Source organism: Rhizobium hidalgonense (assembly GCF_005862185.2).
GTDB classification, from domain to species: Bacteria; Pseudomonadota; Alphaproteobacteria; order Rhizobiales; family Rhizobiaceae; genus Rhizobium; species Rhizobium hidalgonense.
This window is the reverse complement of the sequence record NZ_CP054029.1, coordinates 229,128-285,520: the sequence shown is the minus strand read 5'-3', so window position 1 is coordinate 285,520 and position 56,393 is coordinate 229,128. Positions and strand designations below refer to the sequence as shown.

At 61.3% G+C, this 56,393-nt stretch carries 55 protein-coding genes and 2 pseudogenes (2 of these 57 cut by a window edge); 27 read left to right on the top strand and 30 right to left on the bottom strand.

Annotation, left to right across the window (positions count from 1 at the left end):
* The 5 genes from FFM81_RS30185 to FFM81_RS30165 all read left to right on the top strand — a co-directional run.
* Positions 1–539 carry the 3' portion of a carbohydrate ABC transporter permease gene (locus FFM81_RS30185; RefSeq protein ID WP_025418782.1) on the top strand. It extends 343 nt beyond the left edge of the window, so the window shows 539 of its 882 coding nt (coding positions 344–882); its start codon lies off the left edge, out of view; its stop codon occupies positions 537–539.
* Positions 532–1,368, top strand: coding sequence for a carbohydrate ABC transporter permease (locus FFM81_RS30180; protein WP_097534282.1), 837 nt, complete (start codon positions 532–534; stop codon positions 1,366–1,368). The genes FFM81_RS30185 and FFM81_RS30180 overlap by 8 nt, the downstream gene beginning before the upstream one ends.
* A gap of 10 nt (positions 1,369–1,378) precedes the next feature.
* A complete protein-coding gene (locus FFM81_RS30175; protein ID WP_138385860.1) occupies positions 1,379–2,518 on the top strand; it encodes an ABC transporter ATP-binding protein in 1,140 nt (379 codons plus the stop codon).
* A 68-nt stretch (positions 2,519–2,586) separates the two neighbouring features.
* On the top strand, positions 2,587–3,957 hold the full coding sequence (locus tag FFM81_RS30170; RefSeq protein ID WP_173883895.1) for a NosD domain-containing protein: 1,371 nt from the start codon (positions 2,587–2,589) through the stop codon (positions 3,955–3,957).
* A 116-nt stretch (positions 3,958–4,073) separates the two neighbouring features.
* The gene (locus tag FFM81_RS30165) at positions 4,074–5,801 is read left to right on the top strand and encodes a GH32 C-terminal domain-containing protein (protein WP_138385861.1); all 1,728 of its coding nucleotides are present in this window, start codon (positions 4,074–4,076) and stop codon (positions 5,799–5,801) included.
* Here the strand turns inward: FFM81_RS30165 and FFM81_RS33390 are convergent.
* Both FFM81_RS33390 and FFM81_RS30155 read right to left on the bottom strand, forming a co-directional pair.
* Positions 5,798–6,579: pseudogene (locus FFM81_RS33390) on the bottom strand (IS5 family transposase). The gene FFM81_RS30165 and the pseudogene FFM81_RS33390 overlap by 4 nt on opposite strands.
* 60 nt (positions 6,580–6,639) lie before the next feature.
* Positions 6,640–6,918, bottom strand: coding sequence for a CPCC family cysteine-rich protein (locus FFM81_RS30155; protein ID WP_080687655.1), 279 nt, complete (start codon positions 6,916–6,918; stop codon positions 6,640–6,642).
* 427 nt (positions 6,919–7,345) lie between these two features.
* Here FFM81_RS30155 and FFM81_RS30150 point away from each other — a divergent pair, with 427 nt between their 5' ends.
* Positions 7,346–7,885, top strand: coding sequence for a P-loop NTPase family protein (locus FFM81_RS30150; protein ID WP_128399733.1), 540 nt, complete (start codon positions 7,346–7,348; stop codon positions 7,883–7,885).
* Between the two features lie 86 nt (positions 7,886–7,971).
* Here FFM81_RS30150 and FFM81_RS30145 read toward each other — a convergent pair whose 3' ends face one another.
* Positions 7,972–8,382 (bottom strand): hypothetical protein, encoded by a 411-nt coding sequence (locus FFM81_RS30145; protein WP_173883890.1) that lies wholly within the window; start codon positions 8,380–8,382, stop codon positions 7,972–7,974.
* A gap of 137 nt (positions 8,383–8,519) precedes the next feature.
* Positions 8,520–9,290 carry an SDR family NAD(P)-dependent oxidoreductase gene (locus FFM81_RS30140; protein WP_138385883.1) on the bottom strand — a complete coding sequence of 257 codons (771 nt, stop codon included), beginning with the start codon at positions 9,288–9,290 and terminating at the stop codon, positions 8,520–8,522.
* A 193-nt stretch (positions 9,291–9,483) separates the two neighbouring features.
* Between FFM81_RS30140 and FFM81_RS30135 the strand changes: the two genes are divergently transcribed.
* Positions 9,484–11,412: an adenylate/guanylate cyclase domain-containing protein gene (locus FFM81_RS30135; protein ID WP_138385863.1), complete on the top strand. Its 1,929-nt coding sequence runs from the start codon at positions 9,484–9,486 to the stop codon at positions 11,410–11,412.
* 437 nt (positions 11,413–11,849) lie between these two features.
* On the top strand, positions 11,850–12,224 hold the full coding sequence (locus FFM81_RS30130) for a hypothetical protein (protein WP_138385864.1): 375 nt from the start codon (positions 11,850–11,852) through the stop codon (positions 12,222–12,224).
* Positions 12,225–12,427: 203 nt separating this feature from the next.
* Here the strand turns inward: FFM81_RS30130 and FFM81_RS30125 are convergent, their stop codons facing one another.
* The 11 genes from FFM81_RS30125 to FFM81_RS30075 form a co-directional block, all read right to left on the bottom strand.
* The gene (locus FFM81_RS30125; protein ID WP_138385865.1) at positions 12,428–13,303 is read right to left on the bottom strand and encodes an FHA domain-containing protein; all 876 of its coding nucleotides are present in this window, start codon (positions 13,301–13,303) and stop codon (positions 12,428–12,430) included.
* A gap of 2 nt (positions 13,304–13,305) precedes the next feature.
* A complete protein-coding gene (locus FFM81_RS30120; protein ID WP_097534269.1) occupies positions 13,306–14,211 on the bottom strand; it encodes a type II secretion system F family protein in 906 nt (301 codons plus the stop codon).
* Positions 14,208–15,071 carry a type II secretion system F family protein gene (locus FFM81_RS30115; protein WP_097534267.1) on the bottom strand — a complete coding sequence of 288 codons (864 nt, stop codon included), beginning with the start codon at positions 15,069–15,071 and terminating at the stop codon, positions 14,208–14,210. The genes FFM81_RS30120 and FFM81_RS30115 overlap by 4 nt, the downstream gene beginning before the upstream one ends.
* Before the next feature lie 112 nt (positions 15,072–15,183).
* Complete coding sequence (locus FFM81_RS30110; RefSeq protein ID WP_003563666.1) at positions 15,184–17,082, bottom strand: TadA family conjugal transfer-associated ATPase; 1,899 nt, start codon at positions 17,080–17,082, stop codon at positions 15,184–15,186.
* A 19-nt stretch (positions 17,083–17,101) separates the two neighbouring features.
* Positions 17,102–18,028: a Flp pilus assembly protein CpaB gene (cpaB, locus tag FFM81_RS30105; protein ID WP_003563668.1), complete on the bottom strand. Its 927-nt coding sequence runs from the start codon at positions 18,026–18,028 to the stop codon at positions 17,102–17,104.
* Positions 18,025–18,954: a hypothetical protein gene (locus FFM81_RS30100; protein WP_138385866.1), complete on the bottom strand. Its 930-nt coding sequence runs from the start codon at positions 18,952–18,954 to the stop codon at positions 18,025–18,027. The genes cpaB and FFM81_RS30100 overlap by 4 nt, the downstream gene beginning before the upstream one ends.
* Positions 18,955–19,635 (bottom strand): TadE/TadG family type IV pilus assembly protein, encoded by a 681-nt coding sequence (locus FFM81_RS30095; RefSeq protein ID WP_138385867.1) that lies wholly within the window; start codon positions 19,633–19,635, stop codon positions 18,955–18,957.
* Positions 19,607–21,247, bottom strand: a complete 1,641-nt coding sequence (locus tag FFM81_RS30090; RefSeq protein WP_138385868.1) for a Tad domain-containing protein — start codon at positions 21,245–21,247, stop codon at positions 19,607–19,609. Before FFM81_RS30090 ends, FFM81_RS30095 begins: the two co-directional genes overlap by 29 nt.
* Complete coding sequence (locus FFM81_RS30085) at positions 21,244–22,041, bottom strand: TadE/TadG family type IV pilus assembly protein (RefSeq protein ID WP_003563672.1); 798 nt, start codon at positions 22,039–22,041, stop codon at positions 21,244–21,246. Before FFM81_RS30085 ends, FFM81_RS30090 begins: the two co-directional genes overlap by 4 nt.
* Before the next feature lie 5 nt (positions 22,042–22,046).
* A complete protein-coding gene (locus FFM81_RS30080) occupies positions 22,047–22,610 on the bottom strand; it encodes an A24 family peptidase (RefSeq protein WP_025418797.1) in 564 nt (187 codons plus the stop codon).
* Positions 22,611–22,623: 13 nt separating this feature from the next.
* Entirely contained in the window at positions 22,624–22,827 is a 204-nt protein-coding gene (locus tag FFM81_RS30075; protein ID WP_003563674.1) for a hypothetical protein, read from the bottom strand.
* Positions 22,828–23,337: 510 nt separating this feature from the next.
* On the opposite strand from FFM81_RS30075, the gene FFM81_RS33180 reads away from it, so the two are divergent.
* The 3 genes from FFM81_RS33180 to FFM81_RS33285 all read left to right on the top strand — a co-directional run bounded on the left by FFM81_RS33180 (position 23,338) and on the right by FFM81_RS33285 (position 25,119).
* On the top strand, positions 23,338–23,469 hold the full coding sequence (locus FFM81_RS33180; RefSeq protein WP_003594894.1) for a hypothetical protein: 132 nt from the start codon (positions 23,338–23,340) through the stop codon (positions 23,467–23,469).
* Positions 23,469–24,614: a TadA family conjugal transfer-associated ATPase gene (locus FFM81_RS30070; protein WP_037091182.1), complete on the top strand. Its 1,146-nt coding sequence runs from the start codon at positions 23,469–23,471 to the stop codon at positions 24,612–24,614. Before FFM81_RS33180 ends, FFM81_RS30070 begins: the two co-directional genes overlap by 1 nt.
* A 136-nt stretch (positions 24,615–24,750) precedes the next feature.
* On the top strand, positions 24,751–25,119 hold the full coding sequence (locus tag FFM81_RS33285; RefSeq protein WP_003563676.1) for a hypothetical protein: 369 nt from the start codon (positions 24,751–24,753) through the stop codon (positions 25,117–25,119).
* Positions 25,120–25,125: 6 nt separating this feature from the next.
* Here the strand turns inward: FFM81_RS33285 and FFM81_RS30065 are convergent.
* From FFM81_RS30065 to FFM81_RS30040, 7 genes and pseudogenes are all read right to left on the bottom strand, one after another.
* Positions 25,126–25,582, bottom strand: a pseudogene (locus FFM81_RS30065) (DUF411 domain-containing protein).
* A 56-nt stretch (positions 25,583–25,638) separates the two neighbouring features.
* Positions 25,639–25,926: a copper-binding protein gene (locus FFM81_RS30060; RefSeq protein WP_003563678.1), complete on the bottom strand. Its 288-nt coding sequence runs from the start codon at positions 25,924–25,926 to the stop codon at positions 25,639–25,641.
* 21 nt (positions 25,927–25,947) lie between these two features.
* Complete coding sequence (locus FFM81_RS30055; protein WP_003563679.1) at positions 25,948–26,427, bottom strand: cupredoxin domain-containing protein; 480 nt, start codon at positions 26,425–26,427, stop codon at positions 25,948–25,950.
* A gap of 34 nt (positions 26,428–26,461) precedes the next feature.
* Positions 26,462–27,808: a multicopper oxidase family protein gene (locus tag FFM81_RS30050; RefSeq protein ID WP_003563680.1), complete on the bottom strand. Its 1,347-nt coding sequence runs from the start codon at positions 27,806–27,808 to the stop codon at positions 26,462–26,464.
* Between the two features lie 14 nt (positions 27,809–27,822).
* Positions 27,823–29,286: a TolC family protein gene (locus tag FFM81_RS30045; RefSeq protein ID WP_037091184.1), complete on the bottom strand. Its 1,464-nt coding sequence runs from the start codon at positions 29,284–29,286 to the stop codon at positions 27,823–27,825.
* The gene (locus FFM81_RS33020) at positions 29,283–29,510 is read right to left on the bottom strand and encodes a hypothetical protein (RefSeq protein WP_025418804.1); all 228 of its coding nucleotides are present in this window, start codon (positions 29,508–29,510) and stop codon (positions 29,283–29,285) included. The genes FFM81_RS30045 and FFM81_RS33020 overlap by 4 nt, the downstream gene beginning before the upstream one ends.
* Positions 29,511–29,599: 89 nt before the next feature.
* Positions 29,600–29,998, bottom strand: coding sequence for a hypothetical protein (locus FFM81_RS30040; protein WP_003563685.1), 399 nt, complete (start codon positions 29,996–29,998; stop codon positions 29,600–29,602).
* Positions 29,999–30,153: 155 nt separating this feature from the next.
* Here FFM81_RS30040 and FFM81_RS30035 point away from each other — a divergent pair, with 155 nt between their 5' ends.
* Complete coding sequence (locus FFM81_RS30035) at positions 30,154–30,594, top strand: YqaA family protein (RefSeq protein ID WP_138385870.1); 441 nt, start codon at positions 30,154–30,156, stop codon at positions 30,592–30,594.
* Here the strand turns inward: FFM81_RS30035 and FFM81_RS30030 are convergent.
* The 3 genes from FFM81_RS30030 to FFM81_RS30020 all read right to left on the bottom strand — a co-directional run bounded on the left by FFM81_RS30030 (position 30,577) and on the right by FFM81_RS30020 (position 35,106).
* Positions 30,577–31,080 carry a cytochrome b/b6 domain-containing protein gene (locus tag FFM81_RS30030; RefSeq protein ID WP_128399331.1) on the bottom strand — a complete coding sequence of 168 codons (504 nt, stop codon included), beginning with the start codon at positions 31,078–31,080 and terminating at the stop codon, positions 30,577–30,579. The two genes, FFM81_RS30035 and FFM81_RS30030, sit on opposite strands and share 18 nt — an antisense overlap.
* A 325-nt stretch (positions 31,081–31,405) precedes the next feature.
* A complete protein-coding gene (locus FFM81_RS30025) occupies positions 31,406–32,869 on the bottom strand; it encodes an RtcB family protein (RefSeq protein WP_246401431.1) in 1,464 nt (487 codons plus the stop codon).
* A gap of 680 nt (positions 32,870–33,549) precedes the next feature.
* Positions 33,550–35,106, bottom strand: coding sequence for an RNA-binding protein (locus FFM81_RS30020; protein WP_025418808.1), 1,557 nt, complete (start codon positions 35,104–35,106; stop codon positions 33,550–33,552).
* A 210-nt stretch (positions 35,107–35,316) separates the two neighbouring features.
* Here FFM81_RS30020 and rtcR point away from each other — a divergent pair, with 210 nt between their 5' ends.
* The gene (gene rtcR / locus FFM81_RS30015; protein WP_025418809.1) at positions 35,317–36,924 is read left to right on the top strand and encodes an RNA repair transcriptional activator RtcR; all 1,608 of its coding nucleotides are present in this window, start codon (positions 35,317–35,319) and stop codon (positions 36,922–36,924) included.
* Between the two features lie 17 nt (positions 36,925–36,941).
* Here rtcR and FFM81_RS30010 read toward each other — a convergent pair whose 3' ends face one another.
* Positions 36,942–37,835: an NAD(P)/FAD-dependent oxidoreductase gene (locus tag FFM81_RS30010; protein WP_138385871.1), complete on the bottom strand. Its 894-nt coding sequence runs from the start codon at positions 37,833–37,835 to the stop codon at positions 36,942–36,944.
* 123 nt (positions 37,836–37,958) lie between these two features.
* Here FFM81_RS30010 and FFM81_RS30005 point away from each other — a divergent pair, with 123 nt between their 5' ends.
* The gene (locus FFM81_RS30005; RefSeq protein ID WP_025418811.1) at positions 37,959–38,606 is read left to right on the top strand and encodes a TetR/AcrR family transcriptional regulator; all 648 of its coding nucleotides are present in this window, start codon (positions 37,959–37,961) and stop codon (positions 38,604–38,606) included.
* 36 nt (positions 38,607–38,642) lie between these two features.
* The gene (locus FFM81_RS30000) at positions 38,643–39,506 is read left to right on the top strand and encodes a class I SAM-dependent methyltransferase (RefSeq protein ID WP_003563701.1); all 864 of its coding nucleotides are present in this window, start codon (positions 38,643–38,645) and stop codon (positions 39,504–39,506) included.
* A gap of 159 nt (positions 39,507–39,665) precedes the next feature.
* On the opposite strand, the gene FFM81_RS29995 is transcribed toward FFM81_RS30000, so the two are convergent.
* Genes FFM81_RS29995 through FFM81_RS29980 form a run of 4 tightly spaced genes read right to left on the bottom strand, consistent with a single transcriptional unit; the run spans position 39,666 to position 44,696 of the window.
* A complete protein-coding gene (locus FFM81_RS29995) occupies positions 39,666–40,211 on the bottom strand; it encodes a sarcosine oxidase subunit gamma family protein (RefSeq protein WP_025418812.1) in 546 nt (181 codons plus the stop codon).
* On the bottom strand, positions 40,204–43,155 hold the full coding sequence (locus FFM81_RS29990; protein ID WP_025418813.1) for a sarcosine oxidase subunit alpha family protein: 2,952 nt from the start codon (positions 43,153–43,155) through the stop codon (positions 40,204–40,206). Before FFM81_RS29990 ends, FFM81_RS29995 begins: the two co-directional genes overlap by 8 nt.
* Positions 43,152–43,433 (bottom strand): sarcosine oxidase subunit delta, encoded by a 282-nt coding sequence (locus tag FFM81_RS29985; protein ID WP_003563707.1) that lies wholly within the window; start codon positions 43,431–43,433, stop codon positions 43,152–43,154. The genes FFM81_RS29990 and FFM81_RS29985 overlap by 4 nt, the downstream gene beginning before the upstream one ends.
* A gap of 12 nt (positions 43,434–43,445) precedes the next feature.
* A complete protein-coding gene (locus FFM81_RS29980) occupies positions 43,446–44,696 on the bottom strand; it encodes a sarcosine oxidase subunit beta family protein (protein ID WP_025418814.1) in 1,251 nt (416 codons plus the stop codon).
* Between the two features lie 86 nt (positions 44,697–44,782).
* On the opposite strand from FFM81_RS29980, the gene FFM81_RS29975 reads away from it, so the two are divergent.
* From FFM81_RS29975 to FFM81_RS29920, 12 genes are all read left to right on the top strand, one after another.
* On the top strand, positions 44,783–45,742 hold the full coding sequence (locus FFM81_RS29975) for a GlxA family transcriptional regulator (protein WP_025418815.1): 960 nt from the start codon (positions 44,783–44,785) through the stop codon (positions 45,740–45,742).
* Between the two features lie 79 nt (positions 45,743–45,821).
* Positions 45,822–46,514 (top strand): helix-turn-helix domain-containing protein, encoded by a 693-nt coding sequence (locus FFM81_RS29970; protein WP_138385872.1) that lies wholly within the window; start codon positions 45,822–45,824, stop codon positions 46,512–46,514.
* 89 nt (positions 46,515–46,603) lie between these two features.
* Entirely contained in the window at positions 46,604–47,509 is a 906-nt protein-coding gene (locus FFM81_RS29965; protein WP_138385873.1) for a class II glutamine amidotransferase, read from the top strand.
* A 56-nt stretch (positions 47,510–47,565) separates the two neighbouring features.
* On the top strand, positions 47,566–48,252 hold the full coding sequence (locus tag FFM81_RS29960) for a GltB/FmdC/FwdC-like GXGXG domain-containing protein (RefSeq protein WP_003563714.1): 687 nt from the start codon (positions 47,566–47,568) through the stop codon (positions 48,250–48,252).
* A gap of 14 nt (positions 48,253–48,266) precedes the next feature.
* Complete coding sequence (locus FFM81_RS29955) at positions 48,267–49,595, top strand: FMN-binding glutamate synthase family protein (RefSeq protein ID WP_138385874.1); 1,329 nt, start codon at positions 48,267–48,269, stop codon at positions 49,593–49,595.
* Positions 49,596–49,674: 79 nt separating this feature from the next.
* The gene (gene glnT, locus FFM81_RS29950; RefSeq protein WP_025418817.1) at positions 49,675–50,982 is read left to right on the top strand and encodes a type III glutamate--ammonia ligase; all 1,308 of its coding nucleotides are present in this window, start codon (positions 49,675–49,677) and stop codon (positions 50,980–50,982) included.
* Positions 50,983–51,055: 73 nt separating this feature from the next.
* Positions 51,056–51,940, top strand: a complete 885-nt coding sequence (gene purU / locus FFM81_RS29945; protein ID WP_173883889.1) for a formyltetrahydrofolate deformylase — start codon at positions 51,056–51,058, stop codon at positions 51,938–51,940.
* Positions 51,941–52,069: 129 nt separating this feature from the next.
* Positions 52,070–53,203, top strand: coding sequence for an aminomethyl transferase family protein (locus FFM81_RS29940; protein ID WP_003563723.1), 1,134 nt, complete (start codon positions 52,070–52,072; stop codon positions 53,201–53,203).
* 11 nt (positions 53,204–53,214) lie between these two features.
* A complete protein-coding gene (locus FFM81_RS29935; protein ID WP_138385970.1) occupies positions 53,215–53,820 on the top strand; it encodes a dimethylamine monooxygenase subunit DmmA family protein in 606 nt (201 codons plus the stop codon).
* Positions 53,817–54,782: a PDR/VanB family oxidoreductase gene (locus FFM81_RS29930; protein ID WP_138385969.1), complete on the top strand. Its 966-nt coding sequence runs from the start codon at positions 53,817–53,819 to the stop codon at positions 54,780–54,782. The genes FFM81_RS29935 and FFM81_RS29930 overlap by 4 nt, the downstream gene beginning before the upstream one ends.
* Before the next feature lie 34 nt (positions 54,783–54,816).
* Positions 54,817–55,857 (top strand): heme-dependent oxidative N-demethylase family protein, encoded by a 1,041-nt coding sequence (locus FFM81_RS29925; RefSeq protein ID WP_003563730.1) that lies wholly within the window; start codon positions 54,817–54,819, stop codon positions 55,855–55,857.
* 57 nt (positions 55,858–55,914) lie between these two features.
* On the top strand, positions 55,915–56,393 hold the beginning of the coding sequence (locus FFM81_RS29920; protein WP_003563732.1) for an NAD(P)-binding domain-containing protein. It continues 859 nt past the right edge of the window; 479 of the gene's 1,338 nt are visible here — the first part of the coding sequence; the start codon lies at positions 55,915–55,917; its stop codon lies off the right edge, out of view.

Below are 56,393 nucleotides of genomic sequence, written 5' to 3'. Positions count from 1 at the left end.
TCGTCGCCGGCCTGCTGTGGCGCTTTCTGTTGGTCGGCAACATTGGCATTCTTAATTATGGGCTTGTCCATCTGGGTATTATCAGCGACCCCGATGCGATCGCCTGGCTGTCCGATGAGGACATCGTGATTTATTCTGTTTCCTTCGCCGATATCTGGCTGACGACCTCGTTTGTCGCGCTCGTGTCTTACGCCGGGTTGACGAACATTCCGAAAGACTTGCTCGAAGCAGCGCGGATAGATGGTGCGAATGCGTTCAAGCGGTTTTGGCACGTCACCTTGCCGTTGATGCGTCCCGTTATCGCCGTCATCGTCATCGTGCGCGGTGTAGATGCGGCCAAGACCTTCGACCTCATCTGGATACAGACGCAAGGCGGCCCCAATCACGCTTCGGAAGTGTTCTCGATGAACATCTATCAGAGGATGGTTCGTTTCGGCGATCTCGGTGAAGCATCGGCGTCCGGCACCTTGTTCCTATGCGTCATGATGGTTCTGGCCGGGATTGCCTATTGGAAGATTTGGAGGCCGGCCCATGCATAGAGTGTCCCGCCCCAATGTTAGCGGAGCCTTGATTAACGCCGCAGCCCTCGTGCTCGTGCTGTCTTACGCGCTGCCCTACATCTATCTGTTGATGACTTCCATCAAACCGGCGGCCGATGTCCAGCAGATCCCCCCGAGGTTCTTTCCCGCCGTCATAGCGTTCGAGAATTTTCGCGAGGTTTTGCAATCGTCCACTTTGCCGAAGGCCTTCGTCAATTCCCTCACAGTGGCGGTGCTGACGACCGCGCTCTCGCTGGTGGTGGCCGTGCCGGCCGCCTATGTCGCCACCCAGTATCGCCGCCGAACCACGACACTTTTCCTGCTCTTTGCTCTGGTCACCCGCATGGTGCCGTCGGTGTCGCTCGGTGTGCCTCTGTTCCAGCTTTTGAAGTCCATGGGCCTGCTCGACACCATTCCTGGCCTGGTTCTCGCTCACAGCTCGGCGGCTGTGCCGCTGGCGCTGCTGCTCATGTCGGCTTTTTTCGAGAGCGTGCCGAAGGAACTCGAAGAAGCCGCGCGCATGGACGGATGCACACGGTTCCAGGCCTTTCGCAAGATCATCCTTCCGATCATGACGGGCGGGATCGCGGTGACCGCGCTCTTTACCTTCATCACCAGCTGGAACGAGTTTCTCTACGCACTGCTGCTGACGTCTGAAACGACCAAGACGGCGCCGATCGTCATTGCCGAATACAACTCGGTCTATGGGCTTGCCTGGGGAGCGATGACCGCGGCGGCCGTGCTCTATTCACTGCCCGTCATCATCGTAACGCTCGCACTTCAAAAACAGATTGTCGGCGGGCTGACGTTCGGCGCTGTGAAGGGATGAGGAGACAAACATGGCCGATATAGAACTGCGCAATATCAACAAGGTTTACGGCAACAGCTTTCACGCTCTTCATGATCTCAACTTCGACATCAAGGACGGTGAGTTCATGGTGTTTGTCGGTCCGTCGGGATGCGGGAAGTCGACGGCACTTCGGATGATCGCCGGCCTGGAGAGCATTTCCAGCGGTGAAGTCAGGATCGGCAATACGGTCGTCAACGATATCGATCCCAAGGATCGCGACATCGCCATGGTCTTCCAGTCCTACGCGCTCTATCCGCACAAGACGGTGCGGGAGAACATTGCCTTTCCCCTGCTGATGGCAGGCCTTCCGAAGTCCGAGATTTCCAGCCGCGTGGACGAAGCCGCACACATCCTCGAACTGACGGCTCTGCTCGACCGCAAACCGGCGCTCCTCTCCGGAGGTCAGCGCCAGCGTGTCGCCATGGGAAGAGCAATCGTCCGCAAACCGGCGGCTTTCCTGATGGATGAACCGTTGTCGAACCTCGATGCCAAGCTGCGCGTGCAGATGCGCGCCGAGATCGCCAGCCTGCAAAGAAAACTGAATGTCACTACGATTTACGTGACCCACGACCAGGTCGAGGCGATGACGATGGGCGACCGTGTCGCTGTCATGAGAGGCGGCGTGCTGCAGCAAGTCGACACACCGCAAAACCTGTACAATCGTCCTGACAATGTCTTTGTCGCCGCCTTCATCGGATCGCCCTCGATGAATCTCTACGAGGCCGTGCTCAATGGGCAGACGCTGACCCTGGGCAGCAACAGTTTCGAAATTCCCGACCAGGTTTTCGAGCGCCGCCCCTCGCTGAAGGGTACGTCTAACCGTCAGGTGGTTGTCGGTATTCGGCCAGAGCACATGAACGATGCCGCAATCCGGCCTTCTTCGGCCGAGATCTCGGCCGCGGTCACTCTTGTCGAGGCGCTGGGCTCTGAATCCATGGTGCATCTGAATATCGACGCACCTTGGGTGGATGCGGGCGACCCGGACGCCATCATCGACATCGACGAAAAAGCTGCTGTAGCCCGTTTTTCTCCGAAGAGCACGGTACGCGCAGGTGACATCGCGCGCATCGCTGTCGATGCCGAAGAACTTCACTTCTTTGAACCGGACACCCGCACCAGCATCTGGTGATGGCATTGCCAGGAGAAAAAGCAACAATGACTAGCGGATCTATCGCCACCGATCGCCTGCAACGAACAATGGTTCGTGAAAACTATTACGACGCAACGAAGTATCCCGTCGGGAACCCCTATGAGGATATTGGAGCGGTCATCAACAGCATCATTGCAGATATTAAAAGCCGGCAACCGGTTTCCGACCTAAATGATGGCGGAAAACCTGGAGCAGTGATCTATATCCCGCCAGGCGATTATCGTCTTGTCACTCAGGTCGTTATAGACGTGAGCTTTCTGAAAATTATGGGCTCTGGACATGGCTTTACGTCGTCGAGCATCCGGTTCAACACACCCGCAAGCGAGCTGGAGCACTGGCACGAAGTGTGGCCGGGCGGAAGTCGCATCCTTGTGGACATGTCTCCAGAGGCCACTGACGGTGAGGCTGCGGGAGCCGCGTTTTATGTTAAGCGCACCGGAAGTCCCCGCATAAGCTCTGTGGAGTTTGCTGACTTTTGCATCGATGGTCTGCACTTCACTGACGACGGTTCGGGGCAAAAAGATCCAGAAAATACATACAAGAATGGCAAAACGGGCATCCTTGTCGGCAGCGCCAATGACTCATTCCGAATAACGGGAATGGGTCTTATCTATCTGGAGCACGGCGTTACTGTTCATGATGCTGATGCGCTCGCGATAGATAACAATTTCATTGCTGAATGCGGCAACTGTATCGAATTAAAGGGTATGGGCCAGGCCTCAAGAATAACGAATAATTTCGTCGGAGCCGGATATCAGGGACATTCCATTTACGCGGAAAATTACGGTGGCATTCTAGTATCGTCAAACAACATATTCCCTCGAGGCGCTAGCAGCGTCTATTTTTCCGGCGTGGTGCGCTCCTCGGTCACAGGAAATAGATTCCATTCCTTTTACCCCGGAATGTTGGTTTTTGCTGCTAATTGCTGCGAGAATTTGGTTTCCTCAAATCACTTTTTGCGAGATCGCGAGCCGTGGGCGCCTATGCAGAAGTACGACAACGGCTTGGATGATCTGTTCGGGCTTTTACGAATTGACGGCAGTAACAACTCGGTAATTGCGAACCACATTTCGGAAACATTGGATACTCAATATATCAGGCCCCTCGGCGTAAAGCCGGTGATCATTAATCTGGTTTCCGGTAGCGGCAATTACATAGCCAACAACCACATTGTGGCCACAACCGAAACATCGCAAATCAATGACGCACCGAACAGTGCCTGCTTTTCAACGCAAGTGGGCGCGTTGCTGTCAACCGACAATCTGAAGCCGCTCGAAGTGACGTCGGTACTGGTGCAAGAGAGATCGGTGCGCAATACAGTCCTGGATTCCGGCAATGACGAACAGGTTGTGATCGACAGAAGCGTGAATGCTTTTAGAGGCACTCCATCGATTAACGCAGTTGTTTCCAATCCCTGATCAATTCCGAACCAATAAACGGCCAGAAGCCCAGTGGCCGGACTGTCGATCGTGCGCCCTGGCGTCAGGTCAAAGAAGCAGTCCAGCTACGACGTTACGCTCGGAAGGAGGAGTGAATGAAGACCAGGGTGCAATTGAGTGCTGAGCGGGGTGCGCGGTTCGAGATCTGGGCCCGGCAAAAACCAGGAAAATCTGCTGCTGAAGATCACGTCGATGCCTTCGTTTTGCGTGTCGGCGATTGCGTCGTTTACCGGATCGCGCATCTGCCGCCCTGTTTTCAATTCTATTCCTATACCCATTATGCGGCTGGCCCGCTCACGCTGGAGTGGGACGACAGCGCAATTGAAATCCCGCTGCTCTACAGCTTCAATTCGGAGAATGTGGCTGAGAAAGGCGTGACTTTCCTGGAGTTGCGTGATGGCCGCGTCATCGCCCGACCGAGGACATCCTGGCCGGAATGGTACGAGAGCGATACCAATCGTCCGCAGCTCAGATTCTCGCCGTTTCAGGCCTGGATGAACGACCCGAACGGGATATGTTTCATCGACGGCCGCTATCATCTGTTTTACCAGTTCCATCCCGCCGAGTCCGAATGGGGGCCGATGCACTGGGGCCATGCCGTCAGCGATGACCTTTACCGCTGGATCCATCTGCCGGTCTTCCTGCACCCGGAGCAGAACCTCTGGTCGCTGGGCGCCACCGGTGGGGCCTTCTCGGGAAGTGCCTTCGTCGGCCAGGACGGCAAGCTCAGCTTCTACTACACAGAACGACTGCCGGCGTATGACCTGTTCAAGGACTACAAGGAAGTTCAGAAAAGAGTGTTGCCATCCGCCGATCTGCTGCGTCCGGACGCCAATAAGCTGGTGCTGGTCGACGGTCCTTCCGGCAGCTCCCATGATTTGCGCGATCCAAAGGTTTGGTACGATGCAGCGTGCGGGGCTTACCGAATGGTGCTGGGCGCCGCGATCGATGGTGATCCCGCCGTCCTGCTCTATGGGTCCGAGGATGGCGAGGACTGGAAATTCATGTCCGTCCTCTATCGCGCTTCCGAGCATTTTCGCCAGCACGGCGCACGCTGCGTGGAGTGTCCGGATTTCTTCGAGCTCAATGGTCACTATGTCCTGGTGATGGGCTTTGTCGGCTACACCGAACCGGAAACCGGCCGTCATAACTTGCTTTACGCCCAGGTTGGCACCTTCGAGGGCGATTGCTTCATGCCGGCGACCCCGGCTTTGCAGGAATTGGATTTCGGTACCGATTTTTACGCGATGCAGAGCTTCCGGGCAAAGGACCGCCAGATCGCTTTTGCCTGGCTCTTCAATTGGGAATTCCGCAAGCCGCCAGGTTCGCCCTATAGCGGCGAGCTGTCGCTGCCGCGCGTGCTCGGCCTAGACGCCCAACGGAATTTGACAATGATGCCGGAGAAGGGTTGCCAGCGCCTGCGCGCCCGCACCCTTCTAAAGATTGCGCCTTATCAATTTGCCTGTGAACCAAGGCGCCCCGTCGAATTGTCTTTGGAGGGCGATCTGGATGGAGTTCAGATCGTCGCGCGGGGCAGTGACGGGGAGAGCTTTAGGTTGGCCCACAGCGCGCTGCGGCTTGAGCTGACCGTGGCGGAGGATAGTGGGGACATCAAGTACCGCTCAGCGCCGCTGAAGCTCGAACGGTTAACATTGTTCTTCGACCGCGGCGTCGTCGAGGTCTTCGCCAATGGGGGCGCGGTCTGCGGCACCCGCCGCACCTATAAAATCACAGACCTGACCTCGCTCGAAGTGAAGTCCGCAGACAGCAGCCGAATCCAAAGCTACGAGGCATGGAGCTATAATTCCGCTTGGAGCAACTAGGCCATGTTGACAAAGTGCGGCAGCCAAATCCTCGCTGCGGCTAGCGCAAGGAAGGCTTCGAAGGATTTTCGGGTCTTGTCGTAGCGGGTTGCAATGCGACGAAACTGTTTAAGTCCATTGAACATCCGCTCTATTCGATTGTGATCCTTGTAAGCTTTAAAGTCGCATGAAGGCGGGTTTTTGCGGTTCGCTTTCGGCGGGATCACCGGCTTTATTCCGTGGATCAAAAGCTCTGCGCGGATGACGTCACCATCGTAGCCTTTGTCGGCCAGGAACAATCTTGGCTTGCGGACCGGCATCGCCAGCAAGTCAGGCACCGCGGCATAATCTGAGGCCTCTCCGCCCGTCGGGACAAAGCCATGAGGGCGTCCCTGACCGTCTGCGCGGGCATGGATTTTCGTCGTAAAGCCGCCGCGTGATCGACCAAAAGCCTCCTTATAAGTCCCCCTTTAGCGCCCGCAGCCTGAGAGTGGCCCCGAACTGTGGTGCTGTCGATCATGTGCTGCCAGTCATCCGTTAGCCCCAACTCGACGAGCGTTTCGAGCGAGGCATCCCATAAACCTTGCTCGGCCCAACGCCGAAATCGCACATAGACCGAGTTCCATTTCCCATATCGCTCATGCATATCGCGCCAGGGGCAGCCGACGCGCAGGACGTGGAGCATCCCGTTAAGAAATCGGCGATTATCAAGTGATGGGCGCGATTTGCGCCCGCGTTCCCTTGGTAAAAATGGCGCGATGATCCGCCATTCCGCATCACTCAAATCGCCTCGTGCCAAAGCCGCCTCCGCAAAAGCAGCTATGAATCAAAGATTGGCCAAGAAGGGAATCCCTGTGTTTCAATGCTCAGCTTCCGTGGGTGGCCGAACGTGCCCGCGCGCCGCCGGATCAGAAGCACCCCACTGCTGGAAATTGAATTGTGCCTGCGTGAGCGACAGCGTTGCATTAGGACCGCCTCGAACGTCGCCAGCATCGTGGACGTCCTGTCCGTCATCTTCCCAGAAACATACCGGACATATTTCATACCCGCCCCGTTCATGCAGTGTGCGGAAATGGCAGCACGGACACCGATAGGCCGGATTGTTTGAGAGAGGTTTTCTAACGTTGTCAAACTCCATTACCGCAGGATGAATGCCCCAGAGCAACTTTGTCAACAGGACCTAGCATAGGCGACGAGGCGGTCGCAGGCCTCGCCACGACCCAGCGGTCGACAGGGTCGTTAACTTCACCAATCACGGCGGGGCAATAGGAGCCGATCAGTGGCAAAGCTATTGGGAGGAAAAGCAATGATGGGTTGGCCCGTGTCGCTTGGTAAAGGCCACGCACTTCGGCCTCTATCCTATAAAGCTCGCCAATCCCTCCAACGCCTCCCTCGATGGCGGCGGTTCCGAGCAGTTGATCACCGATCTACTCCGGCAATCCTGCCAATCGCAATCCTTCGACATACCTCGCGAGCAGTGCCTTGTCTCGCCGACGCTACCTTAGTCGTTGACAACTGCGTTTATTCCGACCAGTTAAATCGACTTTGGTCCCATAGGTGTCCTCATGTTGCCTTTGCACTCCCTTGGCGAGCGCATCGTCGTTCTCGGACCTTCGAATGCGGGCAAGTCAACCCTGGCGGTAGCCCTCTCAAGGAAGCTCGGTCTCCCGGCGGTGCACCTGGATCAACTTCACCATCTGCCGCATACGGATTGGGAGGCTCGCCCCGAAGCTGAGTTCGCAGCACTTCATGATGCAGCGGTGCTCGAAGAGCGATGGATCATAGAAGGCAATTACTCGCGCCTGATGCCGCAACGGCTAGCCCACGCGACGGGCGCGGTCCTCATCACCTCAAATCACTGGCTCCGCTTTTCCCGTTATCTCAAGCGCACCCTCGTCAACCGCTCCGACCGTGCGGGACATCTGGAAGGTGCCAAAGACAGCATCAAATGGGAGATGATCCATTGGATTCTCATCAAGACCCGCAACAGCGGCTTCAGATACGCAACCATGCTGCGACAGTCTGGCTTACCGATTGTAGAATGCCACACGGCGAAGGCACTTAATGATCTCTACCGGACTTGGCATTTGCCACTGCCCCGATAGACGCGAAAATCCTGCCGGATTTCTTCAGGCTGGGATGGCAATTGCATCACCCTTGCGGAGCCGCCCACTCGGCCGCCCCGCGTGGTCTACTTGACGACGTTGATGCTGAAAGTCACGTCGCGAACAACGCCGTCGCCATAGGACTCCCTGAAAGTCGCTTTGTCAGGGCCGACATATCCGGCTGCAGACGTGTAGTAGACAACCGTGCCTGCGGTTTTCACCCCAACGCATTTTGGAAACTTCTTCGAATTCGCCAGTACGTCTTCCGGAACGATTTCGAGTTTCCCGTGAGCTGGCGGAGAAACCGTTCGAACGTTCGGACGGCTTAATTGTGAGCAATCGGCCTTGAGGTGCCAAGTCTGCGCCAGTCGCGTCCGCTCGGCGCTGACTGCAGTAAGGCTCTTGTTCTCCGTGGTAATGCCACCCGAGCTCGTCGTGCAACTCGTCAGTATTGGAAGTAGGAGAACGGAAATTGCTGCAGCCAAAGTTCGCATCATCAGTCTCCTGTTGCTGATGCGTATGCGTAGCGATGGCCTCCAAAAGCGTCAATCGCGTGAGGCATTGAGCCGCAGGAGCCAGGTCTCGATGACGAGCGGCCGGGCTCTCTGGGCCACGTATAAGCGACCACTCGGCCTCAGGCGACCGACCATCCACCGTCCACCAGCAGGTTCGCGCCGGTGATCAGGCTTGCAGCCGGCGATGCCAGGAAGACGACGGCACCCACCACATCATCGGTTTCACCGATCCGGCCGAGTGGAATGTGATCGAGCGTCGCTTTGCGATTGTCGGGATCGGATAGGAAAGGAGCTGTGCCATCCGTGTGGATGAAGGTCGGTGATACCGTGTTTACGGTGACATTATAGGCTGCCCATTCCGCAGCAAGGCAGCGCGTCAGGTGATTGATTGCCGCCTTGCTCATGCAATAGATTGCCTCGCCGCGCAGTGCCACGGTGCCTGCCTGGGAGCTGATGTTGACGATCCGGCCCCCATGGCCCTTGATCATCTGACGCCCGACGGCCTGCGTCATCAGAAAGGTGCCCTTGATGTTGACATCGAGGATCTCGTCAAGGTCCTTCTCCTCGACGAGTTCCGCGAGATTGCCTGGAGCCACGCCGACATTGTTGACGAGGACGTCGATCCGCCCGAAGGTCGTCAACGCTGCGTCGACGGCTTGGGCGATATGGGCCTTATTGGGAAGGTCCAGTTCAACAGTGAGGACTTTGCGTCCCGCGCCCTCGAGTTCGGCAACCAGATCCGCCGAGGCTGCGACATCGCGGACCCCCAAAACAATATCGGAGCCTGCCGCGGCACAGGCAAGCGCGCAGGCCCGACCGATACCACGGCTCGCTCCCGTCACTAAAGTCACCTTGCCCGCAAGGCTGAAGTCCGGCGCATTCTTCTGCATCATCTTTCCTCCCTGGATGAACTCAATTTATGACAGGGTCGGCAGCCGGATGCCAGATATTCCACGAGGAGCGCCCCTTTGGGGAAGCGGAAGCACCCTCAGCACACATGCAAGTTTTGCCCATATGCTGGTTGCGGTGCTTCGATGGGTGTAGACTGCCGGCACAATTGCATGTTCATGCAAGGCAACGAAGATGGGCACCCTCGCGCTCGACCGAAAGCTGCTGGCGATCCTCGCGGCGGATATGGTCGGCTACTCCAAAGCGATGGAGGCCGATGAGGCTGGCACCATCGAGCGGCTGAAGGCCATCCGCGCCGAGCTGATCAACCCCGCCATCTCTGAGCGCCATGGCACCGTCATCAAGCTGATGGGCGACGGTGCGCTCGTTGCCTTCGACAGCGTCGTTGATGCCGTTGCCTGCGCCGCGGAGTTTCAAAATGCTGTGGCGGCGCGCAATGCCGATTTACCGGAGCCGGAGCGCATCATATTCCGCGTCGGGATCAATCTCGGCGATGTGGCCTTGGTGGATGGCGATATCTACGGAGATGGGGTGAATGTCGCCGCGCGGCTGGAGCATTTGGCCGAACCGGGCGGCGTGGTGGTGTCGGGCACGGCATACGATCATCTCCAGGGCAAACTCGACTGGCCGCTCGATTTCGCCGGCGAGCAACAGGTCAAGAACATCAGCCGCCCGGTGCGGATGTACCGGCTGAGGCTCGACGGCAAACGCGCGCGTCGGCCGCTTCTTGGAATGATACCGCGCTGGGCCAAAACGGCTGCAGCGGCGATCGTCGCGCTGGCTCTGGCGGGCGGTGGGGTCTGGTGGTTGCTGCAGCCCGAAACTTTGAGCGGCAAGCCGTCGGTCGCGGTACTGCCCTTCGACAATTATGGCGGCGACGACGCGAGCGAGCGCCTCGCCGATGGCCTGACTGAGGACGTCATCACCGACCTCGCGCGGTTTCCCGAATTCGAGGTGGTGGCGCGGAATTCGACGGAAGTTTACAAAGGCAAGCCGGTGGATGCCCGCCAGGTGGCGACTGCGCTTCATGTCGGCTTTGTCCTGGAAGGCTCGATCCAGCGGCAGAGTGGCCGGGTCCGGATCACGGCACAGTTGATCGATGCAAAAACCGGGCATCATCTTTGGTCGGAGAATTGGGACCGGCCGGCCGAGGACGTGTTCGCCGTTCAGACGGAGATCGCAGAGCAGGTCGCCAACCGCCTTGGCGGCGGCGTGGGCCTGATCCAGGAGGTCGGGCGGGCAGCAGCCAAACGCAAACGGCCTGAAAACCTGAATGCCTACGACTATTATCTTCTCGGCTCCGAGAAGATCGAAAAGCTCACCAAAGCCGATGACGAGGAGGCCATCACCTTTCTCAACCGCGCCGTCGAGCTGGACCCGGGGCTGGCACGGGCCTGGGTCGAACTTTACCACGCGCATGATCTGATGGGTGTTTTTGGCGTCGATCCCGAGGGTAACCGCAAGGTGGCCGCCGATGTCGCCGAACGCGCGGTGCGGCTTGATCCGAGCGACGCCGAAGCCCATGCGGTATTTGCTATGAGCTTGGCAAACAAGGGCGACATGGGCCGCGCCAAGTCCGAATTCGACACGGCGCTTCGTCTGGCTCCGGGTTCGTCCGAAATCCTGACTTTTTACAGCGGCTATGCCGCACGCTTCAACGACCCGGAACGCGGAGCTCAAATGGTCGACAAGATCATGCGGCTCGACCCGAACTACCCGATGTGGGCATCCAACTTCTTCGCACCCGCCTATTTCATGGCGGGGCGGTATGCAGACGCGGTGACGATGCTGGAGCGCATGACGCCCAACAACTACCAAAGATGGACTTGGGTGGTGCGCAGCAGCTCGCTTGCGGCGCTGGGTCGAACCGATGAGGCACATGCTTCAGCTCTGGAAACTCTCGAACAGCACCCTGACGTGACCGTCGAGAGCATGATCAATGAACCCGGCCTCAGCACAGTGGAGCGCAATCGGTTCATAGAGACAATGCCGCTCGCCGGCTTCCCGGCATGCGCCAAGCCCGAGGCGCTGGCGAACCTCGTCAAACCTATGCGACTGCCGGAATGCGAAGCGGGGAAGGCGAAGCCTCCCGGGCAGCCATAAGACAGTTCGCTATCGCGACTGCGTCGGGCCGGCAGGGCCGAGCTCGGCAAATTACGAGGTCGGAGAACGCAGAGCCAGGATTCAAGAGAGCCTCATCCTGAGGTGCCCCGCAGGGGCCTCGAAGGACGAGGCGGGTGTGCCGACATCAGGCCTCCGATGAGAACGCGCGGCACCTCCTCTTCATCTCCCTTCAGTGCATCACCGCCTCACCCTGCAACTCAACAATCGAACCCTCGCGCGTGTCGATGTGGCCGCAGGCACAGCGGCTTTGGCAACGTCTCGCTCGCGCTAGCACCAAACCCCAATCGTTGCCGGCTTCGCGCCCATTGCGGACATTGTGTCAGTCCATCAGCTAGCACTCGCTGCGAAAATGTTCTAATCGCGACGCCATATTCCCGGGAGTTCCCTTTAAAAACGGCTGTCCCATGGAGACTGAATTGTCTGACACAAATGACTTTTCTGAAGAAGAAATCGCCGCCGTCCGAGAACACGCAGATCGCGAACATCTGTGGGGATGGGAAGAACGCGCGGCCAATTTGGCGCGGCTCGGTCTTTGGGATGCTTCGCGTCTGACCTTTAACGAACGCGGAATGAAGATCAGAGCGATACTGATTGGCGATCCAAGCCCTTCAGAGGCGGAACTGGCAGTGATGTTCCCATACCTTTTCGGTGAAAGTAGTCCCGAGCAAAAGGCCAGGTTCGAACAGCGTTTGTTAGAACTGAACCTTGCTTGGGTAACCGAGCGCGGCTTCGTGTTCTTGAACGCACGAGGGCACAAGGTGATGCGCGACGTTTATTGGCTTAGGCATTGAAGGCATGATCAATGGGCAATGGCAGAGCTTTCGACAAAGACTGTCGTGAGCGATCTTGCACTGTTCGTGCTGTTTGCCACTCAGAATGTCAAATGCGTCTAAAGCCCTCGTCACCCGCATCATTCCGATGTTGGCGAATGTCCGCTTCGGGCCGACAGCGGTCATTGGCGAGTGAGGCTAGAGCAGCCGCACACGACGGGCAATCACCGCCGCGCCGGCGGCTTGGTGGCGGCGCGGCGCTGTAGCGCGAAACGGGCGGCCGGGCAGTTGATGTCGGGAACGAGATCGTAGGTCTGCTGGTAGAGGCTCTGCGCCAGCGTTCTGTTGCCGCGGTTTTCCGAGGCAAGCGCGGCAAGCGCCGTGCGTTTATAGGCTTCGACGATCGGCTCGGCGGCCTTTGCCAGCGCCGCGTCGTCGGCGGGTTCGGCGCTAAGCGAAAGCGCGGCATAGGTCGCCTCTCCATCGCGGCCGACGCGGCCACCGACGGCGCCGTTGAAGCTTGCTTCGGAAACCTGACGCATGCGCCTGGCATTCTTGATGCAGGTCGGGATGCGGGCGGCTTCCGCATTGATGCGCTCGGCCGTCGGGCCGCTCTCCGCGCTCTCGCCGCCGGAGAGGATCACGTAGCCGATGATGCCGACAATGGCGAGATAGACGAGCCCCATGCCGGCGAGGAAGGCCGGCTGCTTGAGCAGCGGTTTCTTCGGCTTGTCGTCCCCTGCCTTGGCCGCTTCCTTCTTCGGCGCCTCCTTGGCGGCGGCTTTGACGACGAACTGGAACTCGACATCCTTGCCGAGACGAAAACTGTCGCCGGCTTTCAGCGACGCCGTCTGCAGCAGCGCTTCGCCGCGCAGCATGATCGGGTTCAGCCCCATGCGGCGGATGATGAAGCCGCCGTCGCTCTGTTTTTCGATGCGCGCGTGGATTGGCGCCAGAAACGGATCGTCGACGACGATATCGGCACTAGCAGCGCGGCCGATCGACATTTCGGGCCGGTCGAGCACATGGCTGCGGCTCTGGCCGCCGGGGCCGGTCTGCAGCAGGCTGGGTTTGTTTCCGCGAAAGAAGGAAAAGACCATGATCAGAACATCCCACTCGACATCATCTCGACAATTGCCGGCGCCAGCACCAGAAGCAGGATCGACACGACGATCATCATCGCCGGCATGACAATCTTGGCTTTCAGCTTTTCGCTCGCGCGGTCGGCTTTCTCCCAGCGGCGGAAGCGCAGATCGCGCGCATGTTCACGCAACAGCTCGACGCGGTTGCTGCCCTCGACCTCGCCCTGGATAACCGCCCGGATGACGCGGATGACCTCCTCAGCGGTCATGCGGGCCTCCAGGCGCTGCAGCGCCTCGACCATGCCGGTGCCGAGCGCCACGTCCTTCAGCGTCTGGTCGATCTCTTCGCTCATCACCGTGCCTGGTGCCGCCTCGGCATAAAGCCTGAGGCTTTCCGGCAGCGTCGCCTGCGCCTGCTGCGTCATGACCACGAGATCGAGAAAATAGGGAAATTCGCGCGAGATGCGCTCCTTGCGATCCTGCATCTTGTCGTCGGCGACCACCCAGAAATAGATGGCAGGGATCAGCCCGAGGATTAGCCCGGCCACCAGCCCGCCGATCACGCTGCCGCTGGCAATGCCGAACAGCACGCCGAGCAGGATGAAGCCGAACAGGCTCATCACGATGAGAAGGGCGATGTATTCCCGCCCCGTCACCCCGCCGAACGGCCGGCCGCCATAGATCAGCTTCTGTTCGAGCTGCGCGCCGTAATCGGCCAGCAGCGGCTCGAAATGGGCGAGCACGAATTCAACCGGCGTGCGCATGCCGATGCTGTCGACGATGTTGGGCGGCGGGCCATCGCCGCCGGCGGAGCGGCGCACCACCTGGATGCTGCCGAGCAGATCGCCGATCCACCAGACGAAGAGGGCCGCGGTAATGCCGGCAAAGACGACGGCGATCGGGGCGAGGGGGATGTGCGACATCATACCGACACCTTCATCATCGAGCGCATCCAGAAGAAACCGGTGGCATAGAGAATGGCGCCGACAATCGCGATGACGATGCCGATGGCGTTGCCGAACACCTTGTCGATCAGCTCGGGTTGGCCGAAGAAGATCATCAAGATCATGAACAGCGCGCCGCCGTTGACGACGCGGAAGTTCATGCGCGCCTGCGACGACGAGGTGCTGATCTTCTGATCGAGCTTCCAGATTTCCTTGAAGGATTTCGACATTTCCGTCAGCGGTTCGGAAATGTCACCGCCCTGGCGGGCAAACAGACCGAGGGCGGCATCGACCATCTTGAAATGCAGGCTCGGCACAGTGCGGCCGTGGCGGTCGAGCGCTTCGACCAGGCCGATGCCGAGCTTCTGTTCGCGGGCGATACGCTCGAATTCGCGCGAGGCCGGCATCTGGCCGGTGTCGGCCACCGCATTGACGGCGATGGCGAGCGGCTTGCCGGTGCGCACCGCCGAGACGATCTGGTCGACGGCATAGGGAAGCTGGGATTCGATCTGCAGCCAGCGGCGCTGCAGGAAATAGCGGATCATCGCCTTGGGCAGGAAGAAGGCCACCGGGATGGCGAGGACGATGCCGAAGATCGGCCCGAAGATCAGCGAGACCACGGCGAAGACGACGATCGCCGTGATGCCGTAGGCAAGGATCATCGTATAGGGCGGAACGGCATCGCGCCCGAAAACCTGCGCGGCCTCGCTGGCGAGCGCGATATCGCGTTCGGTGGCGCGCAACAGCGGCGCCGGCCAGCGCACCGGCGCGCCCCAGACCAGCAGCCCCGCCGTCACCGCGCCGAGGGCGACCGTAAAGATCTGCAGAATGCTGATATCCATGGCTTTTTCCTCAGAGCAATTCCAGGAAAAGTGCGAAGCGGTTTTCCGTCCGGAATTGCGTAAAAACAAAAACTTAGAGCGGTTCTGCGCGTCCGTGAAACGCCGAACCGCTCTACACGAACATATCGAGTTTTTCGATTTCACCGTCGTCGCCGAACTCGACCAGTTCAGCGACGAAGCTCGGCAGGTAACCGGTGAAGGCATGCACCGCCTGGCCGCCGGCGCGGCCGACGAGATGGAAGATCGGCTCGACGATGACGAGGCCGGTATCCGGATCGATGCCGATCACCTCGGATATCTCGGTGACGGCGCGCCGGCCGCTTTCCAGGCGGTTCAACTGCACGACCAGTTCGACGGCGGCGACGATCTGCTGGCGGATCGCCATAACAGGCAGCGAACTCTGGCCCTGCAGCACCATCACCTCAAGGCGGGTCATCATGTCCTGCGGCGTGTTGGCATGCGCCGTCGTCATCGAGCCGGCATGGCCGGTGTTCATCGCCTGCAGCATGTCGATCGCCTCGGCCCCGCGGCACTCGCCGACGATGATGCGGTCGGGGCGCATGCGCAGCGCATTGCGCACCAGATCGCGGATGGTGACGCTGGTTTCGGATTCGGCCGTCTTCGGCCGCGATTGCAGATAGACGACGTGAATGCCGTCGAGCTGCAGTTCGGAGGTGTCCTCGACGGCGACGACGCGCTCGCCGATCGGGATGAACTGCGACAGGCTGTTCAAGAGCGTCGTCTTGCCGGAGCCGGTGCCGCCCGAGACGACGATATTCTTGCGGGCGCGCACCGCCGCCTCGAGGAAGGCGCGCATCGGCTCGCTGAGCGCGCCTGCCGTGACCAGCTTGCTGATGTCGAGCCGCGACTTGCCGCCGAACTTGCGGATGGTGAGGCACGCCCCCTTGACCGCCAGCGGCGGAATGACGGCGTTGACGCGCGAACCGTCCGGCATGCGGAAATCGGCCATCGCCTCGCTCTCGTTGATCGAGCGGTTGGAATCGACGGCGATGCGCTCGATCACCTTCATCAGCTGCCGCTCATTAGCGAAGGCGAAGGGATAACGTTCCAGCAGGCCGAATTTTTCGACGTAGATCTCGTCATAGCGCGTCACCATGATTTCCGAGATCACGTCGAGATCCATCAGCTCCGAGATCGTGCCCCAGCGGTACATCAGCTCCTCGATGTTGGAGCGCAGGTGCATATGGGCGATCTCATAGCGGTCGCCGGCATTGAAGAGCGCCTGACGGGACTGGAAGGCGGCACTGAAGCGGGTGTCGAGCTGGGCGAAGTCGGAACGGGTGGATTCGAAATTGAGCTTGAGCTGCAGCGCCGAGATCAGTGCCTTGCCGACATCGAAGAGGCGGCGATTGTCCTGCTCCTCGCGTGAGAGACTTGCGGCATTCGAAGAGGCGTCGCGCCGCCCTGTCCGCGCAATGCGTTTTGCGAGCCACCGGTAGACGGCGTTCTTGATCACGAGGATGACCAGATCCTGGGGTGCGCTGTCGAGCGCCTCCTTGATGAACAGGTCGAGCCGCTCGCGAATGCGGTTTCGCGTGTCCTCGCGGCCGAAATCCGAAGACTTCACCAGCCGGTCATATTGCGTGTCTTTTAGCAGTCGCTCATGGATCTCCATCTGCAACGCCAGCACCCGCTCTTGGTCCGGAAACTGCGTCACCGCTTCCTGAGCCGCCGCTGGTTCAACAAGTTCAATGGTGACATTCGGCACCCAGATCGACATGCCCGCCGAGACCGCCACCGGCGTCCCGGCCCTGAGCGGCTGGTCGTCGACCCGCGTCGGATTGCGGCCATGATGCTGCACCGACCAGCCCTGGCCGGATTTGCGCAGCACGAATTGCGGTGAGGAGACATGGCTGCCGCGCAGCCGCACGACGCCGGCGCCGGCCGGCAGCGTCAGCGTGCTGCTCTCGCCGACGAAATAGGTCTCGTTCGAAGAAAGCGGGATCACCTCCCGCCCACTGCCGTCCTCATAGGAAATCTTCAACAGCATGGTCACTCCCCCGCAACGCTTACATGCGCGTCCAGTTGATGCTCGGCAGTTCCTCGACGGTATTGTCGGCCGGATTGCGCAGCACGAGATTGAGGCTGCCGTTCGATTGGCCGAGCGCAAAGATCAGCATCTCGGCTTCCGCCGGCGTCACCTCGACGGTGACGTTGTTGTAAGTGCTGTTGGCCTTGGTGACGGCGCCTTCCGCCGTCGTCGCCGCGCCGACGGCCAGCACTTTGACATTCTGCAGGAAGGTGCGGGTGACAACGCGGGTGCGCGAACTGATGCCGAGCTTATAATCCTGCGCCTGTTTGCGGTAGGCATTGACGTCATTCTCGTCGGCACCCGGATATTGGGTGAGATAGTTCTTTAGCATCTGCTCGACCGGTGAGGCCGGCTGGACTGGTGCCTGCGGCTGTCCGGCTGCAACAGGTGCTTGACCGGGAGCGGCAGGCGCTCCTGGCTGGGTGGCAGCCGGGGGTGCGACTGGCTCGACCGGCTCGTCGACCGTGCCGAGGATATCGACATAGCTGCCCGGCTCGACGAAGTGGCCGACGGCCGCGGCAGCGTTGACGGGAAGGGTCAGCGCCCGCTTGCCGGGCGCGATCATCGTCGTCAGGCGCCCGCCGTCATTGTCGTCGAAATACTGGAAGAGCAGCACGGAGCCGGCCGGAATGTCGGCGGCAGCCGTCCGGTCCTTCAGCCATTCCTGGTAGGCGCTCGCGGCCGGCACCGCGAGCTTGGCAAGCGCCCCGAAACTTTCAGGCAGCATCACCGGTTCGGCGAGCATGTCGGGCGTGATCGCCTGTCCTCTCGTCACCTTCCTGTCGGGCTGGAGCCGCATGAAGGCATAAGCCACCTGCTCGTTCTTGACGCTCTCGGTCCAGAAGTAGAGCAGAACGCCGGTGATGAGCCCGACGATGACGGCGGCAATAAGCTTCCAGTTCATGGTGTTGTTCCTTCGACGAAGGGTTGCCTGATTTGAATGACCTCGACGGTCCGGCCGTCGGTCTTGCTGCTGGTGTAGAGAACGTTGGCCTCGACGCTGCCGCGCCGGCCGTAAAGAGCGGTGACGCCGCTGCGCTCAGCCGGCGGCGTTTCGATGGTGAAGCCGTCGCGGACCAGGAGATCGGCGCGCGCATCCGACCAGCGCAAGGCCGACATCGTGCCTTTCGATACGACCGTGCGCGAGGTGTGGCCCTTGTCGCGATCGCCGATATCGCTCAGCACCTCGGCGCCGGCCGGCGGCCGCAGCGACGGCGGCAGCTTGCCGGCATCGGCCGGCGCCGCAAAGGCCGGCAGTGTCGCGGCGACGTCGTCGAAACGGCTCATCAGCACGTCGGTCACCGGCGCATCGGCGGGCCTCCGGATCATGATCGAGACGCCCGGGATCGGCGCTCTTGCCGAAGGATTGTTCGGGTCCTGGCGTTTGAGATAATCGAGCGCCGCCTCGCCGTCGCCGTCGAAGAACCGCACCACGACGGCGAGATCATCACGGATGCGGCTGACCTTCGGGACGATCAGCATATTGGCGGCGATGACGGCGGTCAGTTCTTCCTTGTCGCTGCTTTTCGGCAGGGCAGGGCGGGTATTGGCGGCCAGCACCCGCAGCCATTCGTCGGTGATCTCGGAAATACTGCGATCGCTTTGATAGGGCGTGAACTCCAGCGGCTGGCCGTTGATGACGAGATCGCGCGGCGCCCGTTCCGGCGCGCCGAGGATGCCGGCCAGCATCGAATTCAGCGTCTCCCGTAAATCCTTGTAGACCTCGGCGTGGCCCGGTTTGGCCACCACTACGGCAGCGAGCCCGATGACCAGGGCCAAACCCACGAGATGGCCGGCGAAATGGATGGAGATGCGCGCGCCCTGTCTCATCTATTTCGCCCCCGGAAAGACGCCGTCGAAGAGATCGCCGGAATCGTCGGCGACATCGCGGATTTCCCGCCGCAGCGTCGGGTCGTAACCCTTGCTGGTGGTGTCGTTGTTGTGCGAGGCAAACAGCGTCGCATCGTCCACCGTGAAGGCGTCCTTCCAACGCAGGCTCCTGATCGTATCGAGATCGTCGGAATCCCTGAACTTGTAGACGCGGTCGGCCGTTGCGGTGACCAACTGCGGCTTTTCATTGGCGAGGTCGCCGACCATATCGCCAAAGTCGCGGCCGTCGCTCTTCAGCGTGTTCTGCACGTCGTCCCAGACGAAGGTGCGTTGCGGATCGCCGCCGCCTTCATGCGATGGCGTGCGCGAGCAACTCAGGGCGTCCCCTCCCGGCAGTGCCGGCAAGGCCGGGAGCGGAAAGAAGTTCGAGAAATCGGAGGTGCAATCCAGGCCGTTCGCCTCGGCGAAGGCGGCGTTGCGCATGGCGAGCATGGTTCCGACCTTCTTGGTGGAAATCCTGTTGGCGTGAATCATGAAGATCACGATCAGCAGGATGACGGGCGCGGCGAGCACGAATTCGATCGAGGCCAGGCCGCGCCGGTCGCGATGCAGCCGCATCAGCAGGCCGCCGGCCGGCGCGCCGCCGGCATGTTCAGTGTGTGTTGACGGCAGCCCAGGCATTGGCTCCTCCCTGATCGAAGACTCGGGTCAGGCCGGTGAAACTGTCGGCGGCCGGGCTCTGCTTGATGGTGTTCGAAACCTGGCCGATGTCGTCGGCAAGCGTGGCTGGCGCCAGCGATGCGAGCCAGTCCTGCGTGTAGAGATCGAAGGCCGTGTAATTGTGGACCCAGCTCTGCGCCAAGGCATAGGCCGAGGGTGTCTTGTCCTTGAAGATCCGGATCTGCAGCCTGGCGCGCGGGGCGCGCGAAACGATCGCCAGCGTCTGGTAGTCGTCGAGCTGTTCGCCGCCGAACGGCGTGAAGTTGAAGGGGATGCGTCCTTTCAGCCAGTAGGGCTTCGGGAAGGAGATGACCGGCAGGGGAGCACCCGCCACGGAAATCGCGCCACCGGCAGGGCCGCAGACCTGGTTCCAGATCATGTCGAACTTGCGGGTGAAATCGTTCTCGTCTTTTGTCTGCTTGTCGGAATAACGCGGTGGCACGTCGATCGGCAGCTGGAAGGGGTTTACGACGCCGAACTCGAGGCCGAAGAATTCCTCCGCGACAAAAAAGCTGGCGTCGAGGGTAAGTTCTTCCCACCAGCTGAGATCGGCATATTGCTCGATGATCGCCTTGAACGGGATCTTGCTCAGATATTTCGGGCCGAAGGCTTCGTAGAAGATGTAGAACTCCACCAGCTGATCGTCGATGCCGCTTTCGTGGTTGACCCAGTCGCGGATATGGCTGCCGTCGACGCCGCCGGCGGTCAGGGGACCCTTGCCGTTGGGGAAGCCGCGATTGGCAAACTCGCCACGCATCAGGAACGGGTCCTGCCCTTCCGTGCCCCTACTCATCGCAAGGCACATTTCAGCATAGGCCGCAGCGGGATTGATGCCGTCGCGATCGACCGGCAGGTTGCCGCCAGCGCCTTCTCCGGCGTCGTTGCAGGATTCGCACGGCGGATGGAAGACGACATGATCCGATTTGTTCAGGCGCACCAGATGCAGGGCTTCATTGCCGACCCGCTGCGGAAAGCTCTCGACGAGGTAGTCGTTGAGATCGTTCATGCCGTCGATGATGTCGCTGGATTTCACGATCAGGCCCCAGGGATCATAATCGATCTGTGCTTTTACCGTATAGGCGATCGCCTTGGTGGCCTCCGTCGCCCGGAACCCCTGGAACGCCAGGCAAGCGCCGTAGATGATGCCACCGACGATCGGAACCTTCTGCCAGCCCGGGCAATAGGGCATCGGCGGAAGCGGCGGCAGGAGCGAGGCCGGTCCGAAACCTTCAGTGAAAGAGTATTCGGCGAGTTTCGCCAGAATGGCGGTCGAGCGCAGGGCCAATTCCGCGGTGGTCAGCTGGAAGGCGACCGAGGTCGCCATGACGACGGTGGCCTGCGAGGAGGCGACATTGTTCATCGCCATGATGTTGAGATAACGCGCTTCCCAGTCGGCATGGACGAGAGCAGCGGCGTCGGCCGTGTCCTGGGTGCGCTGCTTGTCGTAGATCATCTGCCCGGTATTCAGGATCCAGACGATCATCAGGGCGAGCGCGATCGTCATGTAAAGAATGATCGGTGACAGGAAGCCGCGTTCGTCGCGGTGCAGGCGCTTGATGAGGGTCGGCGTCATAGCAGGTTCACCTCCGCCTTCGAGATCGTGTAGTAGCGGCCGTCTTTCCTCTGGCCGCGGGCAAAGACCCAGCCGGCATATTCGAGCAGCAGGAAGCGCGCTTCGACCTTGGCGGTCACAGGCACATGCGGCGAGCGGTTGATGGCGGCATAGAACGCCATTTGCGCGCGGTCGACGGTGACCGTGACGTTCTGCGGATCGAACATGTAACGGGCCTGGTTACGCATCGCCCGCCAGTTCTTCGAAAGACCGGAGGCATCGGCAAGGGCCTTCAGCGCCTCTTCCGGCGGCTGGCAGGCGCCGACGCATTTCAGCTGGTCGTAGGGGGCAGCCGGGATCAGCGCCAGGCGGGCGGCAAGATCGGCCTTGCCCGGGGCGGCATCGTCATCGCAGGTCTTGGCGTCGATCAGGCTGCGGATGGTGATCGGAAAGGCCGGGCAGAAATAGACGCGGGCGCTGCGGGCCGCCGCATAGGCGGCATAATGGGTGAAGAGGTGGTTTTTTGCCAGGATCGCGAACTGGAAGACCACGAACATGAAGAAGACGAAAACCGGCGTGACGAGCACGAAATCCATCATCGTCGTGCTGCCTGACATATCGCCGTGCAGCTCCGATATCCGGCGCCGGCGGGCGGAAAGCCGCGGCAGCAGCAGCATCGAGGCAAGCAAAATTACGGCGATCGCGAAGGTGCCGAAGAGCGCGCCGTGATCCTCGGGGATCCAGAAGGTCCGCGAGTGCAAGATCGAACTCCAGAAGGCACCGTCGAAGAAGGGGCGTTCGAGTTCCGCGCGCATTGCCGTTACCTCACGAGTGAAAGAGGGGTGAAATCAGGCATGAACAGGCACCAGAGAAGTCCGAGAGCGGCAGCAACGCCGAAGCGGACGGTATGATGGGTTTCGCGCGGCTTCAGCACCGAAGCTGCATCACGGAAACCGGCAGGCAGGAGCAGGGCGAACAGTCCAACGTTCCTGGCCAGCACGCTCCACTGAACCCGCCGCGCCATCGAGACTAGAGCAATCACGCCACCGACCATCAGCGATGCAAGGGTCACATCGATGGCGGGCCAGAGGCCGAGAATGGCGCCGAGCGCCGCCATCAGCTTGACATCGCCGCCGCCGCAGCTTCCGGCTGCGAAGGCGATGATGAAGATCATGCCGGCCGCAAAGACGCCGGCAAAGGCAAGGCCGATCCCTGCCAGACCGCCGCCGGCCGCCGCCAGCATGAAGCCGGCAAGCAGGCAGGGATAGGTCACGGCGTTCGGGATGTGACCCTGGCGGTGATCGAGCACCGCCGCGGTCGTGGCGCAGGCGACGGCAAGAGCCGCCGCCGCAGGCATCAGGGTCAGATCATAGGTCGTGTCCATGATCCCGGCCCACTTATTGACCCGGCTCGGGAATTCTCTCGGCATCCGAGAGGGCCGTGTTCTTTTCGTTGAACCATTCACCGATCTGTTTGCCGAATGCGAGCAGAAGCAGCATCAGCGGAATGACGATCAGGGCGACGGCCAGGACGATCTGGGCCATGTCGCCGCGCTCGTCCTGGTGAAGTGCAATTGCGAGAGTCTTGAGTTTTCCAAACATCTGCGTATTCCTCGTTCCTTGGTTTGTTTCGGATCGAAGACCTTGGTGAAGATAAAGCAAGAATACTCTATCGATCCGAACCAGCACGTTGCTCGTTCCAATGATAATTTCTGCTTCGGTTTATCTTCCCCGGTGGCCAACGCTTGTTGAGCAACACCATTAAGACCCAAGAGTGCGCCCAAGGCCAGCCCTCCGTCAAGCAAACGAAACGAAGGGTTCCAATTGCCTTGGAGGCGTCTCTTGATGAAACAGAGTTGACGACGAAAAATTCGAACTAACCGCTTGAAGGAACTGCAGTTTTACCTTGGATAGGAAATCTGGGCGTGGCTTGATGAACTGCCGCCAACTGCCCCATAATTGGTCAATTCTTTCAAGGCGATAGAATAGATGGATCGGCGCGGCCATATTGACCATCTGCGTGGGGACGCGCCCATGGCGTTGCCTGGCGATCTGGATTAAGCTCATCCGGCATTGTGGGCTTGCCCCTCCTGTCGATCCGGAGAGAGAACGATGGAAACGATGAGCAGCATTTTGATACTTGCATTGGTCCTCATTCCACTGATGATGTTCTTTCCGACCGCCGTTCAGATGATGGCGACACTGTTCGGCATGAGCACAGTTCTTGTCGGGATGCCGCTCTGATGAAGGCCGTTTCAGACGACGCCGCCGAACAGGCGACCTTTCAGGTCCTGACCCGGGCGCTGGACAAGCTGCTCGGGCCGATCCGCTTTCTGCTCGAGGACCCGAGCGTTTCCGAAATCCTGATCAACGGCACATCCGACATCTTCGTCGAAAGGCGAGGCAAGCTCGAACGCGCCGAAACACGCTTTGCCAGCCGCGAGGACCTGGAATCGGCCGCGCGCAGCATCGCGCAATTCTCCGGCAAGCGGCTGACGCCGGAGGAGCCGAGCGTGGAAGCCCGCCTGCCGGATGGTTCACGCGTGCAGATGATCCAGCCGCCGGCTGCGCGCACCGGGCTTTGCATCTCCATTCGCCGCTTTCTGAAGGAACATCGCAGCATCCGCGATCTCGTCACCCAGGGCAGCCTGACGGAGGAGTCGCTGTCGCTGCTGCAGGCGGCCGTCGGGCTGCAGAAGAACGTCATCATCTCCGGCGGCACCGGCACCGGTAAGACAACGATGCTGAACGCGCTGTCGGAAGCCTTTGCCGACCACGAACGCATCATCGTCATCGAAGACACCTCCGAATTGCAGATCCGCAAGGAACATGTGGTCTATCTCGAAGTGACGAAGCCCGACCGCTTCGGCCGCGGCGGCGCCAGCATCCGCGACCTGTTCCGCTCGTCGCTGCGCATGCGGCCCGACCGCATCATCGTCGGCGAGTGCCGCGGCGGCGAGGCGCTCGACATGATCCAGGCGATGACTTCAGGCCATAGCGGCAGCCTGTCGACCGTGCATGCGAACACGCCATACGATGCCCTGCACCGGTTGGAGACGCTGGCGCTGATGTCCGACATCGACATGCCGCTTCGGCCGCTGCGGGCGCAGATTGCCTCGGCCGTCGACGTGGTCGTGCAGATCGCCCGCTTCAAGCGCACCGGCAGACGCCGGGTCATCGAGATTTCCGAGATCAAGGGCCTGAACAATGACGGCCAGTATATCGTCGAGAGCATCTACAAGCTCGAGGGCGACGGCCATTCCAATTCCGATGGCGCCCTTCTCTGGACCGGCGTCGTCCCGAGCTTCGCGTCCGACGCGATCGAAGAACTGCAAGGCGCCGAGCGCGCGGAATGGATGAAGGCCGAAGCCGCGCGGGCAACGGCTTGAAAAGCTGTTGCTGGACGCGACCCGGGAACTGTCTGTCCGGCATGGTGCGTCGAGGGAAGGCAAGCCTGGTTGCGTGCCCGCAGCGCACCCGCGGATGTGCTAAGACTGGGCGTGACATTGACCTTGGGAGGCGGACATGTGCCGAGTTCTTCTGTCTCTGATCTTATGTGTGCTGCCGGGATCGATGTCTTTCGCCGCCAGCCATGCCGCCTTTTTCACTGCCTCGTTTGGCAACAGCGGGTCCGTGAGCCTCAGCCTTGCGGAAGGAAGACCCTCCCTCGACCCAGCTTTCGATTTCGACGCTGTCATCACACTTTCCGAAACCGACCATGGAGGAACCGTTCACTATCGTGACGACGGGCGGCATCGAGCAAGCGTGCGCTGCGCTCAGCCGGCGATGGTTCGGATCAGGCTCGTCGACTATCCCGTGGATGTTTCGGCAAGGCCCGGAAAGGATTGGAAGCACGATCTTTGGGCCGCATTGTGCACGGCTCCGGTTTCCTGAGCAGCGTCAGCCCTTCCTCGGACCAACTTCCATGAACACGTAGGCGCCCTGCCGTCAGAGGGGATCGCGTAGACATCATAGGACGCCTGCGGATCGTCTCCCATTCCCAACGAGCCGGGCGGCATGCCCGACACAACCAGCCCTCGGACCACTGGCCGCTCCCGCAACATGCGTTGAATGCCTGAAGCGGAACGTGTCCCTCGAGGTAGTATCCTTCGAAAACGGCGGTATGGCATCCCTGCAAGCGGGCGGGCACCGCCAGCCGCGCCTTGACCGCAGCGAGGTCGTCCGTGTCGCGCAGGTCGACGGAATAGCCCGCGGCAGTCATCGCCTTCGCCCATTCATGGCAGCAGCCGCAGTTCGGGTCCTTGTAAACCGTCATCTTTCCAGGCGCGGCAGCATTGGCCCTTCCGCCAAGGGCCAATGCAGATGCCGCCATTGCGATGAAGCTTCTCCTGTGCATCGTCTCCACTCCTCGATGCCCTGTCGCCCGGTTGGATCCGGGCGACAGGGCATATGCTATTTTACTTCGGTGACGGTCAGTTTGCCATTCACGCGTTCGGCAACGAACTCGATGCTCGAGCCTTCCTTCAGCTTTTCGATGAGGGCCGGGTCCTCGACTCGGAAGACCATCGTCATCGCAGGCATGTCGAGGTTCTTCAGATCCTCGTGTTTGATGGTGACCTTCTTCGCCTTGGTGTCGATCTTGTTGACGACGCCCTTTGTGAATTCCTCGGCAAACGCACCGAAGGCCGCGCTGGCTGAAAGCAGGGCGGCTAGACTGATTTTGATCATCGCAGTTTTCATATTCGTGGCTCCTTGCTGGAATTATTTCCCGGCGACGCTGACATCGCCGTGCATGCCGGCTTCGTAGTGGCCGGGGATCAGGCAGGCGAATTTGAACTCGCCGTCGGTGGTGAACCTCCAGACGATCTCGCCGGACTGACCGGCCGGAAGGCGGATGGAATTGGCGTCGGCGTGTTCCATCTCCGGGAACTTCTCCATGACCTTTTTGTGCTCAAGGATCTTGTCTTCCTGATCGAGCACGAACTCGTGGTCGACGGTTCCGGCATTCGTGATCGCGATCTTGACCGTCTGCCCCTTGCGGACGTTGAAGGCGGCCGGGGTGAATACCATCTTGCCGTCGTCGGTTTCCTTCATCGTGACGCGGATCGTCTGCGTCGCCTTCGCCTTGTCGCCAGGCTCGCCAACCGCCATTTTTTCACCATGGCCGCCGGCGTGGCTGCCGGAGGCGAGGGCGGGAGTTGCGAGCGCCGCGAGTGCCAGTGCCAATACATAATTCTTCATGCGTAGATCCTCTTTTGATGTTGGATGTTGATCCTCAGCCGTTCTTCGGCTTCGGCGTGATTTGCGTCTTTGCGTCTTTGGCCTTGGTCGCGTCCGGCAGCTCGCCGGTCCACTCCCAGGCCTGCGTTCCGGGCGGGTTTTCGTACCAGCCGGGATCGGAGTAATCGTCCGCTGAGATGCCTTCGCGGACCTTCACGACCGAGAACATGCCGCCCATTTCGATCGGGCCGTGCGGCCCCCAACCGGTCATCATCGGGACGGTGTTCGCTGGAATGGGCATTTCCATTTCGCCCATGTCGGCCATGCCCTTGGTGCCCATGGGCATGTATTCCGGCTGAAGCTTCCTGATCTTCGCGGCGAGCTTCGACTTATCAGCGCCGATGAAGGTCGGGATGTCGTGGCCCATCGCGTTCATCGTGTGATGCGACTTGTGGCAGTGGATCGCCCAGTCGCCGAGGTATTTGGCGTCGAACTCATAGGCGCGCATGGCGCCGACGGGGATATCGATGCTCACCTCCGGCCACCGTGCTTCGGGCCGCAACCAGCCGCCATCCGTGCATGTCACCTCGAAGTCATAGCCATGCATGTGAACCGGATGGTTGGTCATCGTCAGGTTGCCGACCCGCACCCGCACCCTGTCGTTCCTGGAGACGACGAGGGGGCTGATGTCCGGAAAGACGCGGCTGTTCCAGCACCACATGTTGAAGTCGGTCATCTCCATGATCCGCGGCACATAGGAGCCTGGATCAATGTCGTAGGCATTGAGCAGGAAGACGAAGTCGCGATCGACGCGCATGAACGCCGGATCCTTCGGGTGGACGACGAAGAAGCCCATCATGCCCATCGCCATCTGCACCATCTCGTCGGAATGCGGGTGGTACATGAAGGTGCCTGATTTCACGAGGTCGAACTCGTAGACGTAGGTCTTGCCGACCGGAATGTGCGGCTGCGTCAGCCCGCCGACCCCGTCCATGCCGGACGGCAGGATCATGCCGTGCCAGTGGATCGTCGTGTGCTCCGGCAGCTTGTTGGTGACGAAGATGCGCACCCGGTCGCCTTCGACCGCCTCGATCGTCGGACCCGGAGACTGGCCGTTATAGCCCCAGAGATAGGCTGTCATGCCGTCGGCCATTTCGCGCTCGACCGGCTCGGCAACGAGGTGGAACTCCTTGACACCGTTGTTCGTCCGGTGGGGCAGGGTCCAGCCGTTAAGGGTGACGACCGGCTGATAATCCGGGCCGGAGGTCGGGTGGAGTGGCGGCTGCATGTCCGCCGATTCCATTGTCGGGGCGTCGGGCAGCCCCATAGCCGAGGTCTTCGTCCAGGCGCCCGCCGCCAGCAGGGCCGCGCTCGCACCGAACAGTTGTCGTCTGTTGAACATGGTGGGTTCCTTTCTCAATGGCCGCCGCCGCTGCTGCCGGAGGCAGCGGCGACTTCGGTCTCTGCCGACACACCGGTCGCGCCGCCGCCGTAGATCGCAGGCGCGAGGTTGGCTTCGGCAAGCCAGAAATCGCGCTTGGCGTTGACGGAGAGCAGGATGGAGTTGATCTTGTCACGCGTGTCGGTGAGCAACTCGAAAGTGTTCGAGATCATGCCGTTATAGGTTAGCAGGGATTCCTCCTCGACCTTGGTGCGCAGCGGCACGACATTGTTGCGGTAGTGCCGCGCGATGTCGTAGTTCGACCGGTACGCCTCATAGGCGGAGCGTGCTTCCGAGCGGACGTTCACAGCCTTCTCCGCGAGCTGGTTTGCTGCCCGCATATAGGCGAGCTCGGCCTTGCGCATTCGCGCCTTGCCGGTATCGAAGATCGGGATCGCGAATTCCAGCTCGACCTCGCCGGTCGTTCTGGTGGTCTTTTCGTCGTCCTCTAGCTCTCGCTCCGTTTCGAAGCCCGTCAGGATTTGGAGATCTGTGACATAGCGCGTCGCTTCCGTGAGCCCGTAGGATTTGGCTGTCGCCTCCAGTTCGAGCTTCGCCACCTGAAGATCGATGCGGTTCCTCAGAGCCTCGGCCTCGATGGTATCGCGTTTGACGACGGACTTGGGCAGCGGCGGCAGGCTGTTCGGGACCTGGTAATCCAGGTCGGTGCCCCAGAGGCCCATGAGCCGCGTCAGTTCTTCCTTGGCGAGACGTGCCGCCAGGCGGGCCTTCGCGGTCTCTCCGGCGAGCTCGGCGACGAACACATGTTCGCGTGCCTGGGCGCCTTTGGTCATCGCACCGGTCTCGCCGAGCTTTTCCGCAAGTTCGGAAGCAGCGTCCGCTGTCGCCTGGGCGCGCTGCAGTTGCCCGACGTTCTCCCAGGCAGCCACCACCCCGATCCAGGCACGCCGCGTATCGACGGCGACCTGAAGCGTTTTCACGGCGGCGGTCAGTTGCACCTGCCGGAAACGGGTATCGGTGATCGCCACGTCCCGCTTCCGCGTCGCGAGCGCCAGGATGTTCGTGGTGATCATCCCTTCGATGGTCTTGAACGCCTCCAGTTCCGGCGTGCCCATGCCTGTCGTACCGATGGAAAAGGTCGGGTTGATGAGCATCGTCGACTGCCAGGCATCGGCGGCGCTGTCGCCGAGATCGGCGTAGGCTGCCTGGAGGCCTCTGTTATTGAGCAGGGCGACCTGGACGGCCGTCTCGACGTCGAGGACCTTCTTTCGCGCAAGCAGGCTTTTGACCTCAGCGGCGGCCGACTGGGCCTGGTTCTGGTTCTGGATCCAGACCGTCTGCTTGGTGGTCGCGATCGCGGTTTTGTCGGCAACGGAAGCGAAGCCCGCTTGCTTGCTGGAATATTCGGCGCCTGTCACACAGCCGCTCAGCGCCAGCGGGAACGCCATCACGGCGGTTAATTTTCTAAGGCCCATCATGAGGCGTCTCCTTTTGCGGGAGACTGCAGATCGTTTTGTCTGCGCCACGGCTTGGGATCGACCGGCTGCCTGGCAACATAGCCAGACACCGGCGACCGGTATGTAAGCGGGCGCGGCGACGGCTGTTCGACCGCGGCGGAAGACGCCACCACGTCGGGAGGAAGCGTGGATGCGCAGCCGCCGATAACAAGCGGCAGCCCCACCACGAAAAGCGAGGGTTTCATTTGAATTTTCCGAATAAGAGATAGCCTACGGGCGCCTGGCCTAAAGGGCAGGCGACCGGCTGGACCCGATCAAGCGGGTGCGTCTCTATTCAGATATTCGGGGGACGGTCGAGGGTCGGCAGTTCGCCAAGGGTCGTCCGGTCGTCGACGAAGTGCCGGATCGAGGTCACGACGGGTCCGCCGACGTCGGGGGTTGCACAAATGATGCCAATCCCGCCGCAGAAATCCTTGCAGCATTCCTGCTTCACGAGCTTCGAAGCGCCATCGTCGTCATCGGATACGTCGCCATGCGAGTGGCCGTGATGGGCGGCCTCCGCCATGTCGTGGCCTTCGTGGGATGGCGTCACGTCCGAGACCACCGCTTTCAGCTCGGGAAACGAGGAGCCATGCATCGCGGCGTTGGCGTTCGACAGCGAGTACCCCGCCAGTGATATGATGATCACCAGCCGCATCAACACGAGCAGCCTGCTCACTGTGATTCGGTACATCTTGCCCATTCCCAACGAGCTACATGCAAAGCAGCGCGATTTCAATTACGACCTATGTCTCGTCGATGTTCGAGTCCTTTATGTGGCGCGAACATCACGTTGTGTACAGCTAGGGCTTCCAGCGGTTAGTAGGTCAATAAGGCTGTTCTTCTAACATGATCGATCTCGCATCCTACTTCGGCCTTTTTGCCGCAGCACTCGGCGCGGCGACGATACTGCCGATGCAATCTGAGCCCGTACTGGTCGGACTTTTCCTCACGGGCAAGTTCTCCGTGTCGGGTCTGCTCGCCGTGGCCAGCATCGGGAACACGCTTGGAAGTATCGCGAACTGGTTCCTCGGCCGCGGCATCGAAAAGTTTCGGGATCGGCGCTGGTTTCCGGTCGGTAAGGAGGCGCTCGAACGTTCGTCCCGCTGGTACCGGAAATACGGGAAGTGGACGCTGCTTCTTTCCTGGATGCCGGTGTTTGGAGACGCTCTCACGGTTGTCGCCGGAGTACTCAGGGAGCCGCTGCTTCCGTTCACGATCCTGGTGTTCATCGCCAAGACGGGCCGCTATGTCGTGCTGACACTGGCGACGTTACAGTTCCTGGGCTGACCGCTTGCGGCGCGGGAACACGATCCGGTCCACCGTCTCGTCACGGGCGATCAGCGTGTGCCAGGCCGCTGCGGCGAGATGCAGCGCCACCATCGCCAGAATGATCCTCGAGCCGATGACGTGGTAGGGTGCGATCCCGAACCAGAAGTAACTCGCGACGAATCCCATGCAGGCCTGTCCGATGATCGCGGCGTAGAAGGCATGATGAAGGACCGTGGCTGCCCGCCCGGCCCATGTGCCGGGCACGCTTGCCTCGGACGGCTGCAGGACATGAAGAACCAGCCGTACGCCCATCAGCAGGCCGATCGCTATTCCCGCGTAGTTGTGGAGGTGGTGCTGGACGACGTCCCAGGACGACGGCGTTATCCCCATGTGGGCGGCATGATGCGTCCGCTCGATGCTGCCGCCGGTCAGGTACTGGACCGGCACCATGAGGGCGACCAGCCAGTGAAGTCCTATTTGAGCCAGCGAATAGCCGCGTTTCATCGGTCCTCTCCCAGCGACAGGCGCAGACTAGCCGGCGAGGGTTAAAGTTTCCTCGTCGGCTGTTGCCAGGAATGCCTAGCCGCCGACGACTGCGAGCAAATCGGTGACATGCAGAGCTGCGTCGACGCATGCCGCCGCTGTGCCGAGGGCTGCCGCGAGATGGCGGCATGAGGGCGTCCGCCCTTGCCGCCCCAGACGAGCACGAATATCCGTCGCCGCTTACATGAACAAGTTCGGACTGCTCTCCATTGAGCGGTCCTATGCCCGGAATGGATGAAGGCTGAAGCCGCCGCGCGGGCAACGGCTTGAGGCCTATCGGCGGATGCTAGCTGGAACTGTTTGTGTGGGGGAGGGGAAGGCAAGCCAGTTGCCTTCCCCGGTGTCTACTGGCGCTTTTGCGCCAGGGCGCGTTCTTCTGCCAGTCGCCGGCCATGATGCTCCCGTAGGGGATCACCTCGTCGACCACTTCGGCGAGACCGTAGTGCTCGATCTGCGCCCGCACGTTCGCAGCGCTCTTGTAGGCACTCGGCAGTTCCGACACGTCGGCGAAACCGGAGAAGAACCGCGCGTCGAGACCGCTTGTTTCCTTCTCCAGAATAGCCGCGATGTTGTTCGGGCTGAGCCCCCGCGAATCGGCCCCATACTCCGCAGACAACTGCCTCATATGCGCGCTGCGCGAAAAGTTGCGGCCGGCGCCATGCGGCGAGAAGCCGAGGCCATGGGCAGCGTTCGAGCCACGAACGATCAGGATCGGTTCCGCCATATTGAGCGGAATGATGGTCAGATCGGTCGCGTCATGCGCCCAGTTGTCGAAGGCAGGGGTCGCACCCTTTCCGTGGTAGAACAGCCCGTCCGACTTCCGGAAGACGAAATTATGCTCGTTCCAGAAGCGGTCCGCGACCTTGGCCGAGAGCTTTTCCGCCGCCATGTCGTGAAGGACATAGTGGTTCTCTTTCGTCCACTGGCGGATCGTCTGCAGCGCCGACCAGTAGGCATCGCCTTCCTCGGTATCGGCCGGAATCCAGGCATTCTCCCTATGCGTCTCAGGCGAGATGCGTTCCCGAAACTGGTTGGCGACCTTCATGCCCTTGTCGTAGAGCCGCGCTCCCGGTGCTCGCGATCCATGATGGGTCACAAGCGCGGTTTCGCCGGTCGACTTCATCGTCCCGACATAGGCGAAATGATTGCCGTCGCCCTGGGTCGCGAAATGCTCGATGCCGGCGCTCAGCGCACCTTCGCGCAGAAAAGGATTCTGCTGGAAGGCCGAAAGCGTCGCCTCGGAAGGCTTGAGCTGCGCGCCGCGCGGACGACCGCCGGGACCGAAATGCGTCACGGCATGCACGGCGTCGAGAAGCGACTTCGGATCCACGCCGGGAAAAATCGAAATCGCCATGGAGCAGCAGATATCGGCCGAATGCATGCCGGGGTGGATCGCTTCGGACGCCACCACGCCGCCGACCGGGATCGTTCCGACCGGACCCGCCGGGCAAGCGTCCGGCATGATCGCGGCGGAACGGACGACGGGTGTGCGCACCAGCGCCCGCATCGTCGCATTGACCTTCTCGACATTGTCCTGTTCGAAGGCGTTCCCGGCGCGGATGTTGGAATAGATCTCGATATCGTTATCGGCCCTCAAGGCAAGCGTCGGCCCGGGCTGGAAAGCTTTTGCTGCTTCCAATGCATCCGTTACCGAGCCACCCTTGCTCAAAACCGCATTGGCCGCGTCGAGAGCCGGGCGAAACCACTTCCCCTGGCTCATTCCGGCGTCGATCAAATCCTGTCCGCTCATTACCGCTATCATTGTCTTTTCTGCGTCTGCAGTCCTTCTTGTTCAGTTGCTTTTCTTCATCATCCCGGCGACGAGATGTGGCAGGACAGTTTACTGAGCTACGCGCTCCTTTCGGAAGCGCGGGATGACTTGAACACCCGACCTGCCCACCGGAAATCCGATGGGCCGCTCTTTCCTTGTAGTCCTGCCGGCATTCGCCGAGTTATTCCGTCCCTGCGGAGCAGGGATATGCATGCCATGCAGCGGCGACGAGGGTGGACGAAACCGGATGGCCCCGCTCGTGCCAGAGAGCGTATGCCCAGGAGGAGTCGAACCTGCCAGACCATCCAACTTTGGAGGCTGTAGTTCCGTCCGGCATTCGCCGCTGCAATTCTCATTATGGCGACAAGTGACCAAAGAAACTTCCCGCTACCAGAGGGACGTGCGATCCCTGCAGGGTTCGAACCTGCCGCGGCCATGTAGTTCCCCATGCATTCGCCATGTCATTTCCATTCGTCCGTGACGACGAGGTGTGGTGAAACAGCCTGCTCTATCCGCTGAGCTACGGGTCCATGAACTGGAGGACCCGACGGGATTCGAACCCGCGACCAGGAGATTAACGATCTGTAGTTTCATCCGGCATTCGTCACGGCTCCCGCGCCGTTCACGGCGGCGCGGGGTATTACTTTCTGCGAGCCCCGTCAGAGCTCGATCTCCTCGATGGCTTTCAGCCAGCCGTCCGCTCCCTTGCGGTTGGCCGCAAAAGCCGTGATCACGCCATAGACGGCATCGGAGAAGCCGCCGATGTTGAGCACGTCTTCTCGCGTCGGCGCCTGTGTCGTGGCATGGGGCTGGATGTCGAGGCAGACCAGCTTTGCAGCCGGGTTGACCCGCTTGATCCTTGCCCATTCCGTCATGACGGCCGTCGGCTGGCCGCTCCCGCGCGCATCCACCCAGGACTCATTGTCCGAGATGAACACCACGAGATCGACCTTGGCCTTCTCGTTCGCCAGCTTCCTCAGCGGTGCGGAGCAATTGGTTCCGCCGCCACCGATTTTCGCCAGCTTGCCGGCATTGGTCATCACCGAATCCCGCTTGTTGAGGCTGACATGCACCACGTCATTTTCGAACGGCAGTACCCGCGCCTTCGGGTTGCGCTGCAGGAATGCCGCGGTCATCAGACCGGCGACGTCGATGCAACGAACCGAGGACGTCGCGCCCTTCCGGTAACCGGTGACCGGCGAGCCCATGGAGCCCGACACGTCGGGGCATAGCACCACACTGCCCGTTAGCGACGGCACGTTAGCGATGGCGATATCCATCGCATCCTGCAGCGCATCCCGCACGACATCCGGAACCTGGCCATCGACCATCTTCCACGCCATCATCAACTGATAGGGGAAGACCTTTGCCTTGCGGATTTCCTCCGGATCGGCAAGCCGCGCCGCCAGCGCCTCGGCAAAACCCTCGACCTCGAACACGCCGTTGCGTGCAAAGGTGTTGAGGTTCTGCCGCACCATCTGCCAGCCGCCCTTGCAGGCGATTTCGACCCAATGCTCCCGCGTCAGCGGCAGCGAGGTCAGCATCTGGAACGGCACATCAGGCACCGGTACCGTCTGGTCGCGCCGGAACGCTTCCAGTGCCTTGACGAGTTCCGGCAGTACCGCGAAGTCGTGCGGCTTGCCGATCGCCCAAGCATAGAGCGCCTTGCGTTCCTCCGTCGCCGGCTTCGGATGCACCATGCGGATGACGTCGGCGAGCGAAGGATCGTTTCCGACCATCGCACGCAGGATCTGCTCGGTGCTGGCCCGTTCGAGCCACGCCTGCACCATCTTCTTCGGGCGTGTGCCGAGCGACTTGCGACCCGTGGCGCCGGAGCGCATGACCTGCACGAAGCCGCGCAGCATCTTGCCGCTCTTCACCACCCGCGGAAATGCACGGGCGAAGGCGTCGCTCTGAAGGCTGGAGAGCATGGCGAGCAACGTCACCGGCATGTCTTTCATGTGACCCTTCTCAGCGGCGTAAACAGCCACCTTGGCGAGAAATTCCGGCTCGACCTCAAGGGCGAGCGTCTTTACCGCATCGAGCTGCTCAGCCCCATCCGCATAGAAGGTGCCGTTGAAGGTGCCGGTAACGGCATATTGCGCCAGCGCCTCACGCGGCGTCAGCCGGTAGGCCGGGGCCGCTTCATGATTTTTTGTATCCGTTCCCGGAAGCAGCTTCCCGAGGTAGGTTTTGAAGATCGCTTTGTTGACCATGACAGCACCTGTTGTTTGGTTCGTGACAGATACATTTCAAGACGCGTGCCAGTTTGGAGAAAAGAGCGAGAGATACGCGAAATTTCCGTTCATCTATCTGTTTTTAAAGTAGAAATTTTTATGCCTCAGCCGAACGCGATCATGAATTGCGAAAACCAGATCCCGAATATATTATCGCAGATTATCTTACTTTATAATTTTGGATAAGAGATGAAGCGCCGCGTTGCCATCAGCATATTGGGAACCACGCTCGATGCGGGGAAATGGGAAAATCGCTGGAGCCGCTGGCGGCCGAATGTCGCGCTCTGCCAGCAACCGGGCCTGTTCATCGACCGGCTGGAACTGATCCTCGACAACCACTCGCAAGCTCTCTGTCACCGCATTGTCGCCGACATCGAAACTGTGGCGCCGGCAACGGAGGTGCGGAGCAACATCATCAACTTCAAGGACCCCTGGGATTTTTCGGAGGTCTATACCAACCTCAGGGACTTTGCCCGCAACTACAGCTTCGACCCCGAAACGGAAGACTATCTCGTCAACATCACCACCGGCACCCATGTCGCACAGATCTGCTGGTTCCTGCTGACCGAAGCCCGCATCATTCCTGGCCAGCTGCTGCAGCTCTCGCCGCCGCGCGATCGCGAGCCGGAGCAGGACTTTGCCGGCACGCATCGGATCATCGACCTCGACCTTTCCCGTTATGACGAGATCGCCAAGCGCTTCGCTTCCGAGCGGGAAGACGCCGCCTCTTTCCTGAAATCGGGGATTTCGACCCGCAACGCCGCCTTCAACAGAATGATCGACCAGATCGAGAGGGTGGTGATCCGCTCGGCGGCGCCCGTTCTGCTGACCGGGCCGACCGGTGCCGGCAAGTCGCAACTCGCCCGCAGGATCTACGAGCTGAAGAAGAGCCAGCGCAAGGTCAGTGGTCCCTTCATCGAGGTCAACTGCGCGACGCTGCGCGGCGACCAGGCCATGTCCACTCTGTTCGGCCATGTGAAGGGGGCGTTTACCGGCGCCGCAGGCGAGCGTGCCGGCCTGCTCAAATCCGCCGACAAAGGCGTGCTGTTCCTCGACGAGATCGGCGAACTCGGCCTTGACGAACAGGCCATGTGCCTGCGGGCGATCGAGGAAAAGAAGTTCCTGCCCGTGGGCGCCGATCGGGAGGCCTCCGCGGAGTTTCAGCTGATTGCCGGCACCAATCGCGATCTTGGCGAGGATGTCCGCAAAGGCAGGTTCCGCGAAGATCTCTATGCCCGCCTGAACCTCTGGACTTTCCAGCTGCCGGCCCTGCGCGAGCGCAAGGAGGACATAGAGCCCAATCTCGACTTCGAGCTCAGGCGCTATCTGGAACGAGAAGGCGAAAATGTGACCTTCAACAAGGAGGCACGCGACCGCTACCTGACCTTCGCAACTGGCCCGCAAGCCGTCTGGAGCGCCAACTTTCGCGACCTGTCGGCGTCGGTGACGCGCATGGCGACCCTTGCGCCGCATGGGCGCATCACAACCGACGTCGTTGACGATGAAGTCCGGCGGCTGAATGCGTTTTGGCGCAGCTCAAGTGACGGCGACAGGGTGGATCTCATCATTGAAGACGTGCTGGGTGCGGAGGCTGCTGCCAGCCTCGATCGCTTCGACGCAGCCCAGCTTGCCACCGTTCTCTACACCTGCCGTCAACATGCCACGGCAAGTGCCGCGGGCAGAGCCCTGTTTGCGATGTCGCGACTGGAGAAAAAGAGCAGCAACGACGCCGATCGCCTGAGTAAATATCTCGCGCGCTTCAGCCTCAGATTCGAGGACATCAGGAAAGCCGGATAGATCTTGGAATATGGCTCTCAAACCAGCATCGACTGCTGGGCGAAGATACCCGCCATCGCGCCTTGCCATGATGCCGTGGTGACCGAGGGCATTCCGGGATTGGCGAGGTCGCCGGCGGCGTAGATGCCGGGCATGCTGGTCTCGCGGCGCTCATCGACCTTGAGGGCGATGCCGCTGGGCGTATCGACTGTGGCGAGGCCCAGTGATTCATGCAGGCTGGCGGACGGCTTGTTGCGCGGATGGGCGAACAGGATGTCGACCGCGACATCGGGGCCGGTATCGAGTTTGACGGTGGCGCTATGGCCCCCGTGATTAACGATCCCGGTGATCCGGCCCTCGACGACAGGTATGTTACGAGGTGCGAGATCGGCCCGGATATCGGGCGGAATGTCATGACCATCGGCGAACAGCGTCAACCTGTCGGTCCAATCGTGGAAAAGCCTGGCCTGATTGTGCGACTGCCGGCCGGACCAGACGAGGCCCCAATGCTGGCCGGCGACTTCAAAGCCGTCGCAATAGGGGCAGGGCACGATGGAGGTGCCCCAGCTTTCGGCAAAGCCCGGAACATCAGGCATCTGGTCCGCGATGCCATAGCTCAGGATCACGCGGCGCGCCTTGAGGCTTTCGCCATCGCCAGTGAGGACGGAGAAGTTGTCGATTGCGCCGGAGACACTTTCGGCCCGGGCACTGACCAGCTTGATCGTGGGATAACGCGCCAGCTGCTGCCGCGCCTCGGCCAGGATGTCCAGCGGCGGCTTGTGATCGTGGCCGAGCAGACCATGCGAGTGGCCGGCGAAGCGATTGCGCGGTAGGCCGGTATCAAGAACGGTAACCTTGCGGCGGGCACGGCCGAGCTGCAAGGCGGCGGCGAGACCGGCAAAGCTGCCGCCGATGATGATGACGTCATCCATGGTAATGGGCTCCGTGTTGCGGATGGAGGACAGGATAAAATCCACTCTTTGACTTGCATATTTTTGATACTACATGGTATCGTAATGCATGAATAACGATACTGTCAAGGATCATAATTGCCCGTGACCGAAAATAGTCGAGGCCGGCGCGGCCGGCCAGCCAACGAGGCGCTTGGCCAAACGATAGTCGACGCAGCATACGAACTCTTTGTGGAATTGGGTTTTCAAGCGACGACATTGGACAAGGTCACCCAGCGAGCGAAGATATCAAAGCTCAGCATCTATCGGCACTTCGAGAACAAGGAAGCGCTGTTCAGCGCGGCCGTCGCCACTCGCTGCCATCAGTTTGCACCACAAGCCCTTTTTGAAGGCGTCGACGGCTCGGCCGAAGATCAACTCACGGCGGTGGGATCATCGCTGCTTCGCACGCTGTTGAGCCCGGACGTCCGCAGTGTCGAAGCCATGGTCATGGCCGACAAGACGAACCAAAAGTCGTTAAGCAAGCTCCATTACGAAGCCGGCCCCGCCCATGTCATCGCCCAAATCGAGGCCCTGTTGTGTCGGTTGCACGCGAAGGCGGTTCTGAACGTGCCCGATCCTCTCCAGTCCGCCCGCTTGTTTGCCGCGCTTTTCAAAGGATCCGATCTCCTGATTATCGCACGCTTCGATGAGGCGAGAGCAGAGGACGACAAAGAAATTGAAGCCTATTGCCGGTCGGCTGTCGCTATGTTCATCGCCGCGCACGGTCGCAACGACCAGGCGGGGGGATAGCCTGGTTAAAGAACGGATCAGAACAAGGATCATGGCATGACAGAGAAAGATGTTTATCAGGTAGCCGACTGGAAAGGCCAAAGCGGGGAGCGCTGGGTAGCCCACCAGGCCCGGCTCGACGCCATGCTGGCGGTGTTCGGCCAGGCCGCGATCGAAGCCGCCGCGCCCGCGACGGGCGAGCGCGTGCTGGACGTCGGCTGCGGCGCAGGCGAGTCGAGTCTGGCACTGGCCACCCTCGTCGGCAGGCAGGGCCAAGTGGTAGGCGTGGACATATCCGAGCCGATGATTGGCAGAGCGCGCGCCCTTGCGCCACAGGATATGTCGGTCGTGTTCCGAGTAGCCGACGCCAGCAGGGCCGAGTTGCCCGAGGGCGCGTTCGACATCCTGTTCTCGCGTTTCGGGGTGATGTTCTTCGATGATCCGACAGGAGCGTTCGCGCACATGCGCCGCGCGCTCCGGCCGGGCGGACGAGTCGCTTTCGTCTGCTGGCGCGGCGTGGCCGAGAACGATTGGATGCGCCTGCCGATGAGCGCGATCAAGGGCATCCTCCCGCCGACCGCGCCGCCCGGTTCCGAAGCGCCCGGCCCGTTCTCCTTCGGCGACCCGGAACGGGTGGCGCGCATCCTGACGGCGGCCGGCTTCACCGATACCGCTATCGCGCCCTTCGATGCGTCCGTTCTGTTTGGCAAGGGTCCGACGCGGGACGCGGCGATCGACGACGCGGTGGAGATGACGCTCGAGGTCGGCCCGCTGTCGCGCGTGCTCGCTGATCAGCCCGACGACATACGCGACCGCGCCTCGGTCGCGGTTCGTGCCGCCTTCGCGGGCTGCCCCGGTGAGCGGTCGGTTATGATCAACGGCGCGACATGGATCGTCACGGCGCGCAATCCGGCAAGCTGACAGGGATTGACGGGCGTTATGGCCCTCAACATGCCACGGCAAGCGCGGCGGGCAGAGCCTTGTTTGCGATCTCGCGACTGGGGAAAAAGAGCAGCAATGACGCCGATCATTTCTTTCCATCCATGGACAAACATTGGCGGTTGACGGCAACGATAGCCTTTATGCGCTATCCTTTTCGGCGCTTGTGGCCATATGCTTAAGCTCGTGCCACAGACTTTCGGCAAAACTGCGCAGGACCGTGAGTTCGAAGCTGTCGTCGCCGGTGCGGGCGATCTGCACGGAGATATGGCCGACCATCGTCATCGCCGAACTGCCTTCCGCAAAAACGGCGGGATCGAGATCGATGGCGGTGCCTTTTGAGAGAAGCAGCCGCGAGGAGCGGCCTGAGATGCCGATGCGCACGCGTCCGTGGCTCTGGTCCATGACGAAGGCTTTTCCCGCGAGTGCTGCCGCAAGGGCGGCGAGACTGGCGGGGGAAAGCGGCGCGTCGCCGGCGACGAACCATTGGCGGAAGCCGGCCTTGCGGATCGAACTTTTCGCAAGGCCGGCTTTGGCCAATTCCGTGGCGAGAGCTGCCGGCTCGATCGTGCCGAGCACGTGCAGCAGATGGCCTTCCGGCAGGGCCTCCAGCCGGATGCCTGTTCCGGCGCTGCCACTATATGCCGTCCCGGCAAGAACCGGTTTGTGCTGGGGTAGATCAGGCATGGAGCTTCTCGTTTTCGGGATCGACAAAGGCGGGATGGCAGAGCACCGCATCGGTGAATTCATTGCGCAGGCCGTTCCAGACCGTCACCTTTTCGCCGATGCGCTCCGGTCCGCGCCGGACGAGGGCCAGGCCGATCGTATGGCCGAGACTCGGCGAGAAGGCGCTCGATGTGACATAGCCCTGATCGTTTTCGAGCGTCGCCGCAGCGCCTTCTGCAAGGATATGCGAGCCGGTGCGAAAGCCGCTTGCCGGATTGAGCGGCTTGACGCCGACGAGGCGTGGACGCTCGGGATCCTGCAGGCCTTCGCGGGCGAGCATCGCCTTGCCGATGAAATCCGGCTTGGTTGATGAAACCATGCGGCCGAAACCGAGATCACCGGGTGTGACCGTGCCGTTGATCTCGGCATGGGTGACGTGGCCCTTTTCGATGCGCATGACGCCGAGCGCTTCGACGCCATAGGCTGAGATGCCGTGTTTCTCCCCAGCCGCCATGATGGCATCGGCAACACTTTCGCCGTAGCCGGCCGGCACGGCCAGCTCGTAAGCGAGTTCGCCCGAGAAGGAGATCCGGAAGAGCCGGCCTTCGAGGCGGCCTGCAAATAGCGACACCTTGCGGGCGCTCATGAAGGGGAAGGCCGCATCGGAAAGATCCTCGTCGACGATTTCCGAGAGGATGGCGCGCGACTTCGGCCCGGCAACCGCCATCTGCGCCCATTGATCGGTCGAGGAGGCGAAGCAGACGTCGAGTTCGGGCCAGAGCGTCTGGGCGCAGAATTCGAGATGGGTCAGCACGCCGGCGGCGAGCGCCGTCGTCGTCGTCATGAAGAAATGGTCGTCGCTGAAGCGGCTGGTGGTGCCGTCGTCATAGATGAAGCCGTCCTCGCGCAGCATGATGCCGTAACGCGCCTTGCCGACGGCCAGCTTGGCAAAGCCATTGCAATAGACCCGATCGAGGAAGGTCGCGGCATCGCGGCCGAAGATTTCGATCTTGCCGAGGGTGGAAACGTCGCAGAGGCCGGCATTTTTGCGGATGTTCAGCACCTCGCGATCGACGCTTTCGCGCCAGGTCGTCTCGCCGGCGCGCGGGAACCAGGAGGAGCGATACCAGAGGCCGGTTTCGACGAAGACCGCGCCGTTCTTTTTCGCCCAGCCGTGCAGCGGCGATTTGCGCGCCGGCTGGAAATCCTTGCCGCGCGAGGCCCCGGTCAAAGCGCCGAAGGAGACAGGTGTGTAGAAGGGACGGAAGGTCGTCGTGCCCACTTCGGCGGGCGATACGCCGCGCGCCTCGGCAAGGATGCCGATGGCGTTGATGTTGGAAAGCTTGCCCTGGTCGGTCGCCATGCCTGATGTGGTGTAGCGCTTGGCAAGCTCGACATGGCCGTAGCCCTCACGCACGGCCAGGCCAAGGTCCTTGAGATGCACGTCGTTCTGATAGTCGACGAAAGCCTTGCCCTTCGAGCCCTTGACCGACCAGAGCGGCTTTGCGTGCTGAGCCGTCTCGGTGGCGGAGGCAAAGGCCGGTTCCGCGGCAAGGCCGATTGCCTGCAATGCGGCGGCGGCCTTTGCCGCGCCATCGCCGAGGCAGGCTTCGGTCTGCGCAAGACCGGCGGCCGCGCCGGCGACGGCAAGACCGTCCTGTGATGCCGGCGCCAGAAAGGCCGAGGTCTCATCCGACCATTGCGGCTTGCCGCCGCGATGGCAGGCAAGATGAATGACCGGGCTCCAGCCGCCCGACATGGCAAGCGCATTCGCGTCGATCCGGCGAATGCCGCCTGCGGTCTCGACGCTGACGCCGCGCAGGCGCTTGCCGCCCTCTGCATCGATCACCCGGGCGCCCCGCAGCACCTCGGCGCGGCCCTGCCAGCTCTTGCCGCCATCGGCGCGGCTGTCGACGATCGCCGCGACTCGAAGGCCGGCGGCTTCGAGGTCGGCAGCGGTGTCATATGCAGTGTCGTTGGTGGTGAAGATCACCGTGCTTTGGCCAGGTGCTACCGCCTGCCGATTGAGATAGCTGCGCATGGCGCCGGCCATCATCACGCCGGGAATATCGTTGCCGCCGAAAACGAGCGGCCGTTCCTCGGCCCCCGTCGCCAGGATCGCCTGGCGGGCGACGATGCGCCACAATCGTTCGACGGGACGCTCCGGATCAGGCAACGCCATATGCTTCTGCACACGTTCGACAGCGCCGAAAACATTGTCGTCGTACCAGCCGAACACGGTCATGCGCGGCAGGCGGCGCACATTCGAAAGCCCTTCGAGTTCGGCCAGCAGCCCGCCGAGAACAGCGTCCGCCGGCTTGCCGTCGACAGCGCCGCGGGAAAGCAGGCTACCGCCGAGTTCGGGGCCTTCGTCGGCAAGGATGACGCGCGCGCCGGCGCGCCCCGCCGTCAGCGCCGCGGCAAGACCCGCGGGGCCGGCGCCGATCACCAGCAGATCGCAATGCGCCCAGCACTTCTCATAGGTGTCGGGATCGGCGTCGTAGGAGGCCCGGCCGAGGCCCGCCGCCTTGCGGATCACCGGCTCGTAGAGTTTTTCCCAGAGGGCCGCCGGCCACATGAAGGTCTTGTAGTAGAAGCCGGCGCTGAGGAACGGCGAGAGCAGGCCGTTGACGGCGCCGACATCGAAACCGAGCGAGGGCCAGCGGTTCTGGCTCTTGGCCGCCAGCCCCTGGTAAAGCTCGATCATCGTCGCGCGTGTATTCGGCTCGGTGCGCCCGCCGCTGCCTGTCGTCACCAGCGCGTTCGGTTCGGCAGCGCCCGCCGTCAGGATGCCGCGCGGGCGGTGATATTTGAAGCTGCGGCCGACGAGCTGGATACCATTGGCAAGCAGCGCCGAGGCGAGCGTGTCGCCCGGATGGCCTTGCAGCGCCTTGCCGTCGAAGGTGAAGCCGAGTGTCGCGGCCCGGTCGATGCGGCCGCCGGAGGAAAGACGGAAGCTCGTCATGCCGGTTCTCCGCCGAGCTTGGCAAGGGCGGCATCCCTGACGCCATGGACCTTATGGGTGACGGTATCGCGCTCGACGATCAGCCAGCGGCGGCATCCGGAGGAATGGTGCCAATATTCGCTATGCCGGCCCTTCGGATTGTCGCGCAGATAGACATAGTCGTACCAGGCATCCTGACCGGCATCCGGCGCCGGCCGGACAAGACCCGCATCGCCGCGGATCGAGAATTCCTCCTTGGGCCGGACGCCGCAATGGGGACATGAAATCAGGCTCGCCATGGTCGAATGTCCTCAGTGCAGATTGGGCTGGGCGCCAACGCCCTTTTCGTCGATCGGGTAACCGCGCGCGAAACGGTCGAGCCGGAAGGCGCGGGCGGTCTGATGCGGCGTGTTGCGGGCGATCAGATGGGCGTAGCAGAAGCCGGAGGCGGGCGTGGCCTTGAAGCCGCCGTAGCACCAGCCGCTATTGAGGTAGAGATTATCGATATGGGTGCGGTCGATGATCGGCGAGCCGTCCATGCTCATGTCCATCACGCCGCCCCAGGAGCGGAGATAACGCACGCGCGACAAGGACGGGATCATCGCCACCCCGGCCTCGGCAACATGCTCGACCGAAGCCAGATTGCCGCGCTGGGCATAGGAATTATAGCCGTCGATGTCGCCGCCGAAGACGAGGCCGCCCTTGTCGGACTGGGAGACGTAGAAATGTCCGGCGCCGAAGGTGACGACATTGTCGATGAAGGGTTTGAGCCCTTCGGAGACGAAGGCCTGCAGCACATGGCTTTCGATCGGCAGGCGAAGGCCGGCCATATCGGCGACGACGGTGGAATTGCCGGCCGCCGCCAGCGCCAGCTTGCCGCAGCCGATGAAGCCCCTGCTGGTCTCGACGCCGGTCACCCGGCCGTTTTCGCTACGGATGCCGGTGACTTCGCACTGGGTGATGATGTCGACGCCGCGGCTGTCTGCGCCGCGGGCATAGCCCCAGGCAACCGCATCGTGGCGCACCGTGCCGCCACGCGGCTGGTAGAGGGCGCCCATCACCGGGAAACGGGCATTGTCGAAATCGAGGAAGGGCAGCTTCCGGCGCACGGCCTGCCGGTCGATCAGCTCGGCATCGACGCCGTGCAGCCGCATGGCGTTGCCGCGGCGCGTATAGGCGTCACGCTGCGCGTCGGAATGGAAGAGGTTCAGCACGCCGCGCTGCGAGACCATGGCATTGAAGTTGAAGTCCTGCTCCAAGCCTTCCCAGAGCTTCATCGACAGTTCGTAGAAGGGATTGTTGCCTGGAAGCAGATAGTTGGAACGGATGATCGTCGTGTTCCTGCCGATATTGCCGGAGCCGAGATAGCCCTTTTCGAGGACGGCGACATTGGTGATGCCGAACTCCTTGGCAAGATAATAGGCGGTGGCCAGGCCGTGACCGCCGCCGCCGACGATGACGACGTCGTAATGCGGCTTCGGCGCCGGATCGCGCCAGGCAGGCGCCCAGTTCTTGTTGCCGCGAAGGCCGTTGAGGAAAATCGAAAGAGCGGAATAGCGCATGGGTCACCTGGAAAGAACAGGCCCATGATGCCAGAAAGAAGCAGGCAGACTTGCACGACAGGGACATGAATCGCTAAGAAAGGGACATGTCCTCACTTGATAGCAGAAATCTTCAGACGATCGGCTTCATCCTGATTCCGGGATTCGCGCTGATGTCCTATGCCTCGGCGACGGAGCCGTTGCGGGCGGCAAATCTTCTGGCGGGCCGCGAGATCTATCGTCTAAAGATTTTCTCGCCGGATGGCGCATCGGCGCTCTCCTCCTCCGGCGTCAGCGTACCCGCCGAACCGTTGCCTGTCAGAGGTTCGGGGCTTGGAACGGCCTTCGTCTGCGCCGGCGGTTCGCCGCGCGACTGGCGGTATCCGGGCGTGCTTGCCTGTTTGCGGCAGCTGTCGCGCGAAGGTGTGAGGATCGGCGGCATCTCGGGCGGTCCCTATCTGATGGCCGCCGCCGGACTGCTCGGCGGCCGCGACTTCACTGTCCATTGGGAGCATGCGGCAGCCCTTCTCGAAGCCTTCCCGGATCTTTCGCCGCGCCAGGCGCGCTTCGTGATCGACGGCAACAGGATCACCTGCGGCGGCGGCATCGCTCCACTTGACATGATGCATGTGCTGATCGCCGAGCGCATGGGGCCGGATTTCGCCCGTCGCGTCAGCGACTGGTATCTTCACACGGAGGTCAACGAGCCGGCAGCACCACAGCGCGCCTCGCTCGCCGAGCGCTATGGCGTCCACCATCCCGGCTTGCTCAGCGTTCTCGAACGGATGGAGGAGACGATCGAGATGCCGCTCGAGCGTGCCGCCATGGCGCGGATCGCCGGCGTCACCACCCGCCATCTCGACCGGCTGTTTGCCGCCCACCTCGGCACCAGCTTCCTCGATCAATACCGCAAGATCAGGCTGCAGCATGCCCATCGCCTGCTGAAGCAGAGCCCGCTTTCCGTCTCGGAGATCGCGGTTGCCACCGGCTTTTCCAGCCTCAGCCACTTTTCCCGGATGTTCCGTAGCGCCTACGGCGTCACTCCGCGTGAGGCGCGGCGGGAATAGTTTTCTTCACGGTTGAGGAAATTTCACTATGACGATAGGATTGCATCCGAACAAAAGCGCAGGCGGCAGGGGAAAATCCATGAAATCCAAGCGAGAAGCGGCGGAGCAGCCGGAACAGCCGGAACAGCCGCATGGCGGACGCACGGCCTTTTCCCAGGACCCGCACGCCGTTCGGGAACCGAAGGAAAACAACCTCGAAATGGCGATCGGCCATGAGGTGCGCGCCTACCGCAAGAAACTCGGCATCACCGTCACCGATCTCGCGGCCGCAACCGGCATTTCGCTCGGCATGTTATCGAAGATCGAGAACGGCAATATCTCGCCGTCGCTGACGACGCTGCAATCGCTGTCGCGGGCGCTCGGCGTGCCGCTGACCGCCTTTTTCCGCCGCTTCGAGGAGCCGCGCAACGCCGTCTTCGTCAAGGCCGGGCAGGGCGTCGAGCTCGAACGGCGCGGCACGCGTGCCGGCCACCAATATAATCTGCTCGGCCATATCGACAACAATACCAGCGGGGTCATCGTCGAGCCCTATCTGATCACGCTGACGGCCGATTCCGACATCTTCCCGACCTTCCAGCACGAGGGCATGGAGTTTCTCTATATGCTCGAAGGCGAGGTGGTCTACCGCCACGGCGACCAGCTTTTCCAGATGCAGCCGGGCGACAGCCTGTTCTTCGACGCCGATGCGCCGCATGGGCCGGAACAGCTGGTGAAACTGCCGAGCAAATACCTGTCGATCATCAGTTATCCCCAGCAGAGCTCACGGAGCTGAATTGCCTTAGAGGAAAACTTTATTCTTCCCAGTTGATGTCCCGATAGAGACCTGCTACTCCTTTCTCAACATGAACGGAGGCACGCGCCATGTGCGGCATTGTAGGACTGTTCCTCAAGGACAAGAGCCTTGAACCTCAGCTCGGGAATCTGCTCTCGGATATGCTGATCACCATGACTGATCGCGGGCCGGATTCGGCCGGCATCGCGATCTATGGCGGCACGGCCGAGGGCAGGGCAAAGATCACCATCCAGTCCGCCAACCCCAGCGCCGATTTCGAAGGCCTCGCCGGCGATCTCGAGAAGGCCGGCATCAAAGCCCATATGTGGGTCAAGAGCACGCACGCGGTCATCGAGCTCGATGCTTCCAAGCTTGCAGATGTGCGCGAGACACTCGAACGGATCCGCCCGGCCGTCCGCCTGATGGGATCGGGCGAAAGCGTCGAGATCTACAAGGAAATCGGTCTTCCCAAGGACGTCGTAGCGCGCTTCGGCGTCCGCGCGATGAGTGGAACCCACGGCATCGGCCATACCCGCATGGCGACCGAATCCGCCGTCACCACGCTCGGCGCCCATCCGTTCTCGACCGGCGCCGATCAGTGCCTGGTGCACAACGGCTCGCTGTCCAACCACAACAATCTGCGCCGCGAACTGGTGCGCGAAGGCATGACCTTCGAGACGCAGAACGATTCCGAAGTCGCCGCCGCCTATCTCACAGCCGAAATGGCCAAGGGCAAGGATCTCGGCCAGGCGCTGACCGGCGCGCTCGACGATCTCGACGGCTTCTTCACCTTCGTCGTCGGCACCAAGTCCGGCTTCGGCGTGGTGCGCGACCCGATCGCCTGCAAGCCCGCCGTCATGGCGGAAACCGACCAGTACGTCGCCTTCGGTTCGGAATACCGCGCGCTGGTCAACCTTCCCGGCATCGAGAATGCCCGCGTCTGGGAGCCGGAGCCGGCAACCGTTTACTTCTGGGATCACGACAAGGCCGCCTGAGGGGCGCCAGAAAACAGGAGCCGGCTCAGACCGTCTCCCGGAGCAATGAGGATTCAATGCCCATATTCGATCTTTCCAACACCCCTCTTCGCGAATTGAACAGCGCGCTGCACGCCCTTTCCGAAGGGGCGAACGACACGGAGTTCGAAGTCGTCAACCCGCGCGGCAGCCATGCCGTTGCCGTTGGTATCGACAGCCCCGTCACCGTCGCCGTCAGAGGATCGGTCGGCTATTACTGCGCCGGCATGAATGACGGCGGCAGGGTTACGGTTCACGGTTCGGCCGGGCCGGGTGTCGCCGAAAACATGATGTCCGGCACCGTCGTCATCGAGGGCGACGCCAGCCAGTATGCCGGCGCCACCGGCCGCGGCGGGTTGCTCGTCATCAAGGGCAATGCAGCCTCGCGCTGCGGCATTTCGATGAAGGGCATCGACATCGTGGTTCACGGCAGCATCGGCCACATGTCGGCCTTCATGGGCCAGTCCGGCCATCTGGTCGTGCTCGGCGATGCCGGCGATGCGCTGGGGGATTCGCTCTACGAAGCCAAGCTTTTCGTCCGCGGCGAGGTCAAGAGCCTCGGCTCCGACTGCATCGAGAAAGAGATGCGGCCGGAGCATCTGGAGAAGCTCACCGAACTGCTCGAAAGGGCAGGGGTGACGGGCGTCAGGCCTGAAGAGTTCAAGCGCTACGGCTCGGCCCGCAAGCTCTACAATTTCAACATCGACAACGCCGACGCGTATTGAGGCGAGGGACATCCATGAGCTATCACAACCCCTATACCCCGCCCCGCAAGTCCGCGACGTTCGACGACTATACGCTGGCCGAAATCCGCCGCGCGGCCGCCACCGGGATCTATGACATCCGCGGCGCCGGCACCAAGCGCAAGGTTCCGCATTTCGACGATCTCCTGTTCCTCGGCGCCTCGATCTCGCGTTATCCGCTCGAAGGTTATCGGGAGAAGTGCGACACATCTGTGGTGCTCGGCTCGCGTTTCGCCAAGAAGCCGATCACGCTGAAGACGCCGATCACCATTGCCGGCATGAGTTTTGGCGCGCTTTCCGGCAATGCCAAGGAAGCGCTCGGCCGCGGTGCGACGATCGCGGGCACCTCGACGACGACAGGCGACGGCGGCATGACCGATGAGGAGCGCGGCCATTCGCAAACGCTGGTCTACCAATATCTGCCGTCGCGCTACGGGATGAACCCTAAGGATTTGCGGCGCGCGGATGCCATCGAAGTCGTGGTCGGCCAGGGCGCCAAGCCCGGCGGCGGCGGCATGCTGCTCGGCCAGAAGATCTCCGACCGCGTCGCCAATATGCGCAACCTGCCGAAGGGCATCGACCAGCGCTCGGCCTGCCGCCATCCGGACTGGACCGGCCCCGATGATCTGGAAATCAAGATCATGGAGCTGCGCGAGATCACCGATTGGGAAAAGCCGATCTACGTCAAGGTCGGCGGCGCGCGTCCGTATTACGACACCGCCCTTGCCGTGAAGGCGGGCGCCGACGTCGTCGTGCTCGACGGCATGCAGGGCGGCACGGCGGCCACACAGGACGTCTTCATCGAGAATGTCGGCATGCCGACGCTCGCCTGCATTCGTCCGGCCGTTCAGGCGCTGCAGGAGCTCGGCATGCATCGTAAGGTGCAGCTCATCGTTTCCGGCGGCATCCGCTCCGGCGCCGACGTTGCCAAGGCGCTGGCGCTCGGCGCCGACGCAGTCGCGATCGGCACGGCGGCGTTGGTGGCCATCGGCGACAATGATCCGCACTGGGAAGAGGAATATCAGAAGCTCGGCACGACGGCCGGCGCTTATGATGATTGGCACGAAGGCAAGGATCCGGCCGGCATCACCACCCAGGATCCGGAGCTCGCAAAACGCCTCGATCCGGTTGCGGCCGGCCGCCGTCTTGCCAACTACCTCAACGTGATGACGCTTGAGGCGCAGACGATCGCGCGGGCTTGCGGCAAGAACCATCTCCACAACCTCGAGCCGGAAGACCTCGTCGCACTGACGATCGAGGCATCGGCCATGGCGCAGGTACCGCTCGCCGGCACCAACTGGATTCCCGGCAAGGGAGGCTTCTGATTTCACCGGCCGGGCCAAAGTCCCGGCCGTCTCATTTCCATGACCAAAGTGTCTCGAAGAAATCCAAAGGGGAACGAGAATGACACTGGACCTTGCTGCTTTTGCCAGAGACAAAGGCATCAAATATTTCATGATCAGCTACACCGACCTGTTCGGCGGCCAACGCGCCAAGCTGGTCCCGGCTGAAGCGATTGCCGATATGCAGAGAGATGGCGCCGGTTTCGCGGGCTTTGCGACCTGGCTCGATCTGACGCCTGCCCATCCGGACCTGTTTGCGGTTCCCGATGCTTCCTCCGTCATCCAGCTCCCATGGAAGAAGGACGTCGCATGGGTTGCAGCCGACTGCGTCATGGAGGATCGGCCTGTCGAACAGGCGCCGCGCGTTGTGCTGAAAAGATTGGTCGCCGAGGCTGCGAAAGCAGGGCTCAGGGTAAAAACCGGCGTGGAGCCCGAGTTCTTTCTGATCTCTTCTGATGGTTCGGTGATTTCAGATCAGTTCGATACCGCCGAGAAGCCTTGCTACGATCAGCAGGCGGTGATGCGCCGCTATGATGTCATCGCCGAGATTTGCGACTACATGCTCGAACTCGGCTGGAAGCCCTATCAGAACGACCACGAGGATGCGAACGGCCAGTTCGAGATGAACTGGGAATATGACGACGCTCTTCAAACGGCGGACAAACACTCGTTCTTCAAGTTCATGGTCAAGTCGATCGCCGAAAAGCACGGCCTTCGCGCCACCTTCATGCCGAAGCCCTTCAAAGGACTGACCGGAAATGGGTGCCATGCCCACATTTCGGTTTGGGACATCGACGGCAAGGTCAACGCCTTCGCCGACAAGGAAATGCCCTTCGGGCTCTCCGCCCAGGGTAAGACCTTCCTCGGCGGCATCATGAAGCATGCCTCGGCGCTGGCCGCCGTCACCAACCCGACCGTCAATTCCTACAAGCGCATCAATGCGCCAAGGACGATCTCGGGCGCAACATGGGCGCCGAATACCGTCACCTGGACCGGCAACAACCGGACGCACATGGTGCGTGTGCCAGGCCCCGGCCGTTTCGAACTGCGGCTGCCCGATGGGGCTGTTAACCCCTATCTCCTGCAGGCGATTATCATCGCAGCCGGCCTTTCGGGAATTCGGTCGCAAGCCGATCCTGGCCGCCACTACGATATCGATATGTATCGTGACGGGCATACGGTGACTGACGCTCCAAAGCTGCCCCTCAATCTTCTCGATGCGCTGCGCGAATACGAGAAGGACGAAGAATTGCGGGCTTCGTTGGGCGCCGAGTTCTCCTCCGCCTACCTCAAACTGAAGCATAGCGAGTGGAACACCTATTGCTCGCACTTCACCGAGTGGGAGCGGAACACCACTCTGGATATTTGACTTCCCAGCCGCATCCGCGGCCGTCTCCCCGTGCCACGGGCACGGGGTCTTTCTCCATCGTTCGGATCGCCCCATGACCCAGTACATTCTGACGGTATCCTGCAAATCGACGCGCGGCATCGTGGCGGCGATTTCGAGCTATCTGGCCGAGAAGGGCTGCAACATCGTCGATAGTTCGCAGTTCGACGATCTCGATACCGGCAAGTTCTTCATGCGCGTCTCCTTTATTTCCGAAGAGGGCCTATCAGGCACCGAGATCGGCGCCGATTTTGTCACCGTCGCAGCACCCTTCGCCATGGACTATGAGTTCCACGACAGCGAGAGCCGCATGAAGGTGCTGCTGATGGTGTCGCGCTTCGGCCATTGTCTCAACGACCTGCTCTACCGCTGGAAGATCGGCGCGCTGCCGATCGATATCGTCGGCGTCGTCTCCAACCATTTCGACTACCAGAAGGTCGTGGTCAATCACGACATCCCCTTCCACCATATCCCGGTCACCAAGGCCAACAAGGTGCAGGCCGAAGCCCATATCATGGAGGTGGCCGAGCAGACCGGCACCGAACTGATCGTGCTCGCCCGCTACATGCAGATCCTGTCGGATGAGATGTGCCAGAAGATGTCGGGTAAGATCATCAACATCCACCACTCTTTCCTGCCGAGCTTCAAGGGCGCCAATCCTTACAAGCAGGCCTACGGCCGAGGCGTCAAGCTGATCGGCGCGACCGCCCATTACGTCACCGCCGATCTCGACGAAGGCCCGATCATCGAGCAGGACACGGCGCGCATCACCCATGCGCAGTCGCCGGACGACTATGTCTCGATCGGCCGCGATGTCGAAAGCCAGGTGCTGGCGCGGGCCATCCACGCCCATATCCACCACCGCACCTTCATCAACGGCAATAGAACCGTGGTCTTCCCGGCCAGCCCCGGCAGCTACGCATCCGAACGGATGGGGTAAGAGGGTCACCGGTGGCGGCAGATGCTATCGACGTTTTGGGAAATGCACGTCGGATGGGCTTGCCACGACGCGAAAGGCTTATATAGTCAGGAAATAAATATTCCGTAGAGGAAATAAGAGGGAACGGTAATGGCATTATCATGGCGTTTCTCCGTGTTGGCGGATCGGCATCGCGCTCTGGGATCGAAGCTTGAGGACTGGAGCGGCATGGGGACCGCCTGGACCTACGACAAGGACATGTCGGAAGAGCATGTCGCCGTCCGAACAAAGGCCGGCATCATGGATGTCTCCGGCCTGAAGAAAGTGCATCTGGTCGGCCCGCACGCCATCGCCGTGCTCGATTACATCACCACCCGCGACCTGACGAAGATCTACCCCGGCCGCTCGGTCTACGCGACCATGCTGAACGAGCGCGGCCACTTTACCGACGACTGCATCGTCTATCGAACAGGGCCGAATTCCTGGATGCTGGTGCATGGCTCCGGCTCCGGCCACGAGGAAGTCGTCCGGCAGGCAGCCGGCCGAAACTGCGCCGTGCTCTTCGACGACGACCTGCACGATCTGTCGCTGCAGGGCCCGCTCGCGGTCGATTATCTCGCCAAATACGTGCCCGGCATCCGCGACCTCAAATATTTCCACCACATGCAGACGACGCTGTTCGGTGCGCCGGTGATGATCTCACGCACTGGCTACACCGGCGAACGCGGTTACGAACTCTTCGTGCGCGGCCAGGACGCCGTCATGGTCTGGGACCGGATCGTCGAGGAAGGCAAGGAGATGGGCATCATTCCCTGCTGCTTCTCGGTGCTCGACATGCTGCGCGTCGAAAGCTACCTGCTGTTCTATCCCTACGACAATTCGCAGATGTATCCTTTCGCCGACCAGCCGCCCGGCGACAGCCTCTGGGAACTCGGCCTCGACTTCACCGTCAGCCCCGGCAAGACCGGTTTCCGCGGCGCCGAGGAACATGCCCGCCTGAAGGGCAAGGAACGCTTCAGGATCTTCGGCATGCTGATCGATGCCGACGGGCCGGCCGATCTCGGCGACGAAGTCTTTGCCGACGGCAAAAAGGTCGGCGTCATCACCTGCCCGAGCTATTCGTCGCTGACGAAGAAATCCATGGCGATCGCTCGTCTCGATGTTGACAAGGCGGTGCATGGGACGAAACTCGAAGTCCGCGGCAAGACCGTGAAGGCCAGTGCCACGGCCCACACTCTTCCCTTCGACGATCCGGAAAAGAAGAAGAGGATTGCCGTGGGTTAAGGAGCACGCCAATGCTCGTTGCAGGCATCAAAAGCCGACCAGTCTATCAAGGTCTGACCATCCAGCCGAACGCCCGGCGGCACATTTTCGCGCTCGAAGGGGATGGCGCCCAGGCTCTCCTCGACCGGCGGGCAGCGCTTGACGAAACCGCTCTTTCCCGTAGCGAGATCCTCTATGTCGCCCGCGGCTCGCAAGGCACCGGGTTGGACGATGCGCTGCGCGGCCTTGGCGCCGACATGTTCTTCACCGCGCCGACGATCGCAACGCTGCTCTTCCGATTGAAGGGGTCGCTCGGCACCGCCCATATGGGCACGCGGCTTTATATATCAGGCACGGAAGGCTTTATCGGGCAGGCGATGCTGGTCGCGCTCGAATACGGCATGGACCACGCCTCCGTCATTACCGAGCACCGCGGCTCGCTGGCGAGGCGCGTGCAATGCGTCCATTGCAAGGGCATCACCGACGACGTCACGACTAGCCCCTTTGCCTGCAGCCACTGCGCGCTGCCGCTTCTGGTGCGTGACCATTATTCGCGCCGGCTCGCCGCCTTCCAGGGCGTCAATATCGACGCGGAAGAGCCCGGCAGCGCGCCCAATCCGGAGGAGTTGTTCCTTTGAGCGGTGGTACAGAAATTCCCGTCCGTGTGGCGCGGATCACGCCGATTGCCGAACGCATCAAGCGCTTTCGCTTCGAGCGCCTCGACGGCAAGCCGATGCCCTATTTCTCCGGCGGCGCGCATATCATCGTTTCGATGAACGATGGCGGCCATATGCGCCGCAATGCCTATTCACTGATGTCGCCGCCGCATGATTGTGCGGCCTATGAGATCAGCGTGTTGCATGTCGAGGATTCACGCGGCGGCTCCACCTTCATGCATGAGAAGGTGAGCGAAGGCGACGAGCTGAAAGTCAGTTATCCCGTCAATCTTTTCCAACCGGATTGGCGCGGACGCAAACATCTTCTGGTCGCCGGCGGCATCGGCATTACTCCCTTCATTGCGATGATGGAGCAGTTTTCCCGCGAAGGCGCCAATTTCGAACTGCACTATGCCATCCGCACGCGCGACCGCGGCGCCTACTGGCGGGAGTTGCTTGAACGCTACGGCCAGCATCGCATCAAGATCCATTGCGACGCCGAAGGCGGCGCCATCCCCTTGACGCGTCTGCTCGAGAGCCAGCCGCTCGGCACGCATCTTTATGTCTGCGGCCCCTCCGGCATGATCGACGGCGTGCTGAAAACAGGCCTCAATGCCGGATGGCCGGAGCAGAACCTGCACTCGGAACGGTTCCTGTCGTCGTTGCCCGGCAAGCCCTTCGCGATCGAACTCCTTCGGTCCGGCAAGACCGTGAAGGTCGGCCATCACGAAAGCATGCTGGAGGCGATCGAGGCGGCGGGCGTCGACGCGCCCTTCCTCTGTCGCGGCGGCGCCTGCGGTCAATGCGAAACCGGGGTCGTCACCTGCGACGGCAAGCTGCTGCACAATGACGTCTATCTGACCAGCGAAGAAAAAACATCCGGCCGCAAGGTGATGATCTGCGTTTCCCGCTTCGAGGGAAAGACGCTGCATCTTGATCTCTAGCGGCATCTGATAAAGCGGAACAAGGAGACCTGATATGGCAATCGTCTTCAAGCAGGAAACTTTCCGGAACGATTTCAGCTACCGGAACAGCCCTGAGAATATCCGGCGTTTCCCGTTTCCCTTCGACCGCGACGAATACATGTATTCGGTCAATATGGAGCCGCATGTGCACGGGCGGGCGGGGACCGTCTACGAAAGCCTGATCGACGTCGACGAACATTACGTCGCCGAGATGCATGACCGGGCGCTGGTGCTGAAGGAAGATCCGCTGCGCTATCAGGCCCTGCCGCACATGATGAGCGCGCAGTGGGATACGCTCGAACTGCTGATGGAAGAACAGGCGGCGGGCTACCCCGAGCATTTCACTCTCATCCGCAACGGCGACCAGTGGCGCTGGATTAACCGTCCGCTCGGCATCGACGACAGCTTTACCTTCGGCGATGCTTCGACGCTGCCCTATGAGCCCTTCGAATATATCACCCGCCAGGCCCAAGGCGATTTCTGCATCGTCGACCAGCGCGACGGCAATCTGTGGATGGATGCCGGCATGGTGACGACGCAGGCCGACTGGTCGCTCGATTTCGATATCGGCATGAACTTCATGGAATGGCACGGGCCGGTGCCGCTCGCCCATCAGATCGGCGTCTTCGACCGGGCCTTGAAATTCCTGCTGAACCTGCAGCAGGGCAAGCCGACGCGGCGTTTCAACTGGACGATGACGATCAACCCGCGGCTCGACACCAGCCCGGAGAATTATCACAAATGGGGTCCTGACCGCACGACAGTAACGCCTGAGAATGTCGGCGAGAAGGTGCATCTGCGTGTCGAGCTGCAGAGCCTGTGGCGCCTGCCGCGCTCGAACGCCATCCTCTTCGTCATCCGCTGCTACCTGATGAACATGGAAGAACTCGCCACCGTGCCGAAATGGGCGCGGCGCTTGCCGCGGGTGCTGAAGACGCTGCCGCCGGAGCTGATCGACTATAAGGGCCTCACCCGCTTCCGCGAGACGACGATCGACTGGCTTTCCAAATATGACGATGGGGCGCCGACCAGCCCCGGCATTTATCCGGACTGAGGCGCAAAGCGCGCTGTAACACTTCGAATTGCTGCATAATCAAGAGGGGAATGCTTCATGACTAGAGTAGCCGTCATCGGTGCCGGTCCTTCCGGGCTGGCGCAGCTGCGCGCCTTTCAATCGGCCGCCCAGAAGGGCGCCGAAATCCCGGAGATCGTCTGCTTCGAAAAGCAGTCGGATTGGGGCGGGCTCTGGAACTATACCTGGCGCACTGGCCTCGACGAATATGGCGAGCCGGTGCACGGCAGCATGTATCGTTACCTCTGGTCGAACGGCCCGAAGGAATGCCTCGAATTCGCCGATTATTCCTTCGAAGAGCATTTCGGCAAGCCGATCGCCTCCTATCCGCCGCGCGCCGTGCTCTGGGACTATATCAAGGGCCGCGTCGAGAAGGCGAATGTTCGCCATTGGGTGCGCTTCAGCACGCCGGTGCGCATGGTGCGTTTCGACGAGCAGACCAAGAAATTCACGGTGACGGCGCATAACCGCATCGAGGACCGTATGTATGACGAGGAATTCGACTATGTCGTCGTGGC

Coding starts and splice junctions, on each gene's coding strand:
- FFM81_RS29970 (WP_138385872.1), top strand. CDS start 45,822: ATGAAATCCAAGCGAGAAGCGGCGGAGCAGCCGGAACAGCCGGAACAG.
- FFM81_RS30010 (WP_138385871.1), bottom strand. CDS start 37,835: ATGGATGACGTCATCATCATCGGCGGCAGCTTTGCCGGTCTCGCCGCC.
- FFM81_RS30145 (WP_173883890.1), bottom strand. CDS start 8,382: ATGATGCGAACTTTGGCTGCAGCAATTTCCGTTCTCCTACTTCCAATA.
- FFM81_RS29925 (WP_003563730.1), top strand. CDS start 54,817: ATGGCAATCGTCTTCAAGCAGGAAACTTTCCGGAACGATTTCAGCTAC.
- FFM81_RS30080 (WP_025418797.1), bottom strand. CDS start 22,610: ATGGACACGACCTATGATCTGACCCTGATGCCTGCGGCGGCGGCTCTT.
- FFM81_RS30055 (WP_003563679.1), bottom strand. CDS start 26,427: ATGAAGAATTATGTATTGGCACTGGCACTCGCGGCGCTCGCAACTCCC.
- FFM81_RS29995 (WP_025418812.1), bottom strand. CDS start 40,211: ATGCCTGATCTACCCCAGCACAAACCGGTTCTTGCCGGGACGGCATAT.
- FFM81_RS33180 (WP_003594894.1), top strand. CDS start 23,338: ATGGAAACGATGAGCAGCATTTTGATACTTGCATTGGTCCTCATTCCA.
- FFM81_RS30070 (WP_037091182.1), top strand. CDS start 23,469: ATGAAGGCCGTTTCAGACGACGCCGCCGAACAGGCGACCTTTCAGGTC.
- cpaB (WP_003563668.1), bottom strand. CDS start 18,028: ATGAACTGGAAGCTTATTGCCGCCGTCATCGTCGGGCTCATCACCGGC.
- FFM81_RS30000 (WP_003563701.1), top strand. CDS start 38,643: ATGACAGAGAAAGATGTTTATCAGGTAGCCGACTGGAAAGGCCAAAGC.
- FFM81_RS30025 (WP_246401431.1), bottom strand. CDS start 32,869: ATGAGCGGACAGGATTTGATCGACGCCGGAATGAGCCAGGGGAAGTGG.
- purU (WP_173883889.1), top strand. CDS start 51,056: ATGACCCAGTACATTCTGACGGTATCCTGCAAATCGACGCGCGGCATC.
- FFM81_RS30115 (WP_097534267.1), bottom strand. CDS start 15,071: ATGGATATCAGCATTCTGCAGATCTTTACGGTCGCCCTCGGCGCGGTG.
- FFM81_RS30110 (WP_003563666.1), bottom strand. CDS start 17,082: ATGCTGTTGAAGATTTCCTATGAGGACGGCAGTGGGCGGGAGGTGATC.
- FFM81_RS33020 (WP_025418804.1), bottom strand. CDS start 29,510: ATGAAACCCTCGCTTTTCGTGGTGGGGCTGCCGCTTGTTATCGGCGGC.
- FFM81_RS30135 (WP_138385863.1), top strand. CDS start 9,484: ATGGGCACCCTCGCGCTCGACCGAAAGCTGCTGGCGATCCTCGCGGCG.
- FFM81_RS30170 (WP_173883895.1), top strand. CDS start 2,587: ATGGTTCGTGAAAACTATTACGACGCAACGAAGTATCCCGTCGGGAAC.
- FFM81_RS30125 (WP_138385865.1), bottom strand. CDS start 13,303: ATGGTCTTTTCCTTCTTTCGCGGAAACAAACCCAGCCTGCTGCAGACC.
- FFM81_RS30095 (WP_138385867.1), bottom strand. CDS start 19,635: ATGCCTGGGCTGCCGTCAACACACACTGAACATGCCGGCGGCGCGCCG.
- FFM81_RS30060 (WP_003563678.1), bottom strand. CDS start 25,926: ATGAAAACTGCGATGATCAAAATCAGTCTAGCCGCCCTGCTTTCAGCC.
- FFM81_RS29975 (WP_025418815.1), top strand. CDS start 44,783: ATGTCCTCACTTGATAGCAGAAATCTTCAGACGATCGGCTTCATCCTG.
- FFM81_RS30100 (WP_138385866.1), bottom strand. CDS start 18,954: ATGAGACAGGGCGCGCGCATCTCCATCCATTTCGCCGGCCATCTCGTG.
- FFM81_RS30090 (WP_138385868.1), bottom strand. CDS start 21,247: ATGACGCCGACCCTCATCAAGCGCCTGCACCGCGACGAACGCGGCTTC.
- FFM81_RS30150 (WP_128399733.1), top strand. CDS start 7,346: ATGTTGCCTTTGCACTCCCTTGGCGAGCGCATCGTCGTTCTCGGACCT.
- FFM81_RS30165 (WP_138385861.1), top strand. CDS start 4,074: ATGAAGACCAGGGTGCAATTGAGTGCTGAGCGGGGTGCGCGGTTCGAG.
- FFM81_RS30140 (WP_138385883.1), bottom strand. CDS start 9,290: ATGCAGAAGAATGCGCCGGACTTCAGCCTTGCGGGCAAGGTGACTTTA.
- FFM81_RS30020 (WP_025418808.1), bottom strand. CDS start 35,106: ATGGTCAACAAAGCGATCTTCAAAACCTACCTCGGGAAGCTGCTTCCG.
- FFM81_RS29960 (WP_003563714.1), top strand. CDS start 47,566: ATGCCCATATTCGATCTTTCCAACACCCCTCTTCGCGAATTGAACAGC.
- FFM81_RS30035 (WP_138385870.1), top strand. CDS start 30,154: ATGATCGATCTCGCATCCTACTTCGGCCTTTTTGCCGCAGCACTCGGC.
- FFM81_RS30180 (WP_097534282.1), top strand. CDS start 532: ATGCATAGAGTGTCCCGCCCCAATGTTAGCGGAGCCTTGATTAACGCC.
- FFM81_RS30075 (WP_003563674.1), bottom strand. CDS start 22,827: ATGTTTGGAAAACTCAAGACTCTCGCAATTGCACTTCACCAGGACGAG.
- FFM81_RS29955 (WP_138385874.1), top strand. CDS start 48,267: ATGAGCTATCACAACCCCTATACCCCGCCCCGCAAGTCCGCGACGTTC.
- FFM81_RS30120 (WP_097534269.1), bottom strand. CDS start 14,211: ATGATGTCGCACATCCCCCTCGCCCCGATCGCCGTCGTCTTTGCCGGC.
- FFM81_RS30040 (WP_003563685.1), bottom strand. CDS start 29,998: ATGTACCGAATCACAGTGAGCAGGCTGCTCGTGTTGATGCGGCTGGTG.
- FFM81_RS30085 (WP_003563672.1), bottom strand. CDS start 22,041: ATGCGCGCGGAACTCGAACGCCCCTTCTTCGACGGTGCCTTCTGGAGT.
- glnT (WP_025418817.1), top strand. CDS start 49,675: ATGACACTGGACCTTGCTGCTTTTGCCAGAGACAAAGGCATCAAATAT.
- FFM81_RS29990 (WP_025418813.1), bottom strand. CDS start 43,155: ATGACGAGCTTCCGTCTTTCCTCCGGCGGCCGCATCGACCGGGCCGCG.
- FFM81_RS30045 (WP_037091184.1), bottom strand. CDS start 29,286: ATGATGGGCCTTAGAAAATTAACCGCCGTGATGGCGTTCCCGCTGGCG.
- FFM81_RS33285 (WP_003563676.1), top strand. CDS start 24,751: ATGTGCCGAGTTCTTCTGTCTCTGATCTTATGTGTGCTGCCGGGATCG.
- FFM81_RS29935 (WP_138385970.1), top strand. CDS start 53,215: ATGCTCGTTGCAGGCATCAAAAGCCGACCAGTCTATCAAGGTCTGACC.
- FFM81_RS29985 (WP_003563707.1), bottom strand. CDS start 43,433: ATGGCGAGCCTGATTTCATGTCCCCATTGCGGCGTCCGGCCCAAGGAG.
- FFM81_RS29965 (WP_138385873.1), top strand. CDS start 46,604: ATGTGCGGCATTGTAGGACTGTTCCTCAAGGACAAGAGCCTTGAACCT.
- FFM81_RS30155 (WP_080687655.1), bottom strand. CDS start 6,918: ATGGAGTTTGACAACGTTAGAAAACCTCTCTCAAACAATCCGGCCTAT.
- rtcR (WP_025418809.1), top strand. CDS start 35,317: ATGAAGCGCCGCGTTGCCATCAGCATATTGGGAACCACGCTCGATGCG.
- FFM81_RS30175 (WP_138385860.1), top strand. CDS start 1,379: ATGGCCGATATAGAACTGCGCAATATCAACAAGGTTTACGGCAACAGC.
- FFM81_RS30030 (WP_128399331.1), bottom strand. CDS start 31,080: ATGAAACGCGGCTATTCGCTGGCTCAAATAGGACTTCACTGGCTGGTC.
- FFM81_RS29980 (WP_025418814.1), bottom strand. CDS start 44,696: ATGCGCTATTCCGCTCTTTCGATTTTCCTCAACGGCCTTCGCGGCAAC.
- FFM81_RS29940 (WP_003563723.1), top strand. CDS start 52,070: ATGGCATTATCATGGCGTTTCTCCGTGTTGGCGGATCGGCATCGCGCT.
- FFM81_RS30050 (WP_003563680.1), bottom strand. CDS start 27,808: ATGTTCAACAGACGACAACTGTTCGGTGCGAGCGCGGCCCTGCTGGCG.